Here is a 57,490-nt window from a genome sequence, read left to right on the forward strand (position 1 = left end):
TACAAAAGAACATGATTCCTCTATTATTGAATGGAGGAATCATGAGAGAAGAAGCCATACTATCTCAGTTCGGAAAAAAGGTTAAATCTTTTCGCAACGAACGTAATATTAGTCAGGAGAAGTTAGCAGAGTTATCTAAGCTTGACAGAACATATATCAGTTCTGTTGAACGTGGTCAAAGAAATATTGGTGTTCTTAATATAATTAAGATTGCCGATGCCTTAAAAATTAGTGCTAGTAGTCTTCTAGAAGAAATAGGAGACTACAATGGATAGTATCGACAAAGCATATCAGTTCTATACTCGCCATATATATGACCAAGAAAAGATCAGCTTATTGGAAGCACATAACCTTAAAGTAGCCGGTTCAGTCCCCTCCGTTTTATGGGAGTTATTTGGAGCTTTATTAACACAACGACTAGGCAGTGGTTTGATAGGTGCAGACTTACAAGGTTGGGAAGTTAAATCAGCTAAAGAAGGCGGCTCATATGAGTATCAGTATCATCTAAATACCGGAAGCTCCAAATTGATAGAAGACTGTGAGGTAAACCATTTATTTTGTATGTACTCGAAAACTTATGAAAATGTTGTTGTAAGAGCAATACAAGGTAAAGATTTAGCTGAGAATTTCTTTAAATTATGGCAACCTCATTATACAAAAAACTATGATGTTTCTATAGATAAGAGCCAAAGAAGACAAAGATTCAGGAAGAGTATTTCAGGTGGATACGTTGAAAAAAACGGCATACTAATAATGGAAATTAAAGAAGGCGAACTCATATCTAGTGATAATGAAATTATATCTAGACTAAACCAGGTAATATAATGAAAACATTCGTGGAATTTTTTGCAGGTGTAGGATTAATTCGTGAAGGACTTAGTAATTCAAACTGGAAATGTATATTGGCCAACGATATTTCATCAGATAAGAAAGAAACTTATGTTGAAAACTTTGGTGATAATGATTTTTGGTTAGGAGATATTTGGGATATAGTAGAAAATCCAAATATCATTCCAAATGATGCTTTCTTATATACTGCATCCTTTCCTTGTACAGACTTGTCAGTTGCAGGTAACCAAGCAGGTTTAGCTGGCAAACAGTCAGGCACCTTAAATGCCTTAATTGAAATCCTCAATGATAAGAAAAAATTAAATGCGGCACCGAAGGTAGTTTTACTAGAGAATGTAAAAGGGTTTTTGACATCCAATAAAGGAAAAGATATCGAGAAAACTATTCAGTCTTTTAGCGAGCTGGATTATTTTATAGACATAATAGAGCTAGACGCTATTAATTTTTCCGCTCAAAGTCGACCACGTGTGTTCCTAATAGCTATACAAGAAGATTTAGCAGAGCACACAATGAGAATAAAAAATAGTGATCAAGTACTTGATTCATGGTGGTCAGATTTTAATAGAGTGCCTACCTTAAGATCAAATAAAATAAAAAATCTAATATTAAACAATGAAGGTTTTAACTGGGGGCTACTAAATCTCGCTTTTCCTGAAAAATCGTCTTTACGCTTGGCGGATATCATTGATAATGATATTTCTGATGATTCAGACTTATGGTGGAATGAAGAAAGAAAAGAACATCTATATGAACAAATGAGTGAGCCTCATAAGCTAGATTTACATAAAATGTTACAAGGAACAAGTTATTCGTATGGAACAGTATATCGTCGTATGAGAAAAGGTAGATCAATGGCCGAACTTAGAACAGATGGATTTGCTGGCTGTTTAAGAACTCCGAAAGGTGGTTCTAGTAAGCAGATAGTCATACGTGCAGGTGAAAACAAATGGAGTGTCAGATTATTAACTCCAAGAGAATATGCTCGGTTACAGGGCGTTAGAGAATCATTCAAGCTTCCAAGCAATTCAAATAAAGGATATTTTGCTATGGGCGATGCTGTCTGTGTTCCTGTGATTGAATATATTGCTGAAAATATTCTTGACAAGATTTATGAAAATTATAGAAAAAAACTTTAAAGATATGAACAACGTTTACGTAAGTTAGCATTTTTTCACTTAGTATAAGGTAAGAATTAAGTGACAGTCCTTAATCTTGATATTAAGAGTCTAGAATATTAAACCACCCCAATTCCACTTAACAATAATTGCCCGCCAGCAAATAATAACAATATGCCAAAGGCACGCTTAAGCGTGAGCGCAGGCAGTACATGGGCAAGTTTGGCACCGACCTTTGCCATCGCAAAGCTAGCAACGGAAATACATAAAAATCCTGTGATATGGACAAAGCCTATCGTACCTTCGGGCATATTAACCACATCTTGACCAAACCATGCAAACCCTGCTGCGCCAGCCAATGCAATAGGTAAACCACAAGCGGCAGACGTACCGACCGATTGCTTCATCGGTAGCCCTGCCCAGTTTAAAAATGGCACGGTCAAGCTACCGCCGCCAATACCAAAGATAGAGGACGCCAGACCGATGCCCGTGCCCGCGCTAAATTGTACGCCAGCAGAGGGCAACGGCTTACCGAGCTGCTCTTTATTGGATAAAAAGAGCATTTTTAGCGCGACCAATAATGCACCAATACCGATGATGGCTTGCAATACTTTGCCATCAATCATGTCCGCGATACCGGCACCAACCAGACTACCAATGACCAAACCCAATGCCATCTTGCGCCATACTTCCCAGCGTACACCGCCACGTTTATTGTGGGCTGTCATTGAGCTGATTGAGGTTACAACAATAGTTGCAAGTGAGGTACCAATAGCTAAATGCGTGATTACTTCAGGAGGAAAATTATAAGCCGCAAAAATCCACACCAATGCTGGTACGATAATCATACCGCCACCGACGCCAAACAAGCCGGCGCTGACCCCAGCAAACGCCCCTGCAATCACAAACCATACATATAACATCATCGAATCAGCCTTTTATCATGCGTCTTTTTATTAGATTACTTTATCTTTTTAGCACTTACTTATCATACGCTTAATTGCATTTGCCAAATCGCACATTGACCTTTATTCTATCTACTCTGTATTGACTATTTATGACCATCGCTCAGTATATCAAAGATTTCCCCTGCCACATTTATCACCTTTGCTCTATTAACCAAAGCGAAAAAACGTATGCTGCCACTCGACTCTTTATCTGACTGCGACTCTAAGTCTCACCTGCTTACTCATTTGCCAGAGCTTAACCATCGGCACCTTTTTAGCAGCGTCTCGACCAACAGCGAGCTTATCATAGCGGTACAGGATGGCACGCTCAATGCCCATGATATGCATTTACTGACTGCCGAAACCCAAAGCGCAGGTCGTGGACAACACGGGCGCTCATGGCAATCACCACGTGGCAATGTTTATCTATCGTTATACTATCCAGTACATATGCCGATTAGCGGTTTATTGTCGTTAATAATCGGTATTGAGCTGGCAAAAATGCCTGTTATTCAAACATTAAATGCACAACTAGCTAACCAAGGTTTAACACCTATAGGGGTAAAATGGGCAAATGATTTGGGCTTTTACCACTCGTGCTCCAAAATAGAAGGAGCCGTATCTGACACGCAAATCACTCCATTTAGCAAACTTGCTGGTATATTAATTGAGCCCGTTACCCAAGCGGGAAAATTGGTCGGCGTGGTGATGGGAGTTGGTCTTAATGTACAAGCAACTCCCAAGCTTACTGCCCAAACCTGCGAAGGTATGAGCTACCAAGCCATTAGCTTACAAGATATCGAGCAGCTGCTAGAGCCAGATAAAACAGTAAGTGCGCTGCCAAGTCTACGAGCGCTTTATCAACAAATGAGCAAAGCATTAATGGCAGCAATGACACGCTTTGAGCATTTAGGGTTAGAAAAGCCAACTGGTCAAACCTATAATCTAGACAGCTTTTTACAGCAATTTGACTCAATGGATGCACTAGCAGGACGGCGCTTACGTATTACTCAAGAGCACAACGGTCAAACAGAGACGCTCACTGGCTATGCTTGCGGTATTGATACACATGGATGTTTGCAATTACGCCAAGATAACGGTAATATTTCTGCGCTTTTTACCGGACGCATCGACGTTATTGATAACGCTTAAAGCATTTACTGAATGCGCTCTATCTAAAGGGAATTTTATGCTCTGGCTTGATCTCGGCAACACCCGCCTTAAATACTGGCTGACCGATGATATCGGACAGATAGTCTCACATGATGCCAAGCAACATTTGCAAGCACCTGCCGAATTACTCATGGGTTTGACCGACCGCTTTGAGCGTTATGCCCCTGACTTTATCGGTATCTCATCGGTGCTCGGCGATGATCTCAATGTCAAAGTCTCAGAGACACTCAGTCGCCTTGATATTCCGTTTGAATTTGTCCATGTCGATGCCAATTATCCGCTGATGAAAAGCGCTTATAATGATGAGCAGCTCGGCTGTGATCGCTGGCTACAGATGCTCGGCGCGGTGGATAGAACCAAACGTCAATGTGTGATTGGCTGTGGCACGGCGGTGACCATTGATTTGATTGACCATGCTGAGCATTTGGGCGGTTATATCTTCCCTAGTATTTATCTTCAGCGCGAGTCGCTATTTTCTGGGACCAAGCAAATCACCATCTCTAACGGTACTTTTGATAATGTTAGCCAAGGTCTCACCACGCAAGACGCGGTACATCGCGGGATACTACTATCTATCGTCGGTGCTATTAACGAGATTAGCACACGTCATCCCAACTTTGAAGTGATCATGACTGGCGGTGATGCAGCTATTATCGCCCAACACGTCAACCGCCCAGTGCGCCTGCGTGACGATTTATTATTAAATGGTCTGGCGCGCTATTTTGATCATAGTAAACAGGCATGATGACTGAAAATTTTTTATAAGCTAGAAATTAAAAAAGCAGGACGCTTAAAACGTCCTGCTTTTTTATGTCTATTTGATTTGAGAGCAATACAGAGTGCTAAAGGGATGAGCTATTGGCGGACTCTGTTACGCCTGCGAACAGCACGCAAGAAAAATTTAGCCCATTAGCACGAGGATATTAATGTATCCATTTTATTTTGAACTTAATATCTAATGAACACTCAATAATTCTTACTTAGTCTCGTTAAACAATTCACGACCAACCAGCATACGGCGAATCTCACTGGTACCCGCGCCAATCTCATAAAGCTTGGCATCGCGCCAGTAACGACCAAGTGGATATTCGTTGGTATAGCCATTACCACCAAATATTTGAATACCCTCGCCTGCCATCCACGTGGCTTTTTCGGCACACCATAAAATCACACTGGCGCAATCTTTGCGTACTTCTCGACTGTGACCTGCACCGCGCTGATCTAACATATCGAGATTTTTACCAACGGTGTATAAGAAGCTACGCCCTGCTTGCAAGATGGTATACATATCCGCGACTTTACCTTGGATAAGCTGAAACTCACCAATCGCTTGCCCAAACTGCTTACGATCATGGATATAAGGAACGACGTTATCCATCACCGCTTGCATGATACCGATAGGACCTGCCGCCAATACTGCACGCTCATAATCAAGACCGCTCATCAATACCTTAACGCCTTCGTTGAGGCCGCCTAGGATATTCTCTTTAGGTACTTCAACATTGTCAAAAGTCATCTCACCAGTATGACTACCGCGCATGCCGAGTTTGTCTAGCTTTTGAGCGGTGCCAAAGCCTGCCATGCCTTTTTCAACGATAAATGCCGTCATGCCTTTCGCACCCATTTCTGGATTGGTCTTAGCATAAACCACCATCACGTCAGCATCAGGACCATTGGTAATCCACATTTTGCTACCATTCAACACGTAACTGCCATCTTTTTCTTCGGCTTTTAGCTTCATACTAACGACATCTGATCCCGCACCGGTTTCACTCATCGCTAGTGCACCGATGAATTCACCGCTAATGAGTTTTGGCAGATATTTTTGCTTTTGTTCCTCTGAACCATTACGTTTGATTTGGTTGATACATAGGTTTGAGTGCGCACCATAGCTCAGCGCTACAGAGGCAGAAGCACGGCTAATCTCTTCCATTGCGACCATATGAGCAACGTAACCCATGTTAGAGCCGCCGTACTCTTCAGGAACAGTAATGCCATGCAAACCTAAATCACCCATCTTTTGCCACAAATCCATTGGGAACTCATCGCTACTGTCAATCTCGGCAGCACGTGGGGCTATTTCATTAGCCGCAAACTGTTGTACCATATCACGTAAGGCATCGATATCTTCGCCAAGCTGAAAATTCAATCCAGGTAAACTCATAGCCATTCCTTGTATTTTGATGTTTAATTTTTTACTAGCGCTGTGTCAATTTAAAAATAGATGATATAGCTGGGAAAAATTTTCCTCGCTTGCTGTGCAACTTCGTCACTCCAGAGGCTTCAAAAAATTTGTCCCAGCCATAAACCTATCTATCTATCTATCTATCTATTCATTTAGCTTATGACTAACTATATTCTTAATGAAATTAGTTAAGACTGACGTTTGTTAATTAAAGCACGTGCCACGTTTGAGCCATTAGGACGACCTAAAAACTCACTGATACGCTCACCTGCTACGACCAATTTATCTAAATCAATACCAGTACTGATACCCATACCATGCAGCATATAAACCACATCTTCAGTAGCGACATTGCCCGTTGCGCCTTTGGCATAAGGACAACCACCAAGTCCAGCGACAGAGGTATCAAATTCACTGACACCCATTTGTAAGGCAGCTAAGGTATTACTTAACGCTTGACCGTAAGTATCGTGAAAATGTCCCGATAGCATACTGATATCAGCGTACTCTAACGCTGCTTGTAACGCACGCTGTACTTTGAGTGGCGTACCAACGCCGATGGTATCAGCAATGCCAATCTGCTCCGAGCCTATCTCAACCAAACGCTTGGTGACATAAGCCACTTGGCGTGGGTCAATTTCGCCTTCATAGGGGCAACCGACCGTGCAAGAGATAACGCCGCGTACTTTGATACCTTGCGCTTTAGCCGCGGCAGCCACTGGTGCAAAACGCTCAATACTTTCATCAATACTACAATTAATGTTTTTTTGGCTAAAGGTTTCGCTTGCTGAGCCAAAGATGACGATCTCATCAGGACGATGCACGATAGCATTTTCAAAACCGCGCATATTGGGCACCAATACCGAATAGCTCACATCACTGTGGCGTGTGGCTGCAAGTGCCTCTAACAGCGTGCTATTGTCGCCCATTTGCGGTACCCACTTTGGCGAGACAAAGCTAGTAGCCTCAAGCTTTTTAACCCCTGCGGCAATCAAGTCACTTATAAGCCTTTGCTTAACCGCAGTCGGCACGGTCATGGCTTCATTTTGCAAGCCATCACGTGGACTGACATCGACGATGGTGACATGTTTTGGGTACGAGATACTCATACGGATTGTCCTTTTTACTGATTCTCTTGGCTATCGATACGCAGCAGCTCATCACCATCAGCAACCAAGTCACCTGCGCCAAATAATAGTTCTGCAACCACGCCATCTGTCGGTGCCGTAATAGTATGTTCGATTTTCATCGCTTCAATGACAGCCAATGGCTCGCCTTTCTTCACCGTATCGCCAACTGCAACTTTGAAGGCCACGACTTGCCCTGGCATTGGTGATTTCAAACTGCCAACAGCCGCATTCTCTTCGCCAACGTGCGCCATGATATCAACGAGGATAATCTCATCTCGTCCGTTATCAGTAAAGACATAGACGGTCTCATGGTTTGTCCAGCTTTGGGCGTTGATACGAGCACCATCTAACCACAAGGTATGATTGTGTGCATCAATACTGCTATAGCTGACTTGACCTTCATAGACAGTTTCTGTCTGGGCAGCTACATTAGCGTTGCTATTATCTTGAGTGTTAGCAACTTCTTTCCCAATAACTAGCGTAAATCTACTAAGGTCATCACTGCCTTTTTTGTTATCTGAACAACTTGCATTGTGCCAGTTGCTAATAAGAGCTTTATAAGATTGCTCATTATAAACTAAGCTAAACGAGCGCGTATAATCGCTAAAGGCACGGAAACCCGTAGGCTTGCTAAAAGGATCTGACCCTTGCGTTGTCGCTTCATTGGCAAGCTGCTGCGCAATAGCAGTAACCGCAAGCGTCGATAACTCAAGCGGATGCTGATCAAACAGCTGCTCACGCTCACGCTCAATCAACGCAGTATCAAGATTGGCTTGGCTAAACGATTCCGTATTAAGAATATAGCGCAAAAATGCGACGTTATTTGGCAGACCGACGATGCGCGTTTGCGCGAGTGCACGATCAAGCTTGGCTAACGCTTGCTCGCGAGTAGGCGCATGAACGATAAGCTTAGCAATCATAGAATCATAGAATGGGCTAATCACATCGCCTTCGCGTACGCCATCATCGATACGCACATCCGTGCTGTTCTTATTAATGACGAAAGTACTATGCTCAGGCTTTTGATAAGTAAATAAGGTGCCTGTGGCTGGTAAAAAACCATTGTCAGGATTTTCAGCACAAATACGCGCTTCAATCGCATGACCGTTGATAGCCAGCTCTTCCTGTTTTTTCGGTAATGGCAAACCTGCCGCAACCAATAGCTGCCATTCGACCAAGTCGACGCCAGAGATAGCTTCACTGACCGGATGTTCAACCTGCAGACGGGTATTCATTTCCATAAAATAAAAATTCATCGAACCTTCGCGCTGCTCAACGATGAACTCAACCGTGCCTGCGCCAAAATAATTGACCGCACGTGCAGCTTCAATTGCCGCTGTTCCCATTGCTTCACGCATCGCCGCATCGACACCCGGTGCCGGCGCTTCTTCTAATACCTTTTGATGGCGACGTTGTACCGAGCAATCACGCTCAAACAGATGCACATAGTTGCCATGCGTATCACCGAAGACTTGAATCTCGATATGGCGCGGTTTTAGGGCATATTTTTCGACCAATACTTGGTCGTTACCGAAACTGGTAATCGCTTCACGTCGACAAGATTCTAATAAATCAATAAAGTCACTGGACTGCTCAACGATACGCATACCTTTACCACCACCACCAGCACTGGCTTTGATCAGTACAGGATAGCCAATGCTATCGGCTTGCTGTTGTAAAAACTGGGCATCTTGATTTTTACCATGATAGCCGGGTATCAGTGGCACGCCTGCCACTTCCATTAAACGCTTGGACTCAGATTTTCCGCCCATGGCACGGATAGCGTCTGCAGATGGACCGATGAAGACCAAGTCAGCATCTTGACAAGCTTGGGCAAAGTCCGCGTTTTCACTTAAAAATCCATAACCTGGGTGAATCGCTTGTGCGCCGGTCTCTTTTGCAATGGCAATAATAGCATCGCCTTTTAGGTAGCTGTCTTTGGGAGCCGAACCACCTAGATATACGGCTTCATCACAGACAGCCACATGCTTAGCCTCACGGTCAGCATCAGAATAAACCGCAACGGTACTTACACCCAAACGCTTGGCAGTCGCGGCAACTCGGCAAGCAATTTCACCACGGTTGGCGATCAAAATTTTAGAAAACATAACTATCCCTGTATCTTGTCGTTTTATCGTTGATAAATAATCAAACGGTAGGATGATATTCACGTATGACTGTTTACGCTAAACTGGTTTTAGTATTCATTGGCAATTTAGCAAAAATATTTTTTATTGATACATGGCTATTTTGCTACTAGCCAATCAGGTTGGCGCTTTTGCAAAAATGCTTGCACACCCTCTTTACCTTGCTCTGATGAGCGAATATCAGCGATGCCTTTGACTGTATCGGCAATTAGTTCATCGGTAATCGGTGCGCCCGCGACTTCATGCAATAAGCGCTTGCAGGTTTTCATAGCCTCAGGGCTATTTTTAACGACTTTGGCACAAAATTCTGCAACTGCATCATCAAGCGACTCTTCACTGACGCGTTCATGGATAAAGCCAAGCTGACGGGCTTTTTTGCTATCAAATACTTCCGCACTGAGAAAATAACGCTGTGAGGCTCTGGCACCTAAAGCTCTAATCACATAAGGGCTAATGGTTGCTGGTGCTAAGCCCAGACGCACTTCGCTAAGACAGAAATTGGCAATTCTCACCGCGATAGCTACATCACAGACAGCAACCAAACCCATGCCGCCTGCATAAACATCCCCTTGTACCGCCGCTATCGTTGGTTTTGGGCATTCATAAATAGTCTTAAGCATTTGTGCCAATTTGTCCGCATCCGCTAGGTTTTCCTCATAGCTATAATCCGCCATGGCGCGCATCCAATTCAAATCGGCACCCGCACAGAACGCTTTACCGGCCGCTGCTAAAACGATAACGCGTACTTGCTCATCCTCGCCAAGCGTCTTGAAAGCATGGGTCAACTCAGCAATCATTTCATCATTAAAGGCGTTACGTATCTCAGGGCGATTCAAGGTTACTGTTGCAACGTGCTGCTCAACGTTAACCAATAGACTTTTATAATGATTCAAATTTTGTTGCATATCTTTCTCTATATTTTATGTATTGATGAGCACTAAATGACTGTCAATATACCGTTCATTGCTACATTCTAAAGACACCAAATTTTGTCTCTTCAATCGGTGCGTTATGAGCTGCGCTAAGCGCTAATGCCAACACATTACGGGTATCAGCAGGGTCAATCACGCCATCATCCCATAAACGAGCGGTAGCATAATAAGGATGACCTTGCTCTTCGTACATCTCACGAATCGGCGCTTTAAATGCTGCTTCGTCTTCATCGCTCCACGCTTCGCCTTTGCGGTCAAAGTTATCGCGCTTAACCGTTGCTAGTACCGACGCTGCTTGCTCGCCGCCCATCACAGAAATGCGCGCATTTGGCCACATCCATAAGAAGCGCGGGCTATAAGCACGTCCACACATACCGTAGTTACCCGCACCGAATGAGCCACCAACGATAACGGTGAATTTTGGTACTTTGGCATTCGCTACCGCCATCACCATCTTGGCACCATGACGGGCAATACCTTCGTTTTCGTATTTTCGCCCGACCATAAAGCCGGTGATGTTTTGTAGGAATATTAAAGGAATTTTGCGTTTACAGCACAGCTCAATAAAGTGCGTACCTTTTTGCGCCGATTCACTAAATAAGATGCCATTATTGGCAATAATGCCAACTGGCATACCTTCAATATGAGCAAAACCACATACTAATGTCGTGCCAAAGCGCGCTTTAAATTCATCAAAGGCACTATCATCAACGATACGAGTGATAATTTCTCTAATATCAAATGGCTTACGCTTATCAGTTGGAATGACGCCGTATAGTTCTTTAGCATCATAGCGCGGTGGACGTGGTTTTATTTGATTTGGAATCTGTTTAGCAGAACGGTTTAAGTGGCTAACGATATTACGCGCGATTGATAACGCATGGGTATCGTTTTGCGCCAAATGATCGACCACCCCCGACAGACGGGTATGTACATCGCCGCCGCCCAAATCTTCTGCTGTGACTTCTTCACCTGTTGCGGCTTTGACCAGTGGCGGACCACCTAAAAAGATAGTTCCTTGTTCTTTAACAATGATAGATTCATCACTCATCGCTGGCACGTATGCCCCGCCAGCGGTGCAGCTACCCATAACCACTGCAATCTGTGGAATGCCAGCGGCACTCATATTGGCCTGATTAAAAAAGATACGGCCAAAGTGCTCTTTATCAGGGAATACTTCATCCTGATTGGGCAAGTTTGCACCGCCAGAATCGACTAAGTAGACACAAGGCAAATTGTTTTCTTGGGCAATTTCTTGGGCACGTAGATGTTTTTTGACCGTCATTGGGTAGTAAGTGCCGCCTTTTACGGTAGCATCATTACAGACAATCATACACTCGATGCCATTGATACGACCGATACCAGCAATCACGCCCGCCGCTGGAATATCTTCACCATACATATCGTGCGCCGCCATCGGAGCCACTTCTAAAAATGGCGTACCAACATCAAGCAAACGCTCGACACGCTCACGAGGTAGTAGCTTACCACGTGCTAAATGCTTGGCGCGTGCACGCTCTGAACCACCTTGGGCGACTTTACGCAGATGCTGATACAAGTCATCGACGACCTCTTGCATTGCAGCACTGTTCTGCTGAAATTCAGCGGCATTTGGACTCAGTTTACTGGTTATGATAGCGCTCATGATATCCCTTTTCTTTAATGCGTAAATGCGAGTAGCTTTTTTATGCGAATTTTTTTAACTACTGGTTATTTTAATATTTACTGAAAAATTTATTAGTAAAATAAGAAGTAAAACGGCTCAATTTTTTATAATCCTAACTCTTCTCTCATTTGCTCAATAATTTTATATTTCTGAATTTTACCAGTGATGGTCATTGGGTATTCGGTCACAAAGCGATAATAGGCTGGCACTTTATAATGAGCAATATGCTCACTACAGAATTGACGGACTTCTTCTTCCGTTAAGCTGCCAGCTTCTTTAGGTATAATCCAAGCAGCCAATACTTCACCATACTTTTCATCAGGAACGCCAACAATTTGCACATCACGGATTTTAGGATGACGATATAGATAGTTTTCAATTTCGACCGGATAAATATTTTCACCGCCGCGGATGACCATATCTTTACTACGACCGACGATTTTGACATAGCCATCTTCGTCCATGGTCGCCAAGTCACCAGTGTGCATCCAGCCATCTTGAATCGCTTCACGCGTTTTAAAGCGACTGCCCCAATAGCCTTTCATCACCGAATAACCACGGGTGAGTAACTCGCCAGTTTCGCCTAAGGGCACAATATCACCTGTTTCAGTATCAATTACTTTGACTTCAAGCGCTGGCTGCACGAGTCCCACGGTCGAGACTTGCTTATCAAGTGGTGTATGTTCATTGGTTTGACAGGATACTGGGCTGGTTTCAGTCATGCCATAAGCAATGTTGACCTCTTTCATGTGCATCTCATCGATGACACGGCGCATGATCTCAATCGGACAACTAGAGCCTGCCATAATGCCAGTACGCAAGGTCGATAAGTCGAAATTTTTAAACTCCGGATGGTCAAGCTCAGCGATAAACATCGTCGGTACGCCATGTAAACCCGTACATTTTTCCTGTTCAACTGCTTGTAATACTGATAATGGCTCAAAACCATCATTTGGATAAACGATACAACCGCCATGAGTAAGAATGGCTAAATTGCCAAGCACCATACCAAAGCAATGATATAAAGGCACTGGAATACACAGTCTATCCTCTTCAGTGAAATTCATCGCTTCACCGATGAAATAGCCGTTATTTAATATATTACGATGGCTTAAAGTTGCGCCTTTCGGTGTACCCGTTGTACCACTGGTAAACTGTACGTTAATGGCGTCAGTATTTTTAAGCTGAGCTTGACGCTCAGCGATACGCGGATCATTGGCATCACCTTCTGCCATCCATGCAGAAAACTTCTGCATAAATCCAAACTCTTCATCGCTGTTTGGTTCATCAATCCAAATGATGCGCTCAATCGTTGGAATCTCGACCAAATCCAGTTGAGTGTAATTTTTGTGGTAAATCTCAGGACACATCTCACGGATTAAGCTGGCATAGTCACTACTTTTAAAATGGCGCATGAGCACCAATGCCGAGCAGCCCAATTTATTTAGCGCATATTGCAGCTCAAAAACACGATAAGCAGGATTGATATTGACTAAAATGATGCCAACCTTGGCAGTTGCTAATTGCATCAAAAGCCATTCAGCATTGTTGTGCGACCAGATACCGATACGGTCACCAATCTCAAGTCCCATTTCGATCATGCTGCTCGCTAACTGATTGACTTGCTGTTGCAGCTGTTGATATGTCCAGCGAATATTTTGATGGCAGACGACCAGCGCTTCGCGTTCAGGATATTTGGAGACGATAGCATCAAAGAAATCACCGATGGTCGCTTCAATCAGCGGCACATCAGGACCTTTATCATAGCTTTGAGTCAATGGCGCATTTGCCGAACGTGCGCCCATATTGATAGAGGGGATATTATTTAGAATGGTATCAAAATGGATATTTTGAGTCATAACGAGTCCTTTCGTTTTACTTTTTATAATGCTTATTAGTCGCCTGCCACCCATTCATTCTTCCTTGAACAGGTCTCGACTAGCGTTAGCTACTATACCGCCTTAAATCGAATGCTGTCAATAATAGTAATACAATATGTATCATTTAATTAGAACCCAATGGTGAGGATTTATTAAAGATAGCATAAAAATATGGCAGATATTTGACACAAAAAAGCCAGTCACGCTATGTATAAGTGGCTGGCTTTTTTTAGCGCTAAATTTTAGAGTATCTTCAACTTAAAAACATGATGCATGTTTAACAAACTAAGACCATAAACTACAGGCAATGTGATAATTACTACACTGATACAATTGGCGGCGCCTTAATAGTAACGGTTGCGCTGACTTCATTATTATCATTGAGTAAATTCATAATAAGCTCGTCTTCAGTTTCAGTGGTTACTTGCCAGTTGCCGTTTGCTTGCGGCACGCCCGTTGCCATCACTGAGATGGCTTTATTCTTTAAACGAATCATCGGTGGCTTATGCTCATAACCGCTATGCTCTAAACCTAATACATCATCAGCAATCGTTGCTGCTTGCGCACGTAGTGGCGCTACATAACGGCAGGCAACACCATTGATAGACATACAATCACCAATCGCATAAATATTATTGGTATTGGTTCGTAGTGTTGGCGCATCTACCACGATACCAGTGCGATGGTTGAACTCAACTCCAGCTGCTGTTGGTAATTTACCATCAACGGTCAGACCCGTGCTGGCAATCACATGGTCGACGATTAACATCTCAAATGACTGAGCATCTGTATCTTCTCCATTAGGAGTAAATGGCTCATAGCTAACTTGCAGCTTACCGTCATCATTACGTATGACATCGGATACTTGATAACCGCCTAAGAAATTAATACCCTGCGACTGCACTGCTTTGGCAATACGAGCTGTCGCTTTTGGCGGTAGCATTTGCGATAGCGGCGCATCATTTAAATCAATTAAGGTCACCTCATGACCCGCCTTGAGCAAGTCCTCAGCAATCTCAGTGCCTATCATACCCGCACCGACAATCGCCACGTGCTGACTGCCAGCTGCCAGCTTTTCTTGTAGCTGCCCAAAACGCTCAATATGATTGACATGCCATACCAAATCTTGCGGCAAACTCTTAGGGAAAATAGGATGAGCACCCATCGCTAAGACCAGCTTGTCATAGCTGATGGTTGCATAATTGGTATAAACAGGATCTGAGCGCAGCGCTGAGATAAGCTGTACCGTTTGCGCAGCAGCATCAATGTCCGTGACTTGCGTATTGGCGAGTAAGGTCACTTGTGCCGCTTCTGCCGCATCAGCGCCAGTCGCGCGTACCAAGTCTGATGCCTGCTTGTTTTGGCTGATTGCCATGGTAAGCATCGGCTTATGATAACGATCGCCATTGTCTGTGGTGATTAGAGTAATCGACACATCTTTGTCTTTGGCACGAATGGCATCAATCACGTGCCAGCCGGCTAAACCTGCACCAATGATGACAATACCTTTGGCGTCTGTTGCTGTAGTAATAGGAAATGTAGTTTCTGTGCTCATACTGACTCCATGATAGATGAGAGATTATATTGTTTTTATGATAGTGGCTGTTTATGATAGTTGCTGCCATTGTATCAGTAAACAGGTATTCACTCACGTAGGCGTTTATAAAGTCGCTTACAATAAAAAAAGCGCCTATTAATAGGCGCTCTAAATAAATCAACTCTAAATGACTGCCTTAATGATTGAGAATCTTTGATAAGAACATTTGCGCGCGGTCACTTTTCGCGCTTTCAAAAAACTCATCCTTGCTACAGTTTTCAACGATATGACCTTCATCCATAAAGACAATCCGATTGGCCACCTGACTGGCAAAGCCCATCTCATGGGTAACACACATCATCGTCATGCCCTCACGGGTTAGCTCAACCATGACATCAAGCACTTCTTGAATCATCTCAGGGTCAAGTGCTGAAGTTGGCTCATCAAAGAGCATCGCCACTGGATCCATTGCTAACGCACGTGCAATCGCGACACGCTGCTGCTGCCCACCGGACAGCTCAGCTGGATACTTTGCTGCTTGCACCGTTAGCCCGACGCGGTCTAGATATGCCATGGCTTTTTGCTTGGCTTCCGCTTCTTTACGTCCCAATACTTTGATTTGCGCGACAGTCAGATTATCAACAATCGTCAGATGCGGGAACAGCTCAAAGTGCTGAAAGACCATGCCGACACTACTACGTAATTTTGGCAAGTTGGTTTTTGGCGCGCCAACGGAGATACCGCTGACCATAATCTCGCCTTTTTGAAAAGGCTCTAGTCCATTAACCGTTTTTATTAAGGTCGACTTGCCGCTGCCTGATGGACCACAAACGACGACGACATCGCCTTTATGCACATGGGCACTACAGCCAGACAATACTTGAAAATCACCATACCATTTGCTCACATCACTCATTTGGATGACGATTTCATCGCTTGCATGACCAGTGTTAGTGACCAGTCCGCCAAATTCATTTATATACGTGTCAGTATTATTCATTACTGGCTCATTCATCACTGGCTCCTAACCACATTATTTTCATCATTATTAAATATAGCTCTTAACGTACAGGTTCCGATACGAATTTATTAAAGATCATTAGAATCTTAAACGCTTTTGTACTTGTTGTACGCCAATAGAGGCACTCAAACTGATAATAAAATAAACAGCACCTGCTCCTAATATATAGGGCGTCAATAAGCCCATCAGCTCACCGCGCACATAGGCGGCGCGGAAAAAATCCGTCAAGCCAATGGCAAAAACCAATGTCGTATCTTGGAATAAAATAATACATTGCTGCAAAATCAGCGGTAGCATCTTGCGAAACGCCTGCGGCAAAATAATCAAGCGCATCGTTTGCCCATAGGTCATGCCAAGCGCTTTGGCAGCATTGACCTGCCCACTACCGATAGATTGGATACCCGCACGCACCACCTCTGAAAAATATGCCGCTTCAAACAGCATAAAGGCGACCACACACGAGGTAAAGGCTGTATCGAGTTGCAGATATTTACCAGCGACCCAAAAATAAATCATCGGTACGGCAAAATAAAACCAGAGCAGTACGAGCAGCAATGGCACAGAACGAAAATAATTGACGTATAGCTTTGCAGGTATCTCAAGCGCTTTGATACCAGACAAACGCATCAAAGCCAATACCGTCCCTAAGCTGAGACCGCCTAAGATTGCTAAAAATAATACTTTTAAAGTCGTCAGCATGCCACCCATCAAGCCGGGATAGGCAGTTGCAAGTTCGGTCATATTCATTTTTGACTCCCTGCAATTAGCCCAGGCACACGCAATTTACGTTCAATTAGCCCCATAATGGCAATTAAAGACAGATTAAACACCAGATAAATAATGGTCGCATAGGTATAAATTTCAAGACTGTTTTGGGTATATTCACTGATGGTTTTGGTCTGACTGATCAGCTCCATTACCCCAACCAAAGACGCAACTGAGGCGTTTTTAAAGCAGTTGGTCAGCTCTGAGCTCAGCGGCGGTAAGATAATTCGAAACGCTTGTGGCAGCAGTACTTCTTTATAGGCTTGCGGGATACTAAAGCCAAGCGCGTAGGCAGCATTGATTTGCCCTTGAGGTAGTGACTCGATACCAGTACGTACTTGTTCAACAATACGAGCTGCGGTAAATAAACCAAGACCGATACTGGCTGACAGCATGGCTGAGGTATTGGGAGACAAGTCTTTATACCACCACTCTTGTATGGATGGCGTTAGCCAACCTGGAGCGATATAAAACCAGAAAAATAATTGTACCAATAAAGGGATATTGCGGAAAAACGTCACATAAGCAGTACCGATAGCACGTGCGCCTTTATTCGGCAAGGTACGCATGATGCCAAAAATAGTACCAACCACCATGGCGATTGCCCATGCAATACTGCCAATCAATAACAACCAGCCAAGACCAGTAATCATCCAATGGATATACAGCTCGCTACCGATACCGGTCTGCTCAAAGAGCACACCCCAGTTCCAGCTATAATTCATAATTGTCTCTCCGAGCAACGGTTAAAAAGCCCACGCTTTCAGACTGCTATCAAATTATTTGACAAACAATCTGAACGCGTAAGCATGCTATGTTGAGGGACAAGAAGCGTTATTGCGCAGTCGCGACTTTTGGCTGATCGCTATCATGGGGATTGGCAATCAATGCTTTTAAGTTATCTGACATCTCAAACTTTAGATTGACATTTTTTGGCGGAATTGGATTTAAGAACCATTTGTCATAAATGCTATTGATCTCGCCTGACTTAAAGACATTGGCTAGTGCTTCATCGACCACCGCTTTAAATTCTGGATCGTCTTTACGCATCATACAACCATAGATCTCAAACGATTGTGGCTCACCAACAATGACCCATTCATCGGGATTTTTGGCTTTGGCTTTTTCGCCTGCTAACAATACATCATCCATCATAAAGGCATCGGCACGACCGTTCTCTAGCATCAAGAAACCTTCGCCATGGTCTTTTGCTGAAATGACATTGATATCCATCTTTTTGTCATCGTTGTATTCACGAATATAACGCTCTGAAGTTGTACCTGCAGTCGTGACTAAGGTTTTACCCTTTAAATCATCGAAACCTTGGATACCTGAATCTTTTTTGGTCAATAAACGCGTACCGATTTCAAAGAAGCCGTTAGAGAAAGCGACTTGTTTCTGACGCTCTTCATTGTTGGTTGTTGAACCACACTCAAAATCCACTGTACCATTTTGTACTAATGGGATGCGTGTTTGTGAGGTAATAAGGTTATAGCGGATTTTTAGATCCGGCATATTCAGCTTTTGTTTGACAGCTTCTACCACTTTCATCTCTAAATCATGAGCATAGCCGATCGGCTGATTTGGATCATCAGCGATGTATGAGAACGGAATAGAAGAGTCACGGTGGCCGACGACGATGGTGCCTGATTCTTTGATTTTATCTAAGGTGCCGTTGGTATTTGCCGTCGCCTCGGTGGTTGCTCCATCTGCTGGCGTCGCCTCATTGCTGGTTTGGCTATTGTTGTTACAGCCTGCTAGAGCTAGTGCCATAAAGGCAACTAACGTTAATGGTTTGGATATAGAGGTAGAAAGAGAGTAAGTCATGAGATATGTCCTTTTATCACATTGCCACAAGATTGGAATGACATTTAAGTGCGATAGAAACCGTAGAAAAACGCTATAAATTTGCGTTTATGGGCCCTATTGCTATGCATCCGTGCTGTTGCTGTTGTTTATCACTATGCAACTTAATGTTACTGTACAACAAATTGACTGACGAGGGTAAACTTTTTTTACTCAGCTGACTATTTTTGGTTTTTAATTTGTTGGAGATGATAATCCCTAAATAAAACAAGCTCTAACGTCATTAATATAGGTACGTATTTGATAAGACTAATAGAAAAATTCATTTTTTATAAACGTCATTTCTTACGTCAACAATCTACTATAGTCAGTCCTAAATAAAATAAATACAAAAATTATAAGGTCTACTGGTATCAATTTTGCTTGCTGACTGTGCCTACGCAGAAAGAAGCTGCGAATAATTAAACCCAATAGCACTGTATTTTTTAAAAAGTGTATCTACTATAGATACGATTGATAAATCCGAACCTATCCCCATAAAGCTAGCAACTTCTTAATCTTATAAATGACCTATGACCCAAGATACCAAAACTCCGAATGCCCCTGAACAAAATACTGATCTGATGCAAGATAACGACATTCGCCAACGCTTTTTTATTGAAGACTCTCCGGTGCGCGGTGATTTGGTGCGCCTATCGCGTAGCTATGCGACGACCATTGCGCAAAAGCCTTATCCTGAAGCACTAAAACGCTTACTCGGTGAGATGTTGACGGCTGCAAGTTTGCTGATTGGTACTGTTAAAATCAATGGTCGCTTGTCGATTCAATTGCAATCATCAGATAGCGATAGTTTGCTGAATTGGGCGATGGCTGAATGTGATCAAAACGGTATTATCCGCGCCCTTGCTAGCTGGAAAGATGATACTGACGAGCACGTACAAGCGTGGAATAATATGCTGCATGCTAAAGAAGCGTTTGCTGAACTGGGCGCTACTGGTCAAGGCGTATTATTTATCAATATCCAACCGGATGGCGGCGAGCCATATCAAGGTATTGTTGAACGTAGCCATGACAATTTGGCAGATTGCTTGGCGCATTATCAAAAGCAATCGGCACAGATTCCAACGCTGATTAATTTGGCATCTGATGGTTTACAAGCGGGTGGCATCTTGGTGCAAATGCTGCCACGTACCGCTCAAGAAACCTACGAAGTTGAGCAAAATGAAGATGCTGGTATTGATGATGACTTGTGGACACGCTTGTCTGTATTGACGCGTACACTGAAAGCAGAAGAATTGACCACGCTTGATACCAATGAGATTTTGTATCGCTTATATCATGAAGAAAAAGTCGTTGCTCCTGAGCCTATCTCGCTATCGTTTGGTTGTACGTGTTCACGTGAAAAGTGTGAAATGGCAATCGAGCAAATCGGCGAAACAGAAGCCTTGGATATCGTTGCAGAGCAAAACGGTACCTTTGAGATGGATTGCGGATTCTGCGGTGAGATTTATAAATTTAATGAAGACGATGTGGCAGCGATTTTTGCTGAGTAGTCTTTTATCTCATTGATTTAAGTATAGTCAACTCCAAATAAAACAGATACGTTATATTCCAACGCAGTACTGGTATAAATTTTTCTGGCGTGCTGTGCCTACGCCGACAGAGGCTGCGTAAAATTCATCTCAGTCCTACTGTATCGTTTTAATACTGAATTCACTATAGTCAGTCATAAAAAAACCCTCAAGTATGATGCTTGAGGGTTTTTAGCATTAGTCTGATTATTTTGTATCTCTTATTCTAAACTTCATAGGTTTCTGGATAAGAATAAATACGCGGGTTCAGCGCATACTTTGCTTCATGTGCATCGCCTAATCTATCATCCAAGAGCCAAGCAATGATTTGCTGATGTACTCTATCGCTGTAGATTAAGTTCATATGGTTTATCCCATAAAAAATAGCTTTGTGCCCCTCTGGCACTACCAGCGTATGCTCTTCGGTATGCTCACCCAGTGCTGACTCTACCGAAACCAGCCCATCGCCCAATAAACTTGTGGTCTTAAATTCAAAATGGGTCTCGACCATCACTGCTGCTACCAGATAGGTATTCACATGCAATGGCAAGTGAGTAGGATGACGAAAATCTGCTGGTAGCACACTACGCCCCTCTAACGCTTGCCAGTCGGCATCTCGAATACTACCGTAACGCAGATCAATGATACCCGCACTGCGCATATCACCAAGCTTTGCCAATGACCCAGCAAAGGGCAATTTAGCGATTTTATCTTGGACGAAATGCCCAATCTGCTCCAAACTTGCGCCATGATGCGGCGAACCTAAAGTCACCAGATTGCTCACCCTTTTGACCCAGCTAAAACCTTGCTCTTTGCCATAAAACAGCGCGCTACGGCTTACCAAACCGCCCATACTATGACCGACCAAATCAATCTGGGTGATGTCTGGGTTATTCTCAACCAAATCTTGCAACACTTGAGCAAAGCTACGTCCATTACTTGAGATACGTCGACCTGTATTATAATTTAAGTACAAGACAGTCGCTGATGGCAAGCTATACATGAGCGCTTTTGCCAGATTATTCTCACCAGATACTTTCCAGCTTAAGTGGCTTAAACAAAGTCCATGGCATAGAATAATAACGCGCCCTGACAATACAGCGCTTTGCACCCGATTATTAGTATCATACAGCACCATCGATACTGCTAATGGATTTTGATGCGTAATCAGATGATCACCCATCACTCCGTTTAGGATATTGACCATGCGCCGCAAGTTCTTAGGTAATAGTCTGACCTTTTTGGGTTTTAAAACAGTATTATAAAGGTGCAGACCTGAGGCTAAATTATTACCAATCAGCTGCATCGCCTGACGTACCGTACCATAAATGCGTCCCGTGATACCCTGTTGCCAGCGCTCGACATTTCCTTTATTAAACCGCCCTAAAGGACGCAGTAATATCTCACGGTGGATGGCTTCTACAATGTCAGTCACCTCGACCACACCCATAGTCGCAAGCTGTGCCAATCCTTCAAAAAAACCAACCAGTGAGAGCGGTTGATACGGTTGAACATCACTATGATTCACGCTTTTTTCAGTCAGCTCATCCACATAGATATAGTCAAGCTTATCCAGTTCCTCATAGACATCGCCTTGAAATCCTATATCGATAGCAGATTGCTCATCAGAAGGACGCCGAGTCGTTGCAAATAAATCATGTATAGTTTCTAAAGGTTTTGGACTGAGCATAATGTTGACATATCAAACAGTTAAAGGGATTTTCCATACTATCCTGTAATGGTCATAAACAGAAGAGAATGATTTAACTATCAAGTATCTTTATTGTCAAAAAGCCATGTAATTATTCAATATCAAAAATTGCACACTAGTAACTACCGCCTAAAACACAAAAATCCCAAAGCCATGACTTAGGATTTTTATGTTTGTTAAGACGCATCATTACTAATGCAAATGTTTAACTAGACAAATGACTCTGCCAGTATGACATCACCATCTTCGCGAGTAATCATGACGGTGGCTGAGCGTGGTGTACTACCTCCAGCAATAGCGCCCCACGTATTACCCGGATGCTGAATATTAATAAATAAGGTTTTAAAGTCTGGGGCCATCGTAATACCTGTGACTTCACAGCCCTCCGGACCGACGAAGAAACGTTTGATATTGTCATTATTGGCAGGCATGCCGACTCGGGTTTGTTGCCCCGCTGACGTAGTAGTGAGGGTTCCATCGCTGACATTGCCCGGTAGCGCTGCTAGCAACATACAGCTGCTGGTATCAGTATAAGCACCGTCATCTGTTTGAATCCATAGGACGCCACGTGGATCAAAGTATAAGCCGTCGGGGGAAGAAAAGTCATTATTGTCATTTAATTGTGATAAGTTTTCTGCTGATAAATCACTCGGCGCAGCAAATAAATAAATATCCCATTCAAAACTGGTTGCCGCATGATCGCCCCCTGCTTCTGCCCAGCGAATAATATGACCATTGTCATTACCACGCGCTTTGCCGCCAGTATTATAGCTGCGCGGATTGGGCGCTGAAAGTGGCTGATCATCACGTACACCACGATATTTATTATTGGTCAATGTCACATATACATCGCCCGTTATAGGACTGACCGACACCCACTCTGGACGATCCATCTTGGTGGCACCGACCACATCTGCTGCTGCACGAGCAAAGACCAACACCTCATCTTGTCCATGAAAAGGCAAGACCGTATTGGAGACATCCAGTCCATTTTGACCGTGAATCAACGCTTTCCATTCACCGCGGCCATTTTCATTAAAGATGGCAACATAGAGCATGCCCTCATTCAAATACTTGTCACCTGCTTTTAATCCACCGCCGATATCAGCATTTGACCATGTGGCTTTGGAGACGAACTTATAGATATATTCGCCCCGAGCATCATCACCCATATAAAAAACCACCGGTTTGCCTTGTTCAACAGGTGCATAGGCGCAATTTTCATGAGCGAAACGCCCTAGTGCCGTGCGTTTTTGCGGTATGGAATTCTGATCAAAAGGATCAATTTCGGTGATATATCCAAAGGTATTAAAGCCATTTCTATAATCGTCTGCAGCGCTAGCACTAGCGGCGGTCATATCCCAGCGTGAAAACTCATCGCTTATCTTGGCATCTTTAGCATCAGGGGTATGCCATAAATACTCCCAACCAGGGAAGTTTTCCGTTGCCCCGTAGCGTTCGCGACCATAGTTATGCCCAGCGCTTAATTGGCTAGCATCTTGCCCACGGGCAAATACCCCTAAAAAGTTCTCTTCGGTGGTCAGATAAGTGCCCCAAGGTGATAAACCTGCACCGCAGTTATTATTGATGCCGCGAGTCTGAAAGCCTGTCGGATCAAACTTAGTCTTGACCAAATCAGAACCTGCAACGGGTCCTGTCAACTGCGCCGTACTACTACTCGTGAGACGGCGATTATATTTCGAATCAGCCACCATCTCATAGCCCATACCATCAGCGCGGCGTTTCATCTCGACCACCGCCACCCCATGACAATTAACCTCACGGCGCACGTCGCTAGCAAGTCGACGATTTTGAAAGATGGGCGCGGCGTTGTTATCTTGGATAACATGATAGCCAAACGGACTCAGCTCACTACTGTTTACGTATTCATGATTCATTACCAGCAGCCCATTCTCTGACGCTTTGGGGTCATAGGTACTGCCCTTTTTGCCAAAAAACCACATGCCATCATGATTATCACCCATGCGCCACTCGAATGACTCAGCCGACTGCTCTCGATTGTCTTTCCAGTCATCAATACCAGATATTAGCGGCGTACCAAGTGGTAATATCATCTCGGCTTTATAGCCTGCTGCCACGCTCATCGTTTCGGCAGTCGAATGCGCCGCTGCTGTAAACTTCAAAGTTTCGGGACGTTTGAGATCACCTTGTGCAGGGACAGCAGCATCATTGCCATTATTTTTGGCAGGATTTACAGTGTTATTGTCATCGTCATCGCTACAGCCGACTAAAGGTAGCGCGCCAAAAAACGCCGCCGCTGTTAATCCTGTGCCACCTTTTAGGATACTACGCCGATTTAAACGACGACTAATAATGGTTTGAAAATCGATATTGTTGGTCGGATTAGAATCTTCAACGACTTCATGGGCAAGTGGTTGTTTGCTATTCAATAATGTCATTATCAGTCACCTTGCTGTTAGGCTTGATTGGCATGAGAGAGTTGATTGCAGTCTTGTAATTGCAATCACCAAAATACGAATTATGCCTAAGTCTACTGAGTGTTTATGACAGTATGTTGAAAACCAAATGCCAATTTGATAGTAATGTGACGATAACCTCATGACAAATGGCTATTACCACTGATAAACCAAAAAAATCCCAAGTGTGAACTTGGGATTTTTTGATAGCGCCAATGCATGTAAAAACTTATATGATACTGCTGCGATAAGAAATTATCGAACTTGCACCTGCCATTCATGAGTGCCAAGCTTGAATGTTAGCGTATCATCTGCTTGCAATACACCAACGCCGCTCGGCGTACCAGTCATAATCACATCGCCTGCTTGTAAGCTAAAGGCATGGCTAATCTCTGCTAGTAGCTCATACACTGGAAATAGCATTAAGGCACTATCACCATCTTGCTTCAGCTCGTCATTGATATAGAGCTGATATTCGACATGGCAAAAATCACCAAACGCTTGCGGATCAATCCAATCGGCAAGCACACAAGCACCATCGAAACATTTAGCACGCTCCCATGGATGACCTTTTTCTTTGAGCTTACTTTGCAAGTCACGCAGGGTCAAATCAAGCCCCAAAGTCACGCCACCTATCGCTTGCTTTGCTTGTTCAATCGTTGCTGCCGATAAGTCGCCTACCAGCTGAATGCATAGCTCTGCTTCGTAATGAGTGTCGCCATATAGCGCTGGATTTGGACGGACAATATCATTGTGCACACTGACCACGGAAGATGCTGGCTTCATAAATAAGATAGGCGATTTTGGTATCTCATTGCCAAGCTCACGCGCGTGTTCTGCATAGTTACGGCCAACGCAAATGACCTTGCCGATAGATTCTCGTACGCTATCGTTAATGGTGGCAATGCTCTCGTCATCCTTGACGCTGGCAGCAATTGTATCGACTAAGGATATAGATGGTGATTGGCTCATACTAGGCGCTCACAGCAAATTGTTGATATTTTAAAAAACGAAACATACTGCACTATTTATCACAACGTTTATGATAAGTTTTATTCATGACAAATCATTAGCCGACGGTATGCGTAGTCAAATCTGGTGGCACATAGCTTGCGTGACGATTCATGCGCTTTTCAAACATTCTAAAGCTAAACAGAATCACCCACGATAACAATAGATAAACGATACCAGCAGCGAAGAACAACTCCATCAAGGTATAGGTCCGCGCACTAATAGTACGAGCAACGCCTGTGATATCCATTAAAGCAATTGTTGAAGCGAGTGCACTGCCCTTTAGCATAAAGATAACTTCATTACTGTATGCCGGAATTACAATACCAAAAGCACGCGGTAACGTAATACGGGTCAGTTTCTGCCATTTTGACATCCCGATTGCATCAGCAGCCTCAAGCTCACCCACCGGAATATTTTGAATCGCACCGCGGATAATCTCGGCTAAATAAGCACTAGTATTTAGCGTAAAGGCAATGATAGCACACCAGTAAGCTTGGCTAAGAACTGGCTCCCACAAGAACGAATTACGTACCGCTTCGAACTGCCCAAGACCGTAGTAAATCAAAAATATCTGTACAAGTAATGGTGTGCCACGGAAAAAGAAGATATACAGAAAAGGGAGTATCTGTACCAACCAATTTTTAGACAACCGTAACAGCGCCAAAACCAAACCAAAAAATAAGCCAATAATACCCGAGAACAAAACCAACTGTACGGTCAATACCGCGCCACCGAGTAAGTCTGGGATATGATCAAAAATAACCTGCCAATTCCAATCCATAGTGTCTTCCCCTTTATCCTATGGTCGATTGACGGTGAGTGGTTTGACGGCTGAGCTTTTTAGCATAACGCGCCGCCGGATTGGCACGCCATTCAAGCCACATCATAAAGCCAGTAATCAGCATGGTCAAACCTAAATAAATTATTGCCGCTGCCATATAAAAGGTAAATGGCTGCTGTGTTGATTGCGCGGCGCGCGAGGACTGATACATGATATCTTTGAGACCTACGACCGACACCAGTGCCGTATCTTTAAGCAAAACCAAAAATAGATTACCCAAACCTGGCAATGCAATCTGCCATACTTGAGGTAAGGTTATGCGATAAAAAGTCTGAAAAGGACGCATACCAATCGCTTGCGCCGCTTCTCGCTGTCCTATAGGAATCTCTTGAATCGACATACGGAAGATTTCAGTCGCATAAGCACCAAAAGCAATAGAAAGTGCCATCACGCCGCCCCAAAAAGCGCTAATCTCGACATAGTCGTTATAGCCAAACTTTTTGAGGATGCTCATTAGCAGTATAGAGCCGCCATAGTAGATAAACAGTACCAATAGTAGCTCAGGAATACCGCGCATCGTGGCGGTATAGACAGTCGCAATTTTGCGCAGCAGCCAGATATTAGATAGCTTTGCTGTGGCACCGAGCAAACCTAAGAACATGCCGATGATCAGACTGGTCATGGCAAGCTGTATGGTGACGGTAGCGCCGCTCAATAAAAGCGCGCCAAATCCTTGTAAGTCAAACACGATTATCCACTCAGTCTCTTTATATTAGCAAATTGCAAAATATGAGTTAAAAAAATCAGCATCAATAGCTGAATACAGTTAATAAACGTACTTTAGACCTAATAAATATGAGTCATTTGCGTCATAGACTGACGCTAGATTAATACGATTACTGCCGCGATAATTGACACAGTAGAAATGAGCGCTGATTTTATCATATTCATTCGCCGCTATGTTAATACTGACGTGTAAAAGCACCGCCTAAATAGATATCTATCTTTTTAAAAGGCCGATAATTTGGTTAAAGAACAGCAAATCTGTTGGTTAATAATGCTTACAATAATAGTGTGACTGTAAATAAGGACACAAGAAAAAGGACATCACCATAATGGCGATGTCCTCATGCTTATTAACACAATATGAATGCAGTCGTGAAAACCGTAATACTACTGAGCCTTTACTGTGTAACACTATCTATAGCTGGTGCTTCTGTTAGTGTCGCACTTGCTGGCACAGCAAAGTATTTTTGATTGATCTTATCATAAGTGCCATTGGCTTTAATATTGCTCAATGAGGTATTAATTTTTGCTTGTAGAGCTTCATCATTCGGACGGACGGCAATCGCAAAGTTATCATTGATGTCAATCTCCGCGCCCTTTAGCACATAATTGCTACCGGACGTCGAGCTGAGCCATTCAATCGCTGGCAGTTTATCCGATATCATGGCATCGACGCGACCGGCACCCAAGTCTAAAAACGCATTACTTAATGTATCATATAGCTTCATATCCGCTTTTGGATAAGTGTTTTCTAGCCACTGTGATGAGATGGTGGAGCGCTGAGCGGCGATAGAGTGGGCATTAATATCAGTCACCTTAGCAGGGTCAAAGGTGCTATCTTTTTTGGCTAAAAACACTAGCGCATTGCTAAAATACGGATCCGTAAAAGCGACTTGTTGAGCGCGCTCAGGGGTGACTGACATCGCAGCGACGATAGCATCATATTTACCAGCCTTGAGACCGGGGATGATACCGTCCCAATCTTGCGCCACAATCTCACAAGTTACTTGCATATCAGCACAGATAGCATTAGCAATTTCGATATCAAAACCGCCGAGCGTGCCATCTGCATTGGTATAGTTAAAGGGCGCATAAGCACCCTCAGTACCGATACGCAGCACATTACCCTCTGTCGCATCTGCTTTTTTCTCAGCTGTCTCCGCAGTATTATTAGCCTCTGAGTTAGTATTTTCAGCCCCTTTATCTTGACCGTTACTACAACCGACTAAAGCTAAAAATGCTGCCACTGCTAGCATAGGTTTTAAAAACCGCTGACTGGTCACTGAATTTGAGCCTATGACAAGATGGTTGCTCATAATCATCCTTGAGTTTATTACGTCGTGAAATTTTGATAAGTGCTGGCAAATATGCATTCCTCAAAACTTAGGATCAATACATATTTGTCATCACAGGTATTAGTTTGCTGTCGCTTGCTCTTCTTTAGCAATCGCCGTATCAGCATCGACACTAGCTTTATCCATGACTACTACTTCTTTGATATCACTAGTAGCGACTGCTTTTTGAGCAGCAGTGGTTGAGCTGGTACCAAAATAGCTACCCGTGATTTGATCATAAGTGCCATTGTCTTTTAGCTCAGCCAAGGCTTTATTGAATTTGGCAACCAATGGATCGCCTTTACGGAAAGCAATACCCATCGCATCATCATTGGTGCTGATTTCTTGACCTTTGACCTCATAGTCTTTACCAGCTTCTGTTTTTAGCCAGTCAATACCAGTCACTTTATCAGACATCATCGCCCGCACACGACCTGACGTTAGATCCAGATACGCATTGTCTTGAGTATCATAAAGTTTGATATCAGCATCAGCATGTTTATCTTGTAGATATTGCGAGGCAACAGTTGAACGCTGTGAGGCAATTGGCTGACCTTTTAGAGCGTCAACACTAACATCGTCGCCTTTTTTACCGATTAAGATAATGCCGCTATGAAAGTAAGGTTCGCTAAATTCGACCACTTCTTTGCGCTCAGGGGTGATTGACATACCAGCGATGGCAGCGTCAAACTTCTGCGCATTTAAGCCTGGAATCAAGCCATCCCAATCCTGTGAGATCACTTCGCATTTGGCTTTCATTTGCGCACATAGTGCGTCAACCAATTCAATCTCATAGCCGATTAATTTGCCATCAGCATCGGTATAACTAAACGGTTTGTAGCTTGATTCTGTCGCGATTTTGATATTTAAAGGCGTATCAGTTGCAGCAGCTGTTTCAGTGCTTTCTGTCGGTGTAGAGCTGTTGTTACAGCCAGCTAGCATCAGCATGGCAGCGCTTAGTGGCGCTAACCACAAGGCTTTTTTGGTCATTGACGAGGTCATTGAAATGATCATAGTGGTTATTCCTTAATATATTTACCAGCCGTATATATATCCGCTGCTTAAGACGGATATAAACAATCGACGCTAATGATTACAGATTATTGACCAAAGTTTTTCTGCTCAAGACGGGCAAGCTCACCGTTACTGCGAATTTCACTCAGCGCTTTATTAAAGTCTTCTTTAATGGCATCGCCTTTACGAACAGCAATCGCAATATTGTCATCATTGTCAATCTCATCACCCACGATACCGAAGCCTTCAGGGTTGTCTGCTAACCATGATTTTGCTGATACTTTTTCAGCCAATACAACATCACTACGACCAGACTTAAGGTCCAAATAAGCATTGTCATAATTGTCATAAAGCTTAACGGTATTGCCGTCTTTGCCTTCATAATTGTCTTGTAAATAAGCACCCGGCGTCGTTGAGCGTTGACCACCAAGCGTCAGATTTTTGATGACTTTAGGATCAAAGCTGCCTTTGGTATCGGTCAGCCAAACCATCGTATTGGCAAAGTAAGGCTCGCTGAAATCGACTTTTTCTTGACGTTCAGCGGTGATAGACATACCAGCGATAACGGCATCGTATTTTTGCGCCAATAAACCCGGAATAATACCGTCCCAATCTTGAGCGACAATTTCACATTTGGCTTGCATCTGCTCACATAGAGCATTGGCAACGTCGATATCGAAACCCGCCAAACTGCCATCGGCATTGGTATAGTTAAAAGGAGGGTATGCGCCTTCAGTCGCAATACGAATGGTCTTGCCAGCGGTTCCTGCTGCCGGTGCATCTGAATTGGTATCAGCAGCGTCATTGGCAGGTTGGCTACAAGCCCCTAACATGAGCGCGGCAGTAACGGTCATCGATGACCACAATAGGCGAGAATTCGACATCATACGTTCCTTAAATTCTGATGGATTTTTAAGATGATTTTTAATCTCTAATTTTTAATACAGCGTTCTGGTATATTTTCTCTGACGTCCCTGCCAGATAAGTTACTCAGATTCAGGCAACTGGATATTCAGGCTGTGAGATATTTAGGTATATGGAGAAGTGCTATGCATACCCGCTCACAAGTCTTTTGATAATACCTGAGTGGAATATCAAAAACAAACGTTTTGCATACCGACTGTGATTATTGAGTAATAAAGGCACGAATAGACTTACTGATGTGCAATCTTAGCGTTTTAAACAATTATTGCTAAGATTGCGATTTTACTAGACTTAAGCAATGGATTAATTTTGACGATGTGAAGCCATAAAGTCTCTAACGCGCTCAGACTTAGGGTTATCAAAGACCTGCTCAGGTGTACCAATCTCTTCAATAACGCCTTGGTGTAAAAACACCACTTTACTAGAAACTTCACGTGCAAAACGCATCTCATGGGTCACAATCAGCATCGTGCGTCCCTCTGCGGCTAGCTCTCGCATCACCGCAAGCACTTCATTGACCAGCTCAGGATCTAATGCAGATGTCGGCTCATCAAACAATAATACCTGTGGCTGCATAGCAAGGGCGCGTGCAATAGCAACACGCTGACGCTGACCACCAGACAGATTAGCAGGATAAGCGTCTTTTTTATCAAGCAAACCGACTTTATCGAGCAGCTTTTCAGCATCGCTAATGGCTTGGTCTTTTTTTATTTTTAAGACTTGTATTGGCCCTTCAATGATATTGTCAATAATCGTTTTATGTGGCCATAGATTGAAATTCTGAAAGACAAAACCCACGCGTGCGCGCAAGTGTTCTAGCTGTTTGATATCAGCCGCTTGCAATTCGCCTGACTTAGCTGGCTTTAGCATCAGCTCATCTTTACCGATAATAATGCGACCTTGATTGGGCTTTTCAAGCAGATTGATACAGCGCAGCAGGGTCGACTTACCTGAGCCAGACGAGCCTAAAATAGAGATAACATCGCCGTCATAGGCAGTTAGAGATACGCCTTTCAGTACGGCCAATGAGCCGAAACTTTTATGGATATCTTGTAAATCTAAAGCGATAGGTCGAGTCGGATTATTTGCAGTATCAAGCATGGTTTAGCAGACTTCCAATAAATATGAATGAAAACATGACGTAAAAAGGTACTTAGCATTAAAAAGGCGTTTGGCAATAAATTACCTTTATAAAATAAGGCCCATAATATACAGTCAATTATGGGCCTTATTTTATCATCTTAATAGCGTGAGCGCTGTTTTATCTGCCACATTAGTAGCTTGAGACGTGTTCTTCGCTTTCAGCACCGTCCATCACCTCTGCATCATCCGCAGATGCTACGGCCACATCATCCGTGCTACTGACAGCCATATCATTGTCAGCAGTTGCTACCGCAACATCGTCAGCACTGCCGGCAGTAGCCACACCCGTTGCTTCATCTTCTACCGAAGTCTGCGCATCGACTGCTGGCGCCGTCTCTACCGGTGGCTCATCTTTCTTACCACAGGCACTTAGCGTCAATGCCGCTGCAACCAATCCAACGCCCAACCAGTTTTTGTACGCGCCAGATTTTTGAATTTGTTGTTGGTCAATGGTCATATTTATTCTCCAATATTTTTATTTACTATCATTAATTTCTACTATGAATAGCTATTCTGTAGCCGAGCGAGTTTAAAAATAATGTGTTAAAGCTAAAATGAATCTCTTGTTGCTTAGCGCTCACTATACGGACGATTCATAGCGACTACCTTAGTAATTGCAGTCTATTTCTGTTAAAAATACGTAACCATAAATCCAATGCCCAATCATGACTATCATATAAAGACAAGTGACTTCTATTCACAAAATCGGCTTTACTATCGACCTAATCTCCTCTATGTTAAATAGCAGAGTGCCATTAGAGCGCTAAAGAACACTGATTGTTTTTTATTTATAACTATAAGGAAGAATATTTATGAGTCAAACCAATACCACAGATGTAACCGCTTATATGCAAAATGTTGGTAAAGAAGCGCGCGCTGCATCCAGAGCACTGGCTGCTGCCAATACGGGTGACAAAAATGCTGCACTGATGGCGATTCACGATGTATTAAAGAGCGCTAAGCAAGATATCTTAGCCGCCAATACAGTTGATATGGACAATGGACAAAAGAACGACCTAGATGCTGCGCTGCTTGATCGCTTGGAGTTAAATGATGCCCGTTTTGATGGCATGCTACAAGGTCTAAAAGACGTTGCGGCATTGCCTGACCCTATTGGTGAGGTTACCGACATGACGTATCGTCCGTCGGGTATTCATCTGGGAAAAATGCGCGTGCCACTTGGTGTGGTCGGTATGATTTATGAGTCGCGTCCCAATGTCACTTTGGAAGCAGCCTCGCTCGCACTAAAGTCAGGTAACGCCATTATTTTGCGTGGCGGCTCTGAAGCATTTGAGTCCAATCAAGCGATTGCCAAATGTATTTTAGAAGGACTAAAAAACGTTGGTATGTCTGAGTATAGTGTCCAAGTGCTAGAGACCACTGACCGTGCTGCCGTTGGTGAGCTTATTACTATGACAGAATATGTTGATGTTATCGTACCACGCGGCGGTAAAGGGCTGATTGAACGTATAAGCCGCGATGCGCGCGTGCCTGTCATTAAGCACTTAGATGGCAACTGTCATACCTTTATTGACAGTGATGCTGATCCCAAGATTGCCATTAATGTAAGTGTCAATGCCAAAACCCATCGCTATGGTACTTGTAATACCATGGAAACCTTGTTGGTCGATGAAGCCATCGCTGATGAGCTGTTACCAAAAATTGCCGAAGCCATCGTTGAAGCCGATAATGCGATGCAATTGCGCCTTGATGATAAAGCGCAGGCTATTCTGAACGATAACACTATCCTTAAAGGCCATTTATCAGCCGCCACCGCGGAAGATTGGGATACCGAATATCTCGCCCCTATCCTCGCGATTAAAATCTTATCCGGCATTGATGAGGCGATTGAGCATATCAACACCCATGGCAGTCATCATACCGATGTTATCATTACAGATAACTATACCAAGTCACAGCGATTTATCCGCGAAGTCGACTCAGCAAGCGTGATGATTAACGCCTCTAGCCGTTTTGCCGATGGTTTTGAATATGGTCTTGGTGCCGAAATTGGTATCTCAACTGACAAGATTCATGCACGTGGACCTGTCGGACTTGAAGGCTTAACTTCACAAAAGTGGATCGTTTATGGTCATGGCGAAACGCGTGCCTAATTTATTACGTCTTCACTACAATCTATAATGTCGTCTGCAGTATAATTGTTACAGAACGTCAGCTTAATTGCTGGCGTTTTTTTATTATTAATAACTATATTATGTATGACATACAGCCATTATTTTACGTGATAAAAATCTATCGATAGGACGAGGATGCCCATGCAAAGTGGCAAAATTAAGCATTGGAATTCTGATAAAGGCTATGGCTTTATCGATGTCGACAATCAGAGTGAAGATGTGTTTTTTCACATAACATCCGTGCGAATGGCGCAGCCTATCAGCAATGGGCAGCGGATTTATTTTAATAGTGAGCGCAATGACAAAAATCAATTGCGCGCCACCGAAGTCACATCGGATGAATTGAGTATTTTAGAGACGCCAGCATCCAATTCAGTGGCAAATTCAATGCATCGCAGCTCAGATAATGTTAGTCAGAAAAACAATCGAAACCATATTAGCAAAAATAATCGTAGCAGCCAAAATAAGAAAAGCAGCTTCTCTACCCTATTCAGTTTGATTGCCATTATCGCTGTTGCGGTTTATTTCTTTACTGATTTGAAATCCAGTTTTTTTGCCGATAGCGCGCCATCTACTACTCTATCGCAAAATCATATTGAATCTGCCAGTAATTCAAATGCAGCAGCTATCACTGGTGATGCGCAAATAGATCAAACCATTGCACTTATTCAGCAAGGTGGACCCTTCCCTTATCCTAACAAAGACGGAACCACTTTCTATAATCGCGAAGGCAAGTTACCGGCGCAGTCGCAAGGCTACTATCGCGAATATACTGTACCCACACCTACCGTTTCGCATCGCGGTGCACGGCGTATTGTCACTGGCGGTCACCCGCCAACCATTTATTATTTAACCCTTGATCATTACGGCAGCTTTCAAGAACTGGAGGTGAAATAACATGACTCAAGCTATTTACTATGTAAATCAAAGCAGCATTGATCAAAACCTTGTTAAAGGTAAAAGCAGCAGAACGTTTGCTACTATTCCTGAACAAGCAATCGCTATACCTATAGAAGAGCGATTAGATAAAGAAACACTCTTAAGTAGCTTAGCGAAAGCATGCGATTTCCCAAGTTGGTTTGGTCATAACTGGGATGCAGCGTGGGACTGCTTAACAGACAGTGATATCGAGCATTTGGTACTTGATTTAACAGCGGTTAAAAATATTAACACCGAAGATTTTAATGTCTTCAAAAGTATTATAGAAGATGCTTTTAAAGAATTTGGCAAACCACAACTGTGGATTGTCGTGGCGTCTGATGATTTGTCTTAGTCGCTAGTAAGAGAAGAATCTAAATTCGAGATAAAAACAGATTTATCCCGAATTCAGGTTAATTTATATTTATAGAAAGGATTAACATATGGAAATCACCCTAAACGGCTATTACACCCTGATATTAGCCACATTAGTACTTTTGCTTGGACGCTTCTTAGTCAAAAGAATTAAGTTTTTAGAAGATTTCAATATTCCAGAACCAGTCGCAGGCGGTTTGGTCGCAGCGATTGTCGTTTATATTCTTAATATTGTTTGGGGCTATAGCTTTAATTTCCATCAAGGACTGCAAACAGCAACTATGCTGATGTTTTTTGCCTCTATCGGGCTTAGCGCTGATTTTGGTCGGTTAAAAGCAGGTGGCTCACCCTTACTGATCTTCACCATTATCGTGTCTGTCTTTATCATTTTGCAAGACATCCTTGGTGTTGCAATGGCAAGCGCACTTGGGCTTGATCCTTTGCTTGGCTTGGTGACCGGTTCAATCGCTTTGACTGGTGGTCATGGTACTGCTGGTGCTTGGGGCATTACTTTGGAGGAGCAGTATGGTGTGGTTGGCGCGACGACGCTGGGTATCGCAGTTGCCACTTATGGTTTAGTAGCAGGTGGTATTATCGGTGGTCCTGTTGCCCGTCGCTTGATTAAAAAGCTTGGTCTCAAGCCTACAGCAGACAATCCAAACCCAAGTGATGTTGAAAAACTGGCAAGTGAGCAGTCGCTCTATAGCACCAAGCACAGCGAAGAGGAAGTTCATAGTAATAAGGAGATGTTTGAAAAACCGGATAATATCCGTCTGATTACGGCATCGTCTACCATTGAATCATTGGCACTGTTTGCCGCAGCACTGGCGTTTGCTGATCTTATGACCTTGTTGGCACAGGATACATGGTTTGAGTTGCCTACCTTCGTATGGGCATTAGCAGGTGGTGTGATTTTGCGCAATACCTTAACCATGGTATTTAACTTTGATATGTTTGACCGTGCGATTGACGTCATCGGTAACGCTTCTTTGAGTCTTTTCTTAGCGATGGCTTTATTGTCATTAAAGCTGTGGCAATTGACAGATTTGGCAGGTCCGGTATTGATCATCTTATTGTCACAAACTGTTCTAATGATTGGCTATGCTTACTTTGTGACCTTCAAACTCATGGGCAAAGACTATGATGCAGCTGTCTTGTCAGCAGGACACTGTGGTTTCGGTATGGGTGCAACTCCTACAGCGATTGCCAATATGCAGGCGGTCACCGATCGTTACTTACCATCACATAAGGCATTTTTGATTGTACCTATGGTTGGTGCATTCTTCGTTGATATCGTTAACGCCACTATCCTGCAGATATTTACCAAATTGCCGTTTATGTGATTTGATAAATTAAAAAACTGATTTATATACTCACAAAAAAACCGCCTAGCCAAAGCTAAGCGGTTTTTTTATATCTGACTTATAAAACCAATTAATCAGAAATTACTGGTTTTTAGCGTATACAGGAAGCTCTTTACAGATCGCTTCTACTTTGCCACGTACTTCAGCAGTCACTGCTTCATCGCCACGGCTGTCAAGAACATCACAAATCCAACCTGCCAAATCACCTGCTTGTGCTTCGTTGAAGCCGCGAGTGGTAATCGCTGGTGTACCAATACGGATACCAGAAGTCACAAACGGAGATTTTGGATCGTTTGGTACGGCGTTTTTATTGACCGTAATGTGTGCGTCACCCAACCATTTATCCGCTTCTTTACCAGTCATCTCTTGCTTAACTAAGCTGATAAGCATCAGATGGTTTTCAGTGCCACCAGAGATAATTTCATAGCCGCGATCTTGAATGACTTTCGCCATGGCTTGAGCGTTTTTAACCACTTGCTGCTGATAGGTTTTGAAGTTCTCTTCTAAGGCTTCTTTAAAGCAAACTGCTTTTGCCGCGATGACATGCATCAACGGGCCACCTTGGTTGCCTGGGAATACGGCAGAATTGAGCTTTTTAGCAAGCTTCTCATCACGAGCAAGAATCATACCTGAACGTGGGCCACGTAAGGTTTTGTGCGTAGTTGTGGTCACTACATCAGCAAACGGTACTGGGCTTGGGTAAACGCCACCAGCGATAAGACCAGCAACGTGAGCCATATCCACTAGCAAGTAAGCGCCTACTTCGTCAGCGATTTCACGGAAACGCGCCCAATCAACTACTTGTGAATACGCTGAAAAACCAGCGATGATCATTTTAGGCTTATGCTCTTTTGCCAAGCTCTCAACTTGGTCATAATCGATAAGACCAGTGCCTTCAACCAAACCATACTGTACTGCATTGTAGTTTAGACCTGAGAAGTTGATATGTGCGCCATGCGTTAAGTGACCACCAGCATCTAAACTCATGCCAAGCACAGTATCATTGGCTTCAAGCAATGCTAAAAAGACAGCAGAGTTTGCTTGGCTACCAGAGTGTGGCTGTACGTTCACATATTCTGCACCAAACAATTCTTTTGCACGGTCAATAGCTAGTTGCTCAACGACGTCAACATGCTCACAACCACCGTAATAGCGCTTACCAGGATAGCCTTCAGCGTATTTGTTGGTCAAATCAGTACCCTGCGCTTCCATCACTGCTTGTGAGCAGTAATTTTCTGAAGCGATAAGCTCAATATGGTTCTCTTGACGAACGCTTTCAGCAGCCATAGCTTCAGCAAGTACTGGATCAAAATCTTTGATAGAGATATCTTTAAACATAGTAAAGTCCTAAGTGGTCACGTTTATTAGTAATAACGGTCGTTGAAAGAAGCGAGTAGCAAAAGAAGTTTGAACTAGGCAAGCAAAAGGCATGAGCTTATCATTAGCTTGCAGTTTTAAGGATAAATTCGATACTCTTTTGCATCGATATTCTCGCTAAAGTTTAAGTGTAACATGAAACTTTATGTTGCGAGCGCAAAAAAATATCAGCTTATTTTGAGTAGACGACAAGGCAAAATTCTCTATATTTAAATCTATTTTTTTCAGTAACTTATCAATATATCCTCTAAATAGAAGCAGTAAATTCATTAAAATTTATTCACTAAAAACTTATCTGAATAATAAAGTGGAAAATAGTTGGCTAATTAATTGGTTGTTTTAATTTTTTGATGAAGTACTTAAATATCCAATTGTTTTTCACAGAACCGTGGCAAAAAGGTCTCACTAATAAGTAAAGAACGACCATGCCAATCATAAAGCGTCTGCCGTTGCCAGCCATCTGCCGTATGTTTGATAGAGCGCTGATTGGGCAAGGTGCGACTGCGATTAAACAATACATAACCTATAGGTGTGCTTTTTAGTTGCTGTAGACGTCTGGCACTGCCTTTTAGACTTGATAACGGAAACAGGCTTTGCGCCTGTACCCATGGTAGCTCGTCATTACCGTATAGATATACCTCACGGACCCATGCCAGCCGTGGATGACTAAGCGCTGCCCCTTTGATACCCAATTGCTTTTTTTGTGCTAAAGATAGGAGACGATAACCCTCAAAGTGACGCTCCACACGTAGCGGCTGCCCGGCTTTTACCTCTAGCAAGGCAGTAAGAGAGCCTTCGATATTTAGCCAAGGTAATAGCTCAGCTGGAGGTAATGAATTGGTTACGCAAGAAAGATGAGAGGTCATAGTTTACGGCTAATATGTACTTTATTAAGTAGAAGATGGTTAAAAGATAAGGTTATTCATTATTATCAAACATTGGCATATTATCAATATTAAACGGTAAAGCTTCAAACGCTTGCTCTCGATATTGCGACATCTGTAGCCGATCTTTGCGGCAAAAATCAGCAATCGCTGGCACAAAACGCGCATCATAAATACGGTGCAGTGAGTGGGTAGCTGTTGGAATAAAGCCACGAATCAGCTTATGCTCGCCTTGCGTTCCTGGGTCGAAATAATGCAAGCCTTGCTCGATGGCAAACTCAATACCTTGATAATAGCACAGCTCAAAATGCAAGCTATCATACTCACCAAGCGCTCCCCAATAACGACCGTACAAAGTTGCCGTTTTATTGTCAGGCTTATCATATAAAAACAGACTGCTCGCGATAATCTCACCGTTGGCATCAAGTGCTTGTGCGAGCATTAAATGCTCAGCCATATGTTGCGCTAATGCTTTAAAAAAATCCATGGTCAAATAAGGCTGCTGCCCACGTACCGCATAAGTCATTACATAGCAATGATAAAAAGTCTTCCAGTCGGACTCGGTAATGTCATCACCGCATTTTCGCTGGCACGTAATACCTTGCTCAGCAACTTTTCTGCGCTCAGCTCGAATGGTTTTGCGTTTTTTGGCTTTAAGCGTGGTCAAAAATGCTTCAAAATCTGTAAACAGCTGATTACTTTGAGTTAGATTTTTATTTTGCCATAAAAACTGACAACCTTGACGCTCAAGTATCGGTAGCTCAATCGGTTTTGCCGCCACACCATTTGCTTGGGTTTTAAGCGCCATGTCTATATCAATATCAGTCGGCAGCGATGCGTTAGCCATAGCAGCCATCTCAGGTGTGACAAATAGCCCATGCCAGCCGGAAGCATCTACTTGCTGCGCAATATCATCCACCCCTGCAATAGCGGTCTTTATAATGTCAGCATCGAGCGTCTCACCTGCTGCCAACCATAAACGCTGCCCAGTAATAGGCGTATAAGGGGCGCTCGTTACCAAACGCGGATAATAGTCGAGACCATACTGCGCATAAGCTTGCGCCCATGAATGGTCAAATACAAATTCCCCTTGGTGATGACCTTTAATAAATACGGGCATCACGGCAACCGGCTGCTTCACCTTTATAGAAGCTTCTACAGAAGACAAATTTTGCTGTACTACAAAATCATCATCGGCATCTACACGGTGCACTAATATATAAATAGGTAACCAGCCAGCCTCCTCGCCAATCGCGCCAGTGTCACTAAGCGCTTGCCAAAAGGCAAATGACATAAAAGGGGTGTCTGGCGTTTGCCACTCGCTTAGGCTTTGCCAACTGGTATCGTTCAGTAACGCATATTGTAAATTCATAATCAGTACACTGTTTTTTTTGATGACTTTTCTTGATCATATAGCCTATCAAATTGGCATTTTTTTGCTGTCACAATTTGCAAGAATTTTATATAACCGTTATAGGATTATTGATACCGTTTAAGAAATGATGCCGTACTAGTGTGATCGAAACAAAACTTTGATGCCATACGTAATAAAAACTGCCATTAAAAACAGGCAAATTACATGGAAAAGATGATATCAATCTTGATGACTGATAGAATAAGAGTATTATTAGCTTAATATAATTCATATAGATGAGATATGAGCGAAATAGTATACTTAGTTCAACATACGAGATTGACATCATATCGGATTTATAGTGGATGAACTATAATATATCGACTGTCATGTATCGTCAGGCAGTGTTACCCAATCGTTCAACCCCTCTTTTGGCGGTAAGTTTGTCATAAAGGTTAAAACAGCTTCCAAAAGATAGTTTTGCAAAATAAGGTCAACAGGCAGTCTCAAAACTATTTAAATGCGTCAAACTGTTTAAATATATTTTTGTATGATTGCAAAAGTGACACTTGATGTGCTTAATTTAGCGCCATCACTCATTATGGTATGAAGGCTATATAAAGCGATTAAATAAGATCCAAGCCTTACTCCCCTTATTAATGACAACATAAAGGAATACTCTACTACAATGTCAAAAATTATTTATACAAAAACCGACGAAGCCCCAGCGCTTGCAACCGTATCATTCTTGCCTATTGTCAAAGCATTTACTCACACAGCAGGCATTGAAGTTGACACCAGTGATATCTCAGTTGCAGCCCGTGTATTGGCTGAATTCCCTGAGTTTTTAAGTGAAGAGCAACGCGTTCCTGATAACTTAGCTGAGCTAGGTCGTCTGACACAAGATCCAAACACTAACATCATCAAATTGCCAAATATCAGTGCTTCTGTTCAACAGTTGAAAGCAGCCATTAAAGAACTACAAGGTAAAGGCTACGCTATTCCTGATTTTCCAGATGACCCAAAAACTGACGAAGAAAAATCGATTCGTCTGCGTTATGGCAAAAGTCTAGGCAGCTCGGTAAACCCTGTACTTCGTGAAGGTAACTCAGATCGCCGCGCACCAAAAGCGGTCAAAAACTACGCACGCAAACATCCGCATTCTATGGGTGAATGGAAACAATGGTCACAAACGCATGTATCACATATGCACAGCGGCGACTTCTATGATGGCGAGCAATCTATCACTTTAGATAAAGCACGTACTGTACGTATGGAGATTTTGTCTGACGATGGTACTATCAAAGTATTAAAGCCTAAGATTGCTTTACTTGATAAAGAAGTCATTGATTTGATGGTGATGAGCAAACAAGCGCTATTAGAATTCTACGAGCGTGAAATGGAAGATTGCCGCGAAGCTGGTATCTTATTCTCATTGCACGTAAAAGCGACCATGATGAAAGTATCGCACCCTATCGTCTTCGGTCATGCGGTCAGAATCTATTATAAGGATGCTTTCCAAAAGCATGGCGCATTATTTGATGAGCTAGGTATCAATGTCAATAATGGCATGGCAAGCTTATATGAAAAAATTGCTGAATTGCCAGCCAGTTTGCGTGAAGAGATTGAGCGTGATTTACATGCTTGCCAAGTACATCGTCCACGTTTGGCAATGGTTGATTCATCAAAAGGCATCACCAACTTCCATTCGCCAAGTGACATCATCGTTGACGCATCAATGCCAGCCATGATTCGTAATGGCGGCAAAATGTGGGGTGCTGATGGCAAACTATATGATTGCAAAGCTGTCATGCCAGAATCTACCTTTGCGCGCATTTACCAAGAAATGATCAATTTCTGTAAATGGCATGGCAACTTTGATCCAACAACGATGGGCACAGTACCTAACGTCGGTCTAATGGCACAAAAAGCGGAAGAATACGGCTCGCACGATAAGACTTTTGAGTCTAGCGATAGCGGTATTGCCCGTATTGTTGACATCGATACTGAAGAAGTATTACTCGAAAAACGCGTTGAAAAAGGTGACATCTGGCGCATGTGCCAGGTTAAAGATGAGCCTATCCAAGATTGGGTCAAGCTTGCAGTACGCCGTGCACGCGAATCGAATACACCAGTCATCTTTTGGTTAGACCCGTATCGTCCACACGAAAATGAGCTGATCAAAAAGGTAAAAATGTATCTAAAAGATCATGATACCACTGGTCTACATATCGAAACCATGTCACAAGTTCGTGCCATGCGTTATACCTTAGAGCGCGTTGCTCGTGGTCTTGATACGATTTCTGCTACTGGTAATATCTTACGTGATTATCTCACTGACTTATTCCCGATTTTAGAATTGGGCACCAGTGCTAAGATGTTGTCAGTGGTTCCATTAATGAAGGGCGGCGGTTTGTTTGAAACAGGCGCTGGCGGTTCAGCACCAAAGCATGTACAACAATTGGTTGAAGAAAACCACTTACGTTGGGATTCTTTGGGTGAGTTCTTGGCATTGACTGTGTCGCTAGAGCATTTAGCACAGAATGACAACAACCCTAAAGCTCAAGTATTGGCTGATACCTTAGATAGAGCAACTGAAAAGCTGTTATTGAATGACAAGTCTCCATCACGCAAAACTGGTGAGCTTGACAATCGTGGCAGTCACTTCTATCTTGCGATGTATTGGGCACAAGAGCTTGCCGCTCAAGAGCAAGATGGCGAGCTAAAAGCACAATTTACCGCACTTGCGCAGAATCTTGAGAGCAATGAAGCAGCTATTATCAAAGAGCTAAATGATGCTCAAGGTAAGCCTATGGATCTTAAAGGCTATTACCTAGCGGATGAAGCATTGGCTGAGCAAGCAATGCGTCCTAGCACTTTGTTCAATAACGCCATTGCTTCATTATAATTAACTCATCTTATAAAAGTTAATTTATAGAAGTGACATTAGCGTAAACAAAACACCCCAAATATCTTAGATTTTGGGGTGTTTTTTTGTCTTTTATTAATGAGTGATTTTTATGTCAGAGACTATTTACAAGACATTGTGTAAAAGACATCATTTTCTTACGCATTCATATGTTTGATGATTGCTTTACCAAACTCAGAGGTACTCAGTAAGGTGGCATCCGGCATCAAGCGTTCAAAATCGTAGGTCACGGTCTTATTTTTGATAGCACCTTGGATACCTTCGATGACCAAGTCAGCAGCCTCTGTCCAGCCCATATCACGTAGCATCATCTCAGCTGACAAAATAAGCGAACCCGGATTGACTTTGTTTTGTCCGGCGTACTTTGGCGCTGTACCATGTGTTGCCTCATATACGGCAATAGCAACTCCTTTATTAGCACCCGGAGCAATACCGATACCACCGACTTGCGCGGCTAGCGCGTCAGAGATGTAGTCGCCGTTTAGGTTTAATGTCGCAATCACTGAGTAGTCAGCTGGACGCATCAGGATTTGCTGCAAAAACGCATCTGCAATCACATCTTTAATCACAATCTTATGACCCGTCTTAGGATTTGTTATCGTCATCCAAGGGCCACCATCTAGTAATTGAGCACCAAAGCACTCAGTAGCAGCCTCATATCCCCACTCTTTAAAAGCGCCTTCAGTGAACTTCATAATATTGCCTTTATGCACAAGCGTCACATTAGGCAAGTCATTGTCGATGGCGTGCTGAATGGCTTTACAAATCAAACGCTGTGAGCCCTCTTTTGATACTGGCTTGATACCAATGCCACAATCTTCTGAAAAGCGAATCTGTGTCACGCCCATCTCTTCTTTTAAAAACTTAATGACTTTTTTGGCATCCTCACTGCCTGCTTTCCACTCGATACCGGCATAGATATCTTCTGAGTTCTCGCGGAAAATAATCATATCAGTCAATTCAGGATGCTGGACAGGACTTGGAACGCCTTCGAACCAACGTACAGGACGCTGACAAACGTACAAATCAAGCTCTTGTCGCATTGCCACGTTCAGCGAGCGCATACCACCGCCAACTGGCGTGGTCAGCGGACCTTTTATACTGATGACATAATCACGCAACACATCAAGCGTCTCTTCTGGCATAAATTCGCCGTCATAAATTTTAGAGGCTTTTTCACCGCAATAGGTCTCCATCCAAACGATGGACTTTTTGCCTTTATAAGCTTTTTCAACTGCCGCATCAATCACTTCAATCATGACAGGTGTGATATCAACGCCGATGCCATCGCCTTCGATAAAGGGAATGATCGGATGATTTGGAATATTGAAGGATAAATCAGCATTTACGGTTATTTTTTCGCCGTTTATTGGTACGATAACCTTGTTATATGACATGAGGTGATACTCCTTGATAGGTATTATGTGTTTTAAGCGTCCTTGGCATTCTGTTATGCTAGCTGTTTTATCATGGTGATGACAGCATTATAAATGTTTGTACAATACGATAAACTTAAGGTAAAACACGCCTCTACCTTTAGGCTTTACTCGTATATTAATTCTTATAGTATATGTCCTGCTATCCGCCATTTTATTTTTGGGAAACACTATTTTATGTCCAGCTCTAGCCTGATTTTGTTTAATAAGCCTTACGGAGTACAAAGTCAATTCCGTGATGACAGCAATAATGACCATACTACTCTATCAGAATATTTTACGGATAAATCACTCCGTATCGCTGGTCGGCTTGATGCTACCTCAGAGGGGCTGCTGATTTTGACCAGTGATGGACGCATTAATAAAGCCATCACGCAGCCACCATCTGCAAAGGGTTTTGCGCAAAACAAACAAAAACAAGGTAAGACTTACTTGGTGCAAGTAGAAGGCATGGTCACTGCTGTCCAATTAAAGGCGCTGGCGTCAGGCGTGGTCTTGAAAGACGGTAAGACATTGCCTGCCTCTGCAGTATTGGTGGATGAAGTCGACTTGCCGATTACATTATGGCAGCGTAATCCGCCTATTCGTGAGCGTAAAAATATCCCAACGTCATGGTTGATGCTAACTATTTATGAAGGCAAAAATCGCCAAGTGAGGCGTATGACTGCGCATGTAGGGCTGCCTTGCTTACGCTTGATACGTTGGTCAGTGGCAGGATTTGAGCTTGGAGAGTTGGGCGTTGGTGAGTTTGTACGCATTCATTTAAATAGTGAGCAATGCCGAAAACTTGGCGTCATAGGTTAGCTATCATAATACCTAAGTAAAGCTGTACTTAAGATAGCTTTTTTATTTAAGCTCACTATATTACGACATCTTAAACATAGCGTCTCGAAAAAGTAAGATTTATCTGTTAACATTTAGCTATGTGCCTTATATGCTTTTTTGCTAAGCTTCTTGTTCAATTTATGGTAAGGATATGTCATGACTGCTTTTCATCGTTTGGCCTTGTTTGCTACTGGCGTGTCTGCTGCGCTATTAATAAGTGCTTGCCAGCCAGCATCAGATGATGTTGAGGTGAATGCAGTGCAAGACGATGCACCGGTCGTAGCAGAGCAAGTTGACAGCCATGAAGATATGGATGCTCACGATATGATGACTGCTGATACTACGCCAGATGAGATGCCAATGACGGACATATTTAAAGACTATACGAAGTCTATGACTGATATGCATAATGAGATGATGGTAGGTATGGCTTATAATGATCCTGATACAGCCTTTGCAAAAAGTATGCTTGGGCATCATCATGGTGCAGTAGATATGGCAAAGATTGAGCTTAAATACGGTAATGATGAGACGATGCGTAAGCTGGCAAAAGACATCATTGACTCACAGCAGCTTGAGATTGATATTATAAATAAATGGCTTGCTAGCCACCCTGATGCGCCCAAGCCAAAGCCCAATACCCAAGCAATGCAACAAGCTTATACGGCAGGCATGCAAGCCATGCATGACGACATGATGACTGGCATCGCAAATCCTGTGCCAGACATGGCATTTGCACGTGGTATGCTGCCTCATCATCGCGGCGCGGTAGATATGGCAATGGTACAGCTGCAATACGGTACTGATAAAGAAATGCGTAAATTGGCACAAGACATCATTGATGCCCAGCAGCCTGAAATTATATGGTTACAAGAGTGGATTGCAAAAACGTTAGTTAATGCAGAAAAAGATGCAAGCAATGCTACCGATCAAGATACTTCTGCAAACCAGAAAGAAGCCGTAGAGGTTGCCAAAACCACAAAACCTAATGCTTAAATTTTAAGTGTACAACACAAAGCCCATACTAAGCATCATTGTTTAGTATGGGCTTTTTAATAGCTGCTAATTTTATAGTAGCCACTGTCTTTGTAGAGTACTCAACTACGTGTGATAGCCAAATCACTATGACTCGGCACCCTTCATCACATCTAACCAAGCACTTTCTGTTTTTAATTCATTTATCTTATTTTCATCATCTGTATTAGCCTTTGCTAAACGCAAGCTAATACTATGTGGACAGACTTTATCTAAACCATCACTCTCATCTGTATCGACTTTCGGTACAACCTTAACCGTCATCAGCTCATCACGGCGAAACAAATGGCATTCAATGTCGTGTGATGCATCATTGAATAGGGCTAGTTGTTTGTTATCTGCTTTGATACCATCAATTGCGATAATAACATCATGTGCTGAGAGTCCAGCTTTTGCCGCGGCGCTCGCGCGCGCTACCTTACTGACCTTGAGTCCCATTGGCGTTTCAGTACATCTCATGCCCCACGGTACATGTTTGTCAGCGGTCTCTTTGGTATTGCTATGTAACTGAATACCGTTAGCGGCTAACAACGATTTTAGAGGCAACTCTTCAACGCCATTAACATAGCAGCGCTCAAAATCTTCCCAATCCGCTAATGGCATAAACTGCCCAATAATAGTCCCCATATCGGCACTACTGATCCCGACGCGCTTTTTGTCATTTTGCTTCGCTTGTTCATAAAAAGCTTTGACCACATCAAATAAACGATAACGTCCCGCGCTCTTTTCTAGTAGCGTTAAATCCAGACATAACGCCACTAAAGATCCTTTATTGTAGTAACTGATACCCGCATTGCCAGTATTTTCATCGTTGCGATACAGCTTAATCCACGCATCAAAGCTCGATTCTGCCACACTTTGCTGTGCGCGACCCGGCGTTTGGTGATAGCGATTAATTTGTTCTGCCAATAACTTTAGATAGCTTGCCTTATCAATCACTCCTGATGCTTGCAGCATAAAGTCATCAATATACGAGGTAAAGCCTTCAAATACCCATAGCAAAGGTGTAAAAGCTTCGCGGCGTAAATCCACATCTAGCATCACATCGGGACGAACTGTCTTGACCCACCACGCATGAAAATACTCATGACTACACAAGCCTAAAAATCGCTGATAATCACTACTTGGCATTGTTGGTTCATTGATATGAGGTAAATCACGGCGTGGGGTAATCAAACTGGTCGAATTGATGTGCTCCAAGCCGCCATAATCTTGCCCACTAGCATAAGTCATAAAAGTATAATCATTAAATGGCGCGTCACCCAACCAATTGAGATACGTCTGGCAGATCCGAGTTAGGTCTTGCTGCAATCGTCCCATATTGGCATTATGCTTACCCGCGAGGAAAAATTGATGGCTCAGCGTCTGATGCTGATTATCTTGAATAATAAAATCAAATTTCTCTTGTATGGCAATCTCAAACGGATAATCAATAAGTTCATGATAGCTGTCCGCTTGCAAACTATATAAATTTTGCTCATCGCTTTGTAAGTATGTAGCTTTAAGTCCACACGCCAGTAATACTTGCTCTTTATTTTTATCAATAAAAAAGGCTTCGGGTACCATCAAGCTAACCTGGATTGGTGATTGCTCTTGCCCAGCAACTGCCAATGCCAAAGACGTAAAATTGCCGTACAAGCGCTGCTGATCGACATAAGCCGTGCGCACCGATAAATCATAACAATATACTTCGTAATATACGCTTATCGTTTGCCCTGCTTTTGCATGTGGCAATTGCCATGTGTGCTTATCAGTTTTTTGCGCGCGATAACACTTAGAATTTTTATTATTCGCAATCTGGTTATCCGATAACTCTTTATCCAATATCTCGTAATGTACAGCGGTGATATTTCGAGCAAATTCACGCATCAAATAACTGCCCGGTATCCATGCCGGTAGCCATAAGCTTGGCGCGTCTGTATCTGCTGTAAACCTAAGCGTGACATCAACCAGATGCTCTAAAAAACGCTCAAAGTCGAATTGGTAGTTAATATTAGATGGCTGATTATCGACAGCATGAGAGAGTGAAGTCATATTTTTTTATCCTTATAATTACTGCTATGGTAGAAGTCATTGCTCAAAAACGCAACTGGCGAACCTAAAACCAGCAACGCAGTATTTGGTTAATATGCTAAAAACATGGATTATTCTGCTCAATTACACGATTAATTGGCATTTTTTGTTGTTTTAACCTTGAAAGTGATGGGAGTTATCGCAATTAAAGAGGCTAACTGCTAAAGTTACCCTAATAAACTGATGATAATTAACTGATGACGTGGCTATTTGGCTGGCTGATTGGCTTTTTTAGGTTTATTGCAACCGTATTTAATTTTTAATATCAACATATTTAGGATAATTTATGACTACTATCGCAAAAGACACTGCCGTCAAGTTCAACTACACGCTAAAAGACGACGAAGGTAATATCCTTGACCAATCTCCAGAAGGTCAACCACTTGCTTATTTGCATGGTCACAGTAATATCATCCCAGGTCTAGAGCAACAACTAGAAGGTAAATCTGCTGGCGAAAGAGTTAATGCTGTTGTTGAGCCTGCTGACGGTTACGGCGAATATCAAGAACAAGCGGTACAACATGTACCACGTGACAACTTCCAAGGCGTTGAAGATATCCAGCCTGGTATGCAGTTTCAGTCAGAAGCTGGTGGTCAAGTGATGCTAGTTACTGTGACTGCCGTCAGTGACAAAGAAGTGACTGTTGATGCAAACCATCCACTAGCTGGCAAGCGTTTGACGTTTGATGTTGAAATCCAAGAAGTACGTGCTGCTACTGAAGATGAACTAAACCACGGTCATGTACATGGCGCAGGTGGCGTTGAACACTAATCTCTTATAGATTATTGTGCTAGATGCATAAGCAATGAGTGATGAAGCCCATCCTTTGTTGCAAAGGGTCAGTAGATTTTTCTATTGACCCTTTTTTATGAGCAAATTTAAAGGTTTTTATCTGTACTTACTTGACATTAAGACCTTTAAAATATCACAAAGCCCAAACGTAATAAAGCCGCATAATGACTAGCATTATGCGGCTTTTATTACCAACCATCCATGTTACTGTCATTCAATACTTAATCCCGAAGTATTTTATAACGGTCGGGCATCCAGCCCTATCATCCCTAATCAGCAAACTACCTATCCCTTATGCGACTTTCCAGATACCAATCCCTAGTACCTCTGAACCTTTCAGTTCAATCTTGCCGTAGATGTATAATCGCAGATTGACCCATACTAAGTAAGAGGTCTAAACGTCAATCCTTGTAAGCATATGCTTACGTACAATTTTCGTAGAGTTTGGGCAGCTGAATAGATAATAGTCTACAATAATTTTTATAGCTTTTCTTCAGGACTGCTCAGCTTTGTTGGCTCAGCACTGAGCATAATATAAGCCGCTTCATTAATGAAAGCTTCATCTTCTGGTAGCTCTGGGCGCTCAGCAGCCTTCATCTGACTGCGCTCTTCAAACTTTGCATCCATTGCCGCTTGATAAGTATTCCAGTTGGCATAAGGACGCTCACCAGTTGCAATCTGACGCTTGTTCTCAGCCTCTAGGGAGCGTTTTTCTATTAGCTGCATTTTGGCACGGCGTTTATTGATATCGAGCGCAACTGGTTTTTTCTCATCTTCCATATTACGGATATCATTGAGCGTTGATAAATAAACGAACTGCGGATTTTTTTGTTGGCGGATTTTCGACTGTTGGTTAAGAGTCGCCAAGGTATTCGACGTGAATTTACCTTCGGGCTTATACGGTGCAGTCTTAATTGTATCCCAAGGCAGCGCCTTTTTCTGTGCGCGCTCGCCAAAGGTTGCATCGTCATAGATGTTGACCAATTCAATATCAGGGACCACGCCTTTATTCTGCGTACTACCACCGGTGATACGATAGAATTTACGCTGCGTTAACGTCGCAGAACCAAGCGCCAAGCTGTCTAATTGGATTTGCGCTGAGCCTTTACCTGTTGTAGTACTACCGACTATCAAGCCACGTCCATAATCCTGAATAGCGGCGGCAAAAATCTCACTTGCTGACGCAGAGGCAAGATTGGTCAAAACGACTACCTTACCATCATATAGCTGCTCACCACCGTCATCATCACGGTAAACTTGAATATTGCCACGATTATCACGAATCTGTACTAGCGGACCACTCTTAATAAAGAAGCCAAGCATCTTGGCAACTTCATCTAGTGAGCCACCTGGATTATTGCGCAAATCAACGACCAAGCCATCGATATTCTTTTTATTTAACTCTTTCAATGCTTTTTCGGTATCGATACTGACACTACGATAATCTTCACCATTACGGCGGGCTCGGTAGTTCAAATAAAAGCTTGGTATTTCAAGAACACCGATACGTTTTGGAGTTTTATCGATATTTGGACGCTGAACTTCAACGACACGCTGAGTGACGCCTGATTCTTCTTGTGCAATAATATCTCGAACCACAGTCACATTACGAGCACTGGCATCAGGGGTATTAGGCTGACGAACTTTAATCGTCACCGATGTACCGCGCTTACCACGAATCAGACTGACGATTTCTCGCGTTGACCAGCCGACCACATCAGTCATAGTCTCGCCATCTTTGGCAATACCAATAATTAAATCGTTGGGCTTAATTTGACCGGATTTAGCTGCCGGACCGCCATCGACTAAGGTCACAATACGGGTATAGTCTGGGTTTTTACGGTCAGGGCGGATAGATACCCCAATCCCTTCTAATTGTAGGCTAGATTGTATTTGCAGCTCATTGGCTTGAATTGGCGCGTAATAATTACTATGAGGATCGTAGGTCAGCATCGCCGTGTTTAAGATGGTTTCCATAATCTCATCATCTTTGAGACGGGTAAACTGCTCTTGCTGACGAGATAAGCGATTCAGTAAAATCTCACTTGGCGTGCGCTCATCATTACGGACCAAATCTTGACCGCGCGTGATATCTGGGTTGTCTAAAAAGACTTTTTCTTTTGCTTTTTCGTCTTCCTTACCCAAAGTAATACTCATCAACTGAAACTTTAACTGACTTGCCCAATAGTCGCGCTGCTCTTTTTTGGTTTTAAAATGATTGAGTTTTTCACGGTCAAGGACAATGTTATCCTTGCTGGTCAAATTAATATCCGTTTTTAGCATCTTTTTTGCCATGGCAAAATACTCATTTGAGCGTTTACGATAGCGCTCAAATACTTCTACCCCAGTAGACAAATCACCACGCTTTAAACGCGCACCAAATTCATCGGCATACTTTTTCTTAAACTCATCGACATCAGATTGCAAAAACAACGTATGGTTTGGATCGAGACTATCGATATACATAGACAAAATCTCGCTACCAGTTGCTGTATCCAGTGGCTGATTAAGATAATGACTGCGATCCAGCAATGCCGCTACTTGGCGCGTGGTAACCTGTTGCTCAGGCGTCTGTTTAAAACCTTCGGTATTGGTATCAGCTACTGCGGTGCCGTAGCTCTGGGTAAGAATTAAACCTGCGATGCCCACTGACGCTGCACTGAGTAACCACTGTGCTGGTTGTTTTTTCATCATATCTACCTAATTATTTTAAGTGAAAAGTATGCTCTGTTTTTAGCAAAATCAAAAAATATCTATAAATGGCTGTCCATAAAATCTAGCTATTTTTATTCTCTTATATTTAACACTAAACCATGCGTTACGCTAGCACTAAAAGCTTATATCTGCGTAAGGATTATGTTGGTTTTATCGTTAAAAAACCATTCAATACTAGCATGGGCATGAATATAGCTCTGTCTCAAACTGTATAAACAATCTTACACGCTGCGCGCGCTCATACCAAGTTTCCTACTACATAAACCAGATGACTCTATTTAACGAATATCGGTCAATGTATTAAAATGTCTTCAAATGAATTCCCGTGATACATTATGCTGGACTCGTAATTACTGTCATAATAAGCCCCTGATAGCGATGAATAATAGATGTCATTTCTCATGATTTTTTAGTTTACCGTAGCATATAACAATATATAACCTCATAAGGATCACGCAATGTATGGCGTTTTAATGATTGATATCGATAGTACCGCGCTGACGGCTGAAGATGTCAGCTTAATTAGACAAGCACAAGTTGGTGGGGTCATATTATTCGCCAGAAACGTCACCGATGCCGCCCAAGTGCGCGCGCTGTGTGACGATATACGTTGTCACAATGCTGACATTCTGATTGGGGTCGATCAAGAAGGCGGACGCGTTGCCAGATTGCGTAACGGTTTTACGCCACTGCCAGCGATGGGAAGACTTGGTGAATTATTTAACCAAGACCCCAATCGCGCTCTAGACTGTGCATATGATTGTGGTTATTTGATGGCATCAGAAGTATTAGCAGTGGGCATTGATTTGAGCTTTGCACCGGTGCTCGATAGAGATGGTATCAGCCAAGTTATCGGTGATCGCAGCTTCCACCATGAGCCACAAGCTATCACTGCTTTGGCAAGCCAGTTTATGCGTGGTATGAAAGCCGCTGGCATGGCAACCACGGGTAAGCATTTTCCTGGTCACGGTGCAATAGCCCCCGACTCGCATATTGCTGAAGCCATCGATGATCGTAGTTTAGATGAGATTATGAACAGTGATATGCAGCCATTTGCGCAAACGTTGCCTTGGCTTGATGCTTTGATGCCAGCACATGTGATTTTTTCGCAAGTAGATAATAAACCAGCGGGTTTTTCTAAGATTTGGCTCAAAGACATTATTCGTGAGCAGCTAAATTTTGACGGGGTATTGTTTTCTGATGACTTGTCTATGGCAGGGGCAAAAGCTGCGGGTGATGTCAGTGCACGTGTCAAAGCAGCGATCGAAGCCGGTTGCGATATTGCTTTGGTTTGTAATGATCGCGTCGCGGCTCATGAAGCAGCAAAAGCGGCGCAAGAGCTGCCCTATCCCAATCAAAAACGCATCAAAACCATGTGTGGACAGATACCCGCTTGGCAAGGCAACCTTGAATCGACTTGTCAGCAGTTTGACTGTTGGCAACAAGCAAAAGAGAATATTTTACAGACGTTTTTTCCTACTCAATTAGACTCTAAGGCATCCGCTAATCTTGAGCTAAAAGACCCAACAAGTTACATCTAATAAGTGGCAATCAAGTTAATTTGATATAGAAGAATAGACAACATAAAAACCGCACCTTGATTAAGATGCGGTTTTTCTGATTTATAGTTTAATTCAATGTATCTTAACGCTTCGCTTAATTGGTTGCAGCTGGATCCAATGCCGTCCCACGGCTAGCATCATCAGCATCTGGCATTAAATCATCGTTGTCGCTGTCTAATGGATTTAGGTCTGGATCAAGCGCATCACTATTAATCGCTAAGCCATCATTGGCTGTAGTCGTTTCGTCATAGACCACAAACTCGATACGGCGGTTACGGAAACGACCTTGGTCTGTCGTATTGTCCGCTATAGGATCGGTCTCACCCATACCTTTGGTCATAAGCTTGCTAGGATCAACACCTTGCGCGACCAAATACGCCTTCATAGCCTGCGCACGCTCTTCTGATAGCTTTAGATTATAAGCAGCATCCGCTGTATTATCGGTGTGACCAATAATCATCAGTGTCATATTGGGCACTTGCTCCATGAGCTTCACAGCGCGATCTAATAGCGCTTTATTGGCGTCAGGAATCACCGCTTTATCTACTTCAAAATTGACCACTTGTAGACTTAAGGCGCGAGCGACATCACGAGGATCGGGGTTCTGACCCAAGTTATCCATTGCCGCCTCAGACGCTGTTAAGCTATCAGCAATCTCAGTTTGCTCATTCAGTGGACCTTCAGCAATAACTGTCATCGCTGGCGCAGCAGCTTGTAAATCAGATACCAATTTGGTTAAAGCGGTAGTATCAGCAGCATTGACCGTAATCGTATCGCCTTTGACCAACATACTGGCATTTGGGACATTTTTAAAAATAGGTAAAATAGTGGCAAGCTGCGCAGTCGCTGGCATATCAATTGAGAAGTTATCATCGACATCTGCACGGCAATTATTGGCGGCATCACCAAACACGCCAGTCAGCGCAGTCATGACATTGCTCTGTAGCGTGTCATTACCCACATCCATACGGCATGCATATAGCTCACTATTTTCACCAGTAGCAATACGCAAGGATGCTGGTGTAATATCACCTGCAACTGCCTGCCCATCACTATCCGCGGCTTGTTGCTCTGTCACAACAGGCTTGCCGACCGGCTCAGGCTTATCTTGACAGCCTCTTAATAGCGCCCAAGCTAAAGCCCCTAAAATAATCAAACCGATAATAGGTAACAGCGCCTTCATAAAGCTGCCATCTTTTTCTGCTTCGCGCTGTAGCGGCGCGGTGCTCACAGTATCTGATATATGCGTACCAGTAGAAACAGGAGCAGCAGCAATCACGCCAACAGGCAATACAGCCTTTGCCCATACGGGGATATGACGCTGATAACTGTCAATATTTTCGTTTAAAAATTGCGGTACTGGCGTCGTGCCCGCCAAACTTTTGATTTCATGATAAGCAAGCGGTGCTGCCATGGCAATTAAGCCACGAGCAGCCGTGACATCGACGTTATGCTTACCGGCAAGCTCGCGAGCGATTTGATCTCGATGCGCGTCTTCTGTCCATACACGATCATAAAAACCTTGATCATCACGAGCAATCGTTTCATTGGCAAAACGGTCATGGGTCTGATTGTCTGCTAGACGCGCCGCAAAAATAGCATAAAACTGTTCAAGTAAGTTTTTCTTGGCAGGATTGTGATCGTCTCCAAGTACCGCTGGACTGACTGTCCGTGTCAAATGATTAATAATATCCATAGCATCCTTCCTCGATTCATCATTATTTTATGTGACTTGTTTTATATCGTTTACGCGCTCAAAAAAAAGCGCGTTATGTCAGTGCTAATCTATAACAGTAGTAATCTAAAATTTAATCGTCTGAAATAACACCTAGCCACGCTATAAAATGGGCAATGACCAGATTCAGCTTTCGTTATTATAAAAGTATTAAGAAGGCGTTCACAATCAACGCGCTGTTGTGCAAATGCTACAATAAGTAATATTTCAGTTGTTACTCGTAACTATGATGCCTATAAAGTGAAAATTGCGAATCTATATTCAGCTCAACGTTAAATTGCAATATTAAAACAGTGCCAATCAAATATTGCCTAAAAAACTGCTTATTATTGGAAACAAAAAAGTGCCTTATAAAATATAAGACACTTTTTAACGTTTTATAGTCTTTAAAAATGTTAGTGACTTATCTTCTGACTTGAGCAGGTTCAACCACAATGACATTGTTTGCCATGTCATCAACTTCAGATAAAGAGATAGAGCCATTTGAACCTGAAGGCGCGCTATTAAAATTATTAGTATTATTATTTCTGACAGGTGCTGGCATCACACTATCGTTGGTCTCATCGTCTGGTGCTTGATATTCCACATTATTAGCGCTGTTGTTAGCATTGTTATTGACAGGCGCATTCTCAAATTGATTATTAAAATTATTGGTCGCCATACCTTGTTGCTCCACGATACCATTATTCATATCATTAGGGTTGATAGGTAATGGTAGTGGCGCAGTACTCTCAATAATCATCGATGGTAGCAATGTACGCATATCTGTCATTAAGCGCTGTAGCTGCATAGCATCTGGCGCCTCTACCGTGATGCGATCATTTTGTAATTGTAAGCGCGCAAACGGCGCTGCTCTCAATAATGTCAGCACATTAGGTAATACCTCTATTGGCATATTGGCAACGCTGCTTGCAACGCCTTCTTTGACAGTTAACTGACACATCCCTGCCTGCTCACCAAAGCTGGTATTGAGCGCCTGTTGTAATAGGCTTTGTAGCGCGACATCGCCCACTGACCCATTACAAGTATAAAGACTGCCATTGTTATCCACCCCAACTATGAGCTCAATTGGCGTTACCACTTGTACTGGCGGTTCAATCACAGGCGACACGACAACTGGCGTTGTCACCGCAGCTTCTACTGGCGGCGTGTCATTTGGCTTGATTAATAATGCCCACACAAGTCCAATAGCGGTCACTGCCCCTAGTAATACAAATGTCCATAGCAACATATCATTGCGTTGATTACGGGTACGTGTTTTTTCTCGGCGTAGGCTGCTATTTTCTGCCAAATGATGCTCTGCTGGACTGACATGAATCGAATCAGTGCTGAGACGCTCATCTAAAGTTGGTATCGGCGATTCTGCTGTGAAACTCGGTGAAGCGATAATATCGACAGCGGCGGGTTTGTAGTTATTTAAAGCAACAGCTGGTATCACAGTCCCTGCCAATACTCTCTGGCTCTGAAACAGCTCATCATCAGTATGCTGCGGCGCGCCAATGATAGGTGCGGACCATATCGGCAAATAAGGGCGCAATGAGGCTTGCTCACCTTGCAAAAAGGCTGGCAAAAATTGTCCATTTGCCAGTATTTTTAACTCTTGATAGGCCAGTGGCGCGGCATTCATCAGCAGCTGCATCGTCGTAAACTCGTCAATATGATGGGTCGATGCCAGCTCTTGAATCATCAACCGACGTAAGCTTGCGGTTTGCCAAAGTTGCTCAAATAACGGTGGTTGTGCGACATGTTCATTGATAACGGTGGCATCAATACGCAATAACTGTGAGTAGATATGTGGCAATGCCAAACGCGATGCCAAAATCGCATAAAATTGTTCCAGTAAGCTGACATGGGAGACGCTACCATTGTTACCCAATATAGCTGGGGTCACCGTTTGCTCTAGTTGATCGATGATACTCATAAGTTACTGCCTCTGTCAGCGTTAATGTTACATATATAGTCGATATATTTTGATTGGTCATAGCATCAGTCGTTACTGTCAGTATACGAAGCATTACTCACTGTCACTCGTACGATGTTATATTATTCAATATAACCAATCATTAAAGCACAATTTTGTCGCATATTGGTTTTTGCATGATAATCGCTGC

Annotated in this window: 45 protein-coding genes; 15 read left to right on the forward strand and 30 right to left on the reverse strand. The window is 43.1% G+C overall.

The features are described from left to right. The 3 genes from FQ082_RS11945 to FQ082_RS11955 form a co-directional block, all read left to right on the forward strand. Nucleotides 1–275: helix-turn-helix domain-containing protein (locus FQ082_RS11945; RefSeq protein WP_262498218.1), on the forward strand; the 275-nt coding region annotated here is incomplete at its 5' end. Beyond that, a complete protein-coding gene (locus tag FQ082_RS11950) occupies nt 268–825 on the forward strand; it encodes a hypothetical protein (protein ID WP_149493247.1) in 558 nt (185 codons plus the stop codon). The genes FQ082_RS11945 and FQ082_RS11950, both read left to right, overlap by 8 nt. Before the next feature lie 11 nt (nt 826–836). Beyond that, nucleotides 837–1,985 (forward strand): DNA cytosine methyltransferase, encoded by a 1,149-nt coding sequence (locus FQ082_RS11955; RefSeq protein WP_223145363.1) that lies wholly within the window; start codon nt 837–839, stop codon nt 1,983–1,985. A gap of 98 nt (nt 1,986–2,083) precedes the next feature. Here FQ082_RS11955 and FQ082_RS11960 read toward each other — a convergent pair whose 3' ends face one another. After that, nucleotides 2,084–2,887, reverse strand: a complete 804-nt coding sequence (locus tag FQ082_RS11960) for a sulfite exporter TauE/SafE family protein (RefSeq protein WP_188018954.1) — start codon at nt 2,885–2,887, stop codon at nt 2,084–2,086. 213 nt (nt 2,888–3,100) lie between these two features. On the opposite strand from FQ082_RS11960, the gene FQ082_RS11965 reads away from it, so the two are divergent. Then, entirely contained in the window at nt 3,101–4,063 is a 963-nt protein-coding gene (locus FQ082_RS11965; RefSeq protein ID WP_149493250.1) for a biotin--[acetyl-CoA-carboxylase] ligase, read from the forward strand. Between the two features lie 37 nt (nt 4,064–4,100). Beyond that, nucleotides 4,101–4,829 carry a pantothenate kinase gene (locus FQ082_RS11970; protein ID WP_149493251.1) on the forward strand — a complete coding sequence of 243 codons (729 nt, stop codon included), beginning with the start codon at nt 4,101–4,103 and terminating at the stop codon, nt 4,827–4,829. 231 nt (nt 4,830–5,060) lie between these two features. Here FQ082_RS11970 and FQ082_RS11975 read toward each other — a convergent pair whose 3' ends face one another. From FQ082_RS11975 to FQ082_RS12025, 11 genes are all read right to left on the reverse strand, one after another. Continuing rightward, on the reverse strand, nt 5,061–6,248 hold the full coding sequence (locus FQ082_RS11975; RefSeq protein WP_149493252.1) for an isovaleryl-CoA dehydrogenase: 1,188 nt from the start codon (nt 6,246–6,248) through the stop codon (nt 5,061–5,063). A 209-nt stretch (nt 6,249–6,457) separates the two neighbouring features. Then, nucleotides 6,458–7,378 carry a hydroxymethylglutaryl-CoA lyase gene (locus tag FQ082_RS11980; protein ID WP_149493253.1) on the reverse strand — a complete coding sequence of 307 codons (921 nt, stop codon included), beginning with the start codon at nt 7,376–7,378 and terminating at the stop codon, nt 6,458–6,460. A 14-nt stretch (nt 7,379–7,392) separates the two neighbouring features. Then, nucleotides 7,393–9,507, reverse strand: a complete 2,115-nt coding sequence (locus FQ082_RS11985; protein WP_149493254.1) for an acetyl/propionyl/methylcrotonyl-CoA carboxylase subunit alpha — start codon at nt 9,505–9,507, stop codon at nt 7,393–7,395. A 137-nt stretch (nt 9,508–9,644) separates the two neighbouring features. Then, nucleotides 9,645–10,451 (reverse strand): enoyl-CoA hydratase/isomerase family protein, encoded by an 807-nt coding sequence (locus FQ082_RS11990; RefSeq protein ID WP_011512711.1) that lies wholly within the window; start codon nt 10,449–10,451, stop codon nt 9,645–9,647. A gap of 61 nt (nt 10,452–10,512) precedes the next feature. Further along, nucleotides 10,513–12,123 (reverse strand): carboxyl transferase domain-containing protein, encoded by a 1,611-nt coding sequence (locus FQ082_RS11995; RefSeq protein WP_149493255.1) that lies wholly within the window; start codon nt 12,121–12,123, stop codon nt 10,513–10,515. A 125-nt stretch (nt 12,124–12,248) separates the two neighbouring features. After that, on the reverse strand, nt 12,249–14,003 hold the full coding sequence (locus FQ082_RS12000) for an AMP-binding protein (protein ID WP_149493256.1): 1,755 nt from the start codon (nt 14,001–14,003) through the stop codon (nt 12,249–12,251). A 340-nt stretch (nt 14,004–14,343) separates the two neighbouring features. Continuing rightward, nucleotides 14,344–15,579, reverse strand: a complete 1,236-nt coding sequence (locus tag FQ082_RS12005; RefSeq protein ID WP_149493257.1) for an FAD-dependent oxidoreductase — start codon at nt 15,577–15,579, stop codon at nt 14,344–14,346. A gap of 178 nt (nt 15,580–15,757) precedes the next feature. Continuing rightward, nucleotides 15,758–16,477, reverse strand: coding sequence for an amino acid ABC transporter ATP-binding protein (locus FQ082_RS12010; RefSeq protein ID WP_188018955.1), 720 nt, complete (start codon nt 16,475–16,477; stop codon nt 15,758–15,760). Nucleotides 16,478–16,660: 183 nt separating this feature from the next. Continuing rightward, nucleotides 16,661–17,329 (reverse strand): ABC transporter permease subunit, encoded by a 669-nt coding sequence (locus tag FQ082_RS12015; protein WP_149493259.1) that lies wholly within the window; start codon nt 17,327–17,329, stop codon nt 16,661–16,663. Further along, the gene (locus FQ082_RS12020; protein ID WP_011512705.1) at nt 17,326–18,072 is read right to left on the reverse strand and encodes an amino acid ABC transporter permease; all 747 of its coding nucleotides are present in this window, start codon (nt 18,070–18,072) and stop codon (nt 17,326–17,328) included. Before FQ082_RS12020 ends, FQ082_RS12015 begins: the two co-directional genes overlap by 4 nt. A 109-nt stretch (nt 18,073–18,181) precedes the next feature. Further along, the gene (locus tag FQ082_RS12025; RefSeq protein WP_149493260.1) at nt 18,182–19,174 is read right to left on the reverse strand and encodes a glutamate/aspartate ABC transporter substrate-binding protein; all 993 of its coding nucleotides are present in this window, start codon (nt 19,172–19,174) and stop codon (nt 18,182–18,184) included. Nucleotides 19,175–19,725: 551 nt separating this feature from the next. Here FQ082_RS12025 and FQ082_RS12030 point away from each other — a divergent pair. Beyond that, nucleotides 19,726–20,706, forward strand: a complete 981-nt coding sequence (locus tag FQ082_RS12030; protein WP_149493261.1) for an Hsp33 family molecular chaperone HslO — start codon at nt 19,726–19,728, stop codon at nt 20,704–20,706. Between the two features lie 244 nt (nt 20,707–20,950). Here FQ082_RS12030 and FQ082_RS12035 read toward each other — a convergent pair whose 3' ends face one another. The 10 genes from FQ082_RS12035 to FQ082_RS12080 all read right to left on the reverse strand — a co-directional run bounded on the left by FQ082_RS12035 (nt 20,951) and on the right by FQ082_RS12080 (nt 32,326). Next, entirely contained in the window at nt 20,951–22,414 is a 1,464-nt protein-coding gene (locus FQ082_RS12035; protein WP_149493262.1) for an esterase/lipase family protein, read from the reverse strand. A 230-nt stretch (nt 22,415–22,644) separates the two neighbouring features. Further along, nucleotides 22,645–24,855, reverse strand: a complete 2,211-nt coding sequence (locus tag FQ082_RS12040) for a PhoX family protein (protein ID WP_149493264.1) — start codon at nt 24,853–24,855, stop codon at nt 22,645–22,647. 273 nt (nt 24,856–25,128) lie between these two features. Beyond that, entirely contained in the window at nt 25,129–25,845 is a 717-nt protein-coding gene (locus tag FQ082_RS12045) for a fumarylacetoacetate hydrolase family protein (protein ID WP_262498219.1), read from the reverse strand. A 97-nt stretch (nt 25,846–25,942) separates the two neighbouring features. Then, complete coding sequence (locus tag FQ082_RS12050) at nt 25,943–26,668, reverse strand: ABC transporter permease (RefSeq protein ID WP_149493265.1); 726 nt, start codon at nt 26,666–26,668, stop codon at nt 25,943–25,945. A gap of 13 nt (nt 26,669–26,681) precedes the next feature. After that, complete coding sequence (locus FQ082_RS12055; RefSeq protein ID WP_020442682.1) at nt 26,682–27,416, reverse strand: ABC transporter permease; 735 nt, start codon at nt 27,414–27,416, stop codon at nt 26,682–26,684. A gap of 436 nt (nt 27,417–27,852) precedes the next feature. Next, nucleotides 27,853–28,770, reverse strand: a complete 918-nt coding sequence (locus FQ082_RS12060) for an ABC transporter substrate-binding protein (protein ID WP_149493266.1) — start codon at nt 28,768–28,770, stop codon at nt 27,853–27,855. Nucleotides 28,771–28,869: 99 nt separating this feature from the next. Beyond that, entirely contained in the window at nt 28,870–29,802 is a 933-nt protein-coding gene (locus FQ082_RS12065) for a transporter substrate-binding domain-containing protein (RefSeq protein WP_011512696.1), read from the reverse strand. 86 nt (nt 29,803–29,888) lie between these two features. Next, the gene (locus FQ082_RS12070; protein WP_188018953.1) at nt 29,889–30,689 is read right to left on the reverse strand and encodes a transporter substrate-binding domain-containing protein; all 801 of its coding nucleotides are present in this window, start codon (nt 30,687–30,689) and stop codon (nt 29,889–29,891) included. 340 nt (nt 30,690–31,029) lie between these two features. Then, nucleotides 31,030–31,827 (reverse strand): ABC transporter ATP-binding protein, encoded by a 798-nt coding sequence (locus FQ082_RS12075; protein ID WP_149493269.1) that lies wholly within the window; start codon nt 31,825–31,827, stop codon nt 31,030–31,032. Between the two features lie 172 nt (nt 31,828–31,999). Beyond that, entirely contained in the window at nt 32,000–32,326 is a 327-nt protein-coding gene (locus FQ082_RS12080) for a hypothetical protein (protein WP_149493270.1), read from the reverse strand. 355 nt (nt 32,327–32,681) lie between these two features. Here FQ082_RS12080 and FQ082_RS12085 point away from each other — a divergent pair, with 355 nt between their 5' ends. The 4 genes from FQ082_RS12085 to gltS all read left to right on the forward strand — a co-directional run bounded on the left by FQ082_RS12085 (nt 32,682) and on the right by gltS (nt 36,640). Next, nucleotides 32,682–33,983: a glutamate-5-semialdehyde dehydrogenase gene (locus FQ082_RS12085; protein ID WP_149493271.1), complete on the forward strand. Its 1,302-nt coding sequence runs from the start codon at nt 32,682–32,684 to the stop codon at nt 33,981–33,983. Nucleotides 33,984–34,145: 162 nt separating this feature from the next. Then, nucleotides 34,146–34,901, forward strand: a complete 756-nt coding sequence (locus FQ082_RS12090) for a ribonuclease domain-containing protein (protein ID WP_262498220.1) — start codon at nt 34,146–34,148, stop codon at nt 34,899–34,901. A gap of 1 nt (nt 34,902) precedes the next feature. Beyond that, nucleotides 34,903–35,277 carry a barstar family protein gene (locus FQ082_RS12095; protein ID WP_149493274.1) on the forward strand — a complete coding sequence of 125 codons (375 nt, stop codon included), beginning with the start codon at nt 34,903–34,905 and terminating at the stop codon, nt 35,275–35,277. 88 nt (nt 35,278–35,365) lie between these two features. Further along, a complete protein-coding gene (gltS, locus tag FQ082_RS12100) occupies nt 35,366–36,640 on the forward strand; it encodes a sodium/glutamate symporter (protein WP_149493275.1) in 1,275 nt (424 codons plus the stop codon). A gap of 102 nt (nt 36,641–36,742) precedes the next feature. Here gltS and glyA read toward each other — a convergent pair whose 3' ends face one another. From glyA to FQ082_RS12115, 3 genes are all read right to left on the reverse strand, one after another. After that, entirely contained in the window at nt 36,743–37,999 is a 1,257-nt protein-coding gene (gene glyA, locus FQ082_RS12105; RefSeq protein WP_020442674.1) for a serine hydroxymethyltransferase, read from the reverse strand. Between the two features lie 398 nt (nt 38,000–38,397). After that, nucleotides 38,398–38,904: a chorismate--pyruvate lyase family protein gene (locus FQ082_RS12110; protein WP_149493276.1), complete on the reverse strand. Its 507-nt coding sequence runs from the start codon at nt 38,902–38,904 to the stop codon at nt 38,398–38,400. Nucleotides 38,905–38,956: 52 nt separating this feature from the next. Beyond that, nucleotides 38,957–40,294: a GNAT family N-acetyltransferase gene (locus tag FQ082_RS12115; protein ID WP_149493278.1), complete on the reverse strand. Its 1,338-nt coding sequence runs from the start codon at nt 40,292–40,294 to the stop codon at nt 38,957–38,959. Nucleotides 40,295–40,964: 670 nt separating this feature from the next. On the opposite strand from FQ082_RS12115, the gene FQ082_RS12120 reads away from it, so the two are divergent. Beyond that, complete coding sequence (locus FQ082_RS12120; protein WP_149493280.1) at nt 40,965–43,184, forward strand: NADP-dependent isocitrate dehydrogenase; 2,220 nt, start codon at nt 40,965–40,967, stop codon at nt 43,182–43,184. 158 nt (nt 43,185–43,342) lie between these two features. On the opposite strand, the gene icd is transcribed toward FQ082_RS12120, so the two are convergent. Beyond that, nucleotides 43,343–44,602, reverse strand: a complete 1,260-nt coding sequence (gene icd / locus FQ082_RS12125; RefSeq protein ID WP_020442670.1) for an NADP-dependent isocitrate dehydrogenase — start codon at nt 44,600–44,602, stop codon at nt 43,343–43,345. Between the two features lie 216 nt (nt 44,603–44,818). Here icd and FQ082_RS12130 point away from each other — a divergent pair, with 216 nt between their 5' ends. Together FQ082_RS12130 and FQ082_RS12135 are read left to right on the forward strand one after the other, a co-directional pair. Beyond that, the gene (locus FQ082_RS12130; protein ID WP_149493281.1) at nt 44,819–45,445 is read left to right on the forward strand and encodes an rRNA large subunit pseudouridine synthase E; all 627 of its coding nucleotides are present in this window, start codon (nt 44,819–44,821) and stop codon (nt 45,443–45,445) included. 177 nt (nt 45,446–45,622) lie between these two features. Beyond that, the gene (locus FQ082_RS12135) at nt 45,623–46,462 is read left to right on the forward strand and encodes a DUF305 domain-containing protein (RefSeq protein ID WP_149493283.1); all 840 of its coding nucleotides are present in this window, start codon (nt 45,623–45,625) and stop codon (nt 46,460–46,462) included. Nucleotides 46,463–46,588: 126 nt separating this feature from the next. On the opposite strand, the gene FQ082_RS12140 is transcribed toward FQ082_RS12135, so the two are convergent. Beyond that, nucleotides 46,589–48,535, reverse strand: coding sequence for a M61 family metallopeptidase (locus FQ082_RS12140; RefSeq protein ID WP_149493284.1), 1,947 nt, complete (start codon nt 48,533–48,535; stop codon nt 46,589–46,591). Nucleotides 48,536–48,860: 325 nt separating this feature from the next. Between FQ082_RS12140 and FQ082_RS12145 the strand changes: the two genes are divergently transcribed. After that, nucleotides 48,861–49,346, forward strand: coding sequence for a peptidylprolyl isomerase (locus FQ082_RS12145; protein WP_011279591.1), 486 nt, complete (start codon nt 48,861–48,863; stop codon nt 49,344–49,346). A gap of 501 nt (nt 49,347–49,847) precedes the next feature. Here the strand turns inward: FQ082_RS12145 and FQ082_RS12150 are convergent. After that, nucleotides 49,848–52,058, reverse strand: coding sequence for a carboxy terminal-processing peptidase (locus FQ082_RS12150; protein WP_149493285.1), 2,211 nt, complete (start codon nt 52,056–52,058; stop codon nt 49,848–49,850). A 482-nt stretch (nt 52,059–52,540) separates the two neighbouring features. Between FQ082_RS12150 and nagZ the strand changes: the two genes are divergently transcribed. Then, entirely contained in the window at nt 52,541–53,623 is a 1,083-nt protein-coding gene (gene nagZ, locus FQ082_RS12155; protein ID WP_149493286.1) for a beta-N-acetylhexosaminidase, read from the forward strand. A 115-nt stretch (nt 53,624–53,738) separates the two neighbouring features. Here nagZ and FQ082_RS12160 read toward each other — a convergent pair whose 3' ends face one another. Both FQ082_RS12160 and FQ082_RS12165 read right to left on the reverse strand, forming a co-directional pair. After that, a complete protein-coding gene (locus FQ082_RS12160) occupies nt 53,739–55,340 on the reverse strand; it encodes an OmpA family protein (protein ID WP_149493287.1) in 1,602 nt (533 codons plus the stop codon). Between the two features lie 442 nt (nt 55,341–55,782). Continuing rightward, the gene (locus FQ082_RS12165) at nt 55,783–57,300 is read right to left on the reverse strand and encodes a hypothetical protein (protein ID WP_149493289.1); all 1,518 of its coding nucleotides are present in this window, start codon (nt 57,298–57,300) and stop codon (nt 55,783–55,785) included. Nucleotides 57,301–57,490 lie beyond the last annotated feature (190 nt).

The sequence above is a fragment of the Psychrobacter sp. ANT_H56B genome, from assembly GCF_008369245.1.
Taxonomy (GTDB): Bacteria; Pseudomonadota; Gammaproteobacteria; order Pseudomonadales; family Moraxellaceae; genus Psychrobacter; species Psychrobacter cryohalolentis.

Excerpts from the sequence above, each read along its gene's own strand:
- FQ082_RS11995 (WP_149493255.1), bottom strand. The coding sequence starts at position 12,123 with ATGAGCGCTATCATAACCAGTAAACTGAGTCCAAATGCCGCTGAATTT.
- FQ082_RS12160 (WP_149493287.1), bottom strand. The coding sequence starts at position 55,340 with ATGGATATTATTAATCATTTGACACGGACAGTCAGTCCAGCGGTACTT.
- FQ082_RS12015 (WP_149493259.1), bottom strand. The coding sequence starts at position 17,329 with ATGAATATGACCGAACTTGCAACTGCCTATCCCGGCTTGATGGGTGGC.
- FQ082_RS12030 (WP_149493261.1), top strand. The coding sequence starts at position 19,726 with ATGACCCAAGATACCAAAACTCCGAATGCCCCTGAACAAAATACTGAT.
- FQ082_RS11985 (WP_149493254.1), bottom strand. The coding sequence starts at position 9,507 with ATGTTTTCTAAAATTTTGATCGCCAACCGTGGTGAAATTGCTTGCCGA.
- FQ082_RS12085 (WP_149493271.1), top strand. The coding sequence starts at position 32,682 with ATGAGTCAAACCAATACCACAGATGTAACCGCTTATATGCAAAATGTT.
- FQ082_RS12070 (WP_188018953.1), bottom strand. The coding sequence starts at position 30,689 with ATGATGTCGAATTCTCGCCTATTGTGGTCATCGATGACCGTTACTGCC.
- FQ082_RS12080 (WP_149493270.1), bottom strand. The coding sequence starts at position 32,326 with ATGACCATTGACCAACAACAAATTCAAAAATCTGGCGCGTACAAAAAC.
- FQ082_RS12165 (WP_149493289.1), bottom strand. The coding sequence starts at position 57,300 with ATGAGTATCATCGATCAACTAGAGCAAACGGTGACCCCAGCTATATTG.
- gltS (WP_149493275.1), top strand. The coding sequence starts at position 35,366 with ATGGAAATCACCCTAAACGGCTATTACACCCTGATATTAGCCACATTA.
- FQ082_RS12060 (WP_149493266.1), bottom strand. The coding sequence starts at position 28,770 with ATGAGCAACCATCTTGTCATAGGCTCAAATTCAGTGACCAGTCAGCGG.
- FQ082_RS11950 (WP_149493247.1), top strand. The coding sequence starts at position 268 with ATGGATAGTATCGACAAAGCATATCAGTTCTATACTCGCCATATATAT.
- FQ082_RS12140 (WP_149493284.1), bottom strand. The coding sequence starts at position 48,535 with ATGACTTCACTCTCTCATGCTGTCGATAATCAGCCATCTAATATTAAC.
- icd (WP_020442670.1), bottom strand. The coding sequence starts at position 44,602 with ATGTCATATAACAAGGTTATCGTACCAATAAACGGCGAAAAAATAACC.
- FQ082_RS11990 (WP_011512711.1), bottom strand. The coding sequence starts at position 10,451 with ATGCAACAAAATTTGAATCATTATAAAAGTCTATTGGTTAACGTTGAG.
- FQ082_RS11960 (WP_188018954.1), bottom strand. The coding sequence starts at position 2,887 with ATGTTATATGTATGGTTTGTGATTGCAGGGGCGTTTGCTGGGGTCAGC.
- FQ082_RS11980 (WP_149493253.1), bottom strand. The coding sequence starts at position 7,378 with ATGAGTATCTCGTACCCAAAACATGTCACCATCGTCGATGTCAGTCCA.
- glyA (WP_020442674.1), bottom strand. The coding sequence starts at position 37,999 with ATGTTTAAAGATATCTCTATCAAAGATTTTGATCCAGTACTTGCTGAA.
- FQ082_RS12050 (WP_149493265.1), bottom strand. The coding sequence starts at position 26,668 with ATGGATTGGAATTGGCAGGTTATTTTTGATCATATCCCAGACTTACTC.
- FQ082_RS12065 (WP_011512696.1), bottom strand. The coding sequence starts at position 29,802 with ATGATCATTTCAATGACCTCGTCAATGACCAAAAAAGCCTTGTGGTTA.
- FQ082_RS12035 (WP_149493262.1), bottom strand. The coding sequence starts at position 22,414 with ATGCTCAGTCCAAAACCTTTAGAAACTATACATGATTTATTTGCAACG.
- FQ082_RS12020 (WP_011512705.1), bottom strand. The coding sequence starts at position 18,072 with ATGAATTATAGCTGGAACTGGGGTGTGCTCTTTGAGCAGACCGGTATC.
- FQ082_RS12010 (WP_188018955.1), bottom strand. The coding sequence starts at position 16,477 with ATGAGTGATGTGAGCAAATGGTATGGTGATTTTCAAGTATTGTCTGGC.
- FQ082_RS11975 (WP_149493252.1), bottom strand. The coding sequence starts at position 6,248 with ATGAGTTTACCTGGATTGAATTTTCAGCTTGGCGAAGATATCGATGCC.
- FQ082_RS12135 (WP_149493283.1), top strand. The coding sequence starts at position 45,623 with ATGACTGCTTTTCATCGTTTGGCCTTGTTTGCTACTGGCGTGTCTGCT.
- FQ082_RS12045 (WP_262498219.1), bottom strand. The coding sequence starts at position 25,845 with ATGAGCCAATCACCATCTATATCCTTAGTCGATACAATTGCTGCCAGC.
- FQ082_RS12005 (WP_149493257.1), bottom strand. The coding sequence starts at position 15,579 with ATGAGCACAGAAACTACATTTCCTATTACTACAGCAACAGACGCCAAA.
- FQ082_RS11965 (WP_149493250.1), top strand. The coding sequence starts at position 3,101 with ATGCTGCCACTCGACTCTTTATCTGACTGCGACTCTAAGTCTCACCTG.
- FQ082_RS12120 (WP_149493280.1), top strand. The coding sequence starts at position 40,965 with ATGTCAAAAATTATTTATACAAAAACCGACGAAGCCCCAGCGCTTGCA.
- FQ082_RS12095 (WP_149493274.1), top strand. The coding sequence starts at position 34,903 with ATGACTCAAGCTATTTACTATGTAAATCAAAGCAGCATTGATCAAAAC.
- FQ082_RS11970 (WP_149493251.1), top strand. The coding sequence starts at position 4,101 with ATGCTCTGGCTTGATCTCGGCAACACCCGCCTTAAATACTGGCTGACC.
- FQ082_RS12110 (WP_149493276.1), bottom strand. The coding sequence starts at position 38,904 with ATGACCTCTCATCTTTCTTGCGTAACCAATTCATTACCTCCAGCTGAG.
- nagZ (WP_149493286.1), top strand. The coding sequence starts at position 52,541 with ATGTATGGCGTTTTAATGATTGATATCGATAGTACCGCGCTGACGGCT.
- FQ082_RS12075 (WP_149493269.1), bottom strand. The coding sequence starts at position 31,827 with ATGCTTGATACTGCAAATAATCCGACTCGACCTATCGCTTTAGATTTA.
- FQ082_RS12130 (WP_149493281.1), top strand. The coding sequence starts at position 44,819 with ATGTCCAGCTCTAGCCTGATTTTGTTTAATAAGCCTTACGGAGTACAA.
- FQ082_RS12040 (WP_149493264.1), bottom strand. The coding sequence starts at position 24,855 with ATGACATTATTGAATAGCAAACAACCACTTGCCCATGAAGTCGTTGAA.
- FQ082_RS12150 (WP_149493285.1), bottom strand. The coding sequence starts at position 52,058 with ATGAAAAAACAACCAGCACAGTGGTTACTCAGTGCAGCGTCAGTGGGC.
- FQ082_RS12090 (WP_262498220.1), top strand. The coding sequence starts at position 34,146 with ATGCAAAGTGGCAAAATTAAGCATTGGAATTCTGATAAAGGCTATGGC.
- FQ082_RS12000 (WP_149493256.1), bottom strand. The coding sequence starts at position 14,003 with ATGACTCAAAATATCCATTTTGATACCATTCTAAATAATATCCCCTCT.
- FQ082_RS12115 (WP_149493278.1), bottom strand. The coding sequence starts at position 40,294 with ATGAATTTACAATATGCGTTACTGAACGATACCAGTTGGCAAAGCCTA.
- FQ082_RS12145 (WP_011279591.1), top strand. The coding sequence starts at position 48,861 with ATGACTACTATCGCAAAAGACACTGCCGTCAAGTTCAACTACACGCTA.
- FQ082_RS12025 (WP_149493260.1), bottom strand. The coding sequence starts at position 19,174 with ATGACTTACTCTCTTTCTACCTCTATATCCAAACCATTAACGTTAGTT.